Genomic DNA, 57,671 nt, shown 5'->3' with positions numbered 1-57,671 from the left:
TATTGCCGCCCGCCTCTTCACCGGCGACGAACAGCATCGACTTCTTGTGCGCTAATTCAGGGCAACGCGCGCGCATCGAAGACAAAATGGAGTAGGCTATCTCAAGCGCCGCCGGGAACGGGTTGAGGCAGGCCGACGAATATTCTGGCGATACGACCACCGCACCTGCCTCGGCAAGTGTTTCGGCAACGCGCTCGCAGTCACCAAGGCAGTTGACCGAGAAAGCACCGCCGTGAAGGTGCAACACCACAGGCGGAGGAGAGAGCAATTTGGCGCCCTTATAAATGCGCGCCGTGCAGGTGGAGTTGCCTGTCTGCCCATGTGCTTGCCCGTGAAGCTGCCCATGAACCTGCAACGTCTCAACCGTAAACTTCTCGCACATCTTTCTTGGCCTTCATGTATAGCGGCAAACCGCCATGGTTAGATATTAGCATTGTCTATAGGCTGGAATAGTCCCCTATAATTGGTTACACTGTCCAGAATCTCGAACAATGACGGCTTTTTGATAATGGACCAGCTCTCGGCCATGCGCGCTTTTCTCCGGGTTGTTGAAACCGGGAACTTCACGCGCGCTTCCGCCTCGCTCAATATGCCCAAGGCAACGATCAGCAATCTTATCCAGGGATTGGAAGCCCATCTTCGTACAAAACTCCTCAATCGTACGACCCGCCGTGTTCTCGTAACACCGGATGGCGCACTTTACTATGAGCGCGCTGCACGATTGCTGGCCGATCTTGCGGAACTTGACGGCAGCCTGTCGAGCGCCCAGACCTTGCCCAAAGGTCGCCTGCGCGTGGAAATGGCGAGCGCGGTCGCCAATCTCATCATCATTCCGGCGCTGATCGAGTTTCATCAGCGTTATCCCGATATCCAGATCGATCTTGGCGTATCGGACCGGCCTGTCGATTATGTGGCGGAGAACGTCGATTGCGCCATCCGCATTGGCGAGCTGGCCGACCAGTCGCTGATTGCGCGGCGCATCGGCGACATGCATTTCATCGCCTGTGCTTCCGCCGAATATCTCGACCGTTGTTCCACGCCGCTGCACCCGTCCGATCTCGGCAGGAACTGCACGGTGGTCGGTTATTTCCGCCCATCGACCGGCCAGCAGATGCCGTTCCGTTTCAAAAAAGGGACGGAGGAAATCGAGGTCAACGGACGCTATGTGGTGGCAGCGAACGAATCGACCACCTATCTCGCTGCCGCTCGCGCAGGTCTCGGCGTGGTGCAGGCGCCTTTGTTCATGGTGAAGGACGACATCGACAACGGCACGTTGCGCCCTGTCCTGCAGGAGTGGGAAATTGAACCGATGCCGATCTATCTGGTCTATCCGCCCAACCGGCACCTCAGCAACCGTCTCCGCGTCTTTGCCGACTGGGTCGTCAAGACCGTTGCAAAGTCACAGCTTAATGGGAGTTAGAACGGTCCTGTTATAGCAGGACTGTTCTAACGAATTGGTTTGCCGCATTATCCTACGCAAAACCGCTTCGCACTTTTGCTGGAAATGCTCTAGCGCGCGCACCGCCGCTTGTTGAGCCGGACCTTGATCTTGTCGGGAGAAGTGCTTTTCGCCTTGTGACCCGACGAGACGATATGCGCGCGCACGGTGCAGTCGCCTGCGAGAACCTCGAAATTATTGGAGCGGATATACATCACCGTATTGATCGGCTGGTCGGGCATTTTCTGCGCGACGGCGTTGACGACAGCGGTGACTTCCTTCGCCCTTTGTTTCGAACTGCCATTACTGGCAGCCAGCGCCGGGCTGAGCGCGGATGAAAATGCGAATATGCCCGCAAACAGAAAAGCAGTCTTAGCTTTCTTCATTGGCATGGCCTCCGATTGAGCTGGAATTGAATGGACCAACATAGGCCCCAATTGCGTCAATACCAGTACCGGAAAGCCGTTTTACCCGCTCTTTGTCTCGCTTATGCCGTTTGCGATGCGCTTGACCGTAGTCGCGACCAGAAGCAGGCATAGGAGCGGCTGCAGCCAGAAAATCCATTGTGGCAGAATGCCGTCAATGGCAATCCACGCACCGAGCACGCCAAAGACCACAGCGCGGTCGCTTTTGCCCATCGGGCCGTCATAGCGGCGGTTCGCACCCACGGACGCACCGGCAACGCCTGCAAATTCCGTAAGGGTGGCCAGAAAGATAATCGCGAATATCCATGGGTCGGTGAACGGCGCGATGATCGCGAAGGGCGCATAAAGGGCAGCATCGGAAACAACGTCTCCAATCTCGTTGAGATAGGCACCCAGCGTCGATTTCTGCCCATGTTCGCGCGCCAGCATTCCGTCGACGGCGTTCAGCGCCATCCGCAGGAAAAGCCAGATCGGGACGAGTGCAAACCATGCCGCGTTACCGCTCCACGCCAGAAAAGCGCCAAGTATGATCGAGACGAGCGCGGCAGCGACTGTAACCTGATTGGCCGTTACACCGCCTGCAGCAAGTCGCACGACAAGAGGTCTCAGTAAATTCTGGAAACGCGACTTGAGTTGATAAACCGACATCAAGAATCTCTTGGGAAACGAAGAATAAGTATTGAACAGCTATTTGCGGTTCGCTCCAGCTCGTTTATTCAAACATTTTGTTTCACTCAATAGAAATTGCGGGCAATTGTCCCATGAGGAAACAGGTGGAGAGGGGATGGCATGAACGAGCACGCTACAAATCGGCATCGCGCGGCGCAGGAAAGCCAGTTCGTCACCCATGACGGCACGTCGCTGTTCTACCGTTTCTGGCCGGCTATTTCCGGCAAGCCGAAAGGCGTGATTGTTCTCCTGCATCGTGGCCATGAGCACAGCGGACGCGTCGCGCACCTCGTTGATGAGCTGGGGCTGGATGACTACGCCTTCTATGCCTGGGATGCACGCGGCCACGGCCAGTCGCCGGGCGTGCGCGGCTTCTCGCCGTCCTTCGGCGCGTCGATCCGTGACCTCGACAGTTTTGTCGCCAATATCCGTCAGGAAACGGGCACCGCCATCGAGGATGTGGCAATCATCGCGCAGAGTGTCGGCGCGGTTCTGGCTGCGGCCTGGGTGCATGACTATGCGCCGAATATTCGGGCGCTGGTGCTGGCTTCGCCCGCTTTCGACATCAAGCTCTATGTGCCATTCGCCAAGGAAGGCATCGGCCTGTGGCAGAAGCTGAAAGGCACTTTCTACGTCAATTCATACGTCAAGCCGCAATTCCTGACCCATGATCCGGAACGCATCGAATCCTATCGTACCGATCCGCTGATCACGCGCCCCATCGCCTCGCACATCCTGCTGCAACTCTATGAGACGGCGAAGCGCGTGGTGGACGATGCGCGGGCGATCATCGTTCCGACACAACTGCTCATTTCCGGCAGTGATTTTGTCGTGCGTCCTGCGCCGCAACATCGTTTCTTTGAAAATCTCGGCAGCCGCATCAAGGAGCGGCATGTTCTGAAAGGGTTCTATCACGACACGCTCGGCGAACGGGATCGCAAACCCGCAATCGAACTCATCCACGATTTCATTGAGGACCGTTTTGCCGAAAAGCCGCAGCGCGCCGATCTGACGGATGCGCATATTGCAGGCCACACGCGCGACGAGGCAGACCGGTTGTCCAGCCCGCTGCCGCTTCTGACCGCGCAGGGGCTTTACTGGGCGTCGACACGCGCTTCGATAGCCTTCGGTGCGTTGTTTTCGGAAGGGTTGAAAGTCGGCAAGCGCACGGGGTTCGATTCCGGTTCCACGCTCGATTATGTCTATGAGAATGAAGCGCGGGGCCTCGGGCCGGGTGGCAAGCTCATCGACAAGCAGTTTCTGGAAGCGATCGGCTGGCGGGGTATCCGCCAGCGCAAGGTGCATCTGGAAGAACTGATCGGTGCGGCGATCAAACGGCTCAAAAGCGAGGGCCGCTCGACCAATATTCTCGACATTGCCTGCGGCCATGGCCGCTATGTCATCGATGCGGTGGTGCGTGCCGACGCCATGCCGGACAGCATTCACCTGCGCGATTATTCGCCGATCAATGTGCTGGCGGGCAACAAGCTCATCCGGGATCGCGGGCTGGAGGCGATTGCCCATATGGAAGAGGGTGACGCATTTAGCGAGGAAAGCCTTGCAGCGGTCACGCCGCAGCCGGACCTCGCCATCGTGTCCGGTCTTTACGAACTTTTCCCTGATAATACCTTGATCAACCGCTCACTGTCGGGGCTTGCCCGCGTGCAGAAACCCGGCTCATTGCTGATCTATACCAACCAGCCATGGCATCCGCAGCTTGAAATGATCGCGCGTGCGCTCACGTCACATCGCGGCGGCGAGGCATGGGTGATGCGCCGTCGCACGCAGGGCGAAATGGATCAGCTTGTCGAGAAGGCCGGTTATCGCAAGATCGAACAGCGCGTCGATCAGTGGGGCATTTTCACCGTCTCGATTGCGGAGCGCATCGGAGACGCTGAAACGTGACCACGCAATTGACGGAGCTTGATGGTTTCTCGCGGCGGCCTGTGATCCGTCGCGCGATCCTTTGGCTTCTGTTTCTCGCGCCCTTTTTCTACCTGACCTACGGTACGGCCAACTGGCTCGCATCGCAGCAAGGTCATGTGTCGAACCTTGCTTTCGGATGGGAAAGCCAAGTTCCGTTTATCGCGTGGAGCATCGTTCCCTATTGGTCGGTCAATCTGTTTTATGCGATTGCGCTGTTCGTCAATGACAGCCCCGAACAGGTCAACCGGCTGGCAAAGCGCTATCTGACGGCACAGATCATCGCTGTTCTCTGCTTCGTTGCTTTTCCGTTGACCGCGACTTTCGTAAAACCGGCAACGGCAGGTCTTCCGGGTTTCATGTTCGATGTGCTCGGCGGCTTCGACAAACCCTTTAATCAGGCGCCGTCGCTGCATATCGCGCTACTGATCATCATCTGGGATCAGATGCGCCGCGTGATGGGCGATGCCATGCGCGTGGTCTGGCATGTCTGGTGTCTGCTGATCGGCCTGTCGGTGCTGACCACCTATCAGCACCACGCGGTCGATATTCCGGCAGGCGCTTTGCTCGGCCTGTTTGCCTTGTGGCTTTTTCCGCGCAGCGGTCCTTCGCCGCTGGCAGAGTTTCGGTTTACATCAGACCCCAAAGCCAGAAGGATCGGGTTTTATTATCTGGCAGGCGCAATCCTGTTTCTGGTGCTTGCCATCCATGGCCTGACCGTCACCGGCTATGCAGTTTTCTGGCTCTGGCCAGCAACCGCACTGGCCATTGTAGCGCTTGGCTATTTCGGTGCAGGTGCTGGCATTTTCCAGAAGCAGACAGATGGTTCGGTCAGTCTCGCAAGCCGGTGGCTGCTTTGGCCCTACCGGTTTTTTGCCCGGCTGAATGTGCGGTTCTGGACACGCAAGCTGCCGCCGCATGTCGAGCTTGCCGACGGGGTGTTTCTCGGGCGTTTTCCAAAAGCCGCAGAACCCTCATCCTTTGCTGCCGTCATTGATCTTGCCGCTGAAATGGTGCCGCCGCTGCATGCCACGGAATGGAAAAACTTTGGCACGCTCGATCTGGTCGCGCCGTCATCGGAAAAGGTGCAACTGGCCTCCGATGCCGTTGAAGTCGCACGCCATCACGGCCCGGTTCTTGTCTGTTGCGCGCTTGGTTTTCAGCGCAGCGCAACAGTTGCGGTCGCATGGCTCGTCTGTACAGGGCGTGTCGCCAATGCGCGAGAAGCCGAAGCGCTGATCCGTGCCAGGGGCTGGCCGGTGCATCTGCATTTGGCGGAGGAGCTGACATGAATTCTCCGGCAGCGTCCATAGCAATTGTTCTGCGTCGCAATGCCTTTCTCGGCATCGTTGTCGCCGTGGCTTTGCTTGCGGTCGCGCCCTACATGCGCCCGGTGCATGATCTGGCCTTCTGGCTGATCTGGCCGCTTTTGTTGGTAAGCGCGTTGATCGTGCTGGGTATCGCTGCGCATCTCCTGTTCGATGCCGCGCTTTTCAAGCTGATCGCCGGTTCCGGTGAAACGGGCTTGGGTGAGGTAGACAGCATTCTTGAGCGCATGGGTTTGCGCTCCAATGACGGCACGGTCCGTCCACTTGCGAAAAGGATAGAAGGATCGCGACGCATCATGGGGCGTCTGCGGTTCTTCATGGGGCTGGGTATCGTACTTTTCATTCTGCTGGCCACGGTGCCATTGGGTCAGGGGCTGTAACATGCGGGAACTGATCCGCCATCAGGTGCAATCGACGTTCGGTTCGTTTCTGGCAATCCTGTCGCGCGGGATTACCGGCGTGCGTCCAATCTGGAGCGGCACCGGTCCGTCGCGTAATCAGCGTATTTATTTTGCCAACCATACAAGCCACGGCGATTTCATCCTGCTTTCCTCCTGTCTCGATCAGGAGGAGCGCGCGCGCACTCGTGCTGTCGCCGGTGCCGATTACTGGCGGGGCAACCGCGTGCGCCAGTTCATGGCCGAAGTTCTGTTGCGCACTGTGCTTGTTGAGCGCAACTGGGTTGAGCGTACACAGGATCCGATGGAAGTGATGCTGAAAGCGCTGGCCGATGGCCATTCGCTCATCATCTTTCCCGAAGGCACACGCAACATGACCGACGAGGCGCTGCTGCGCTTTCGTTCCGGCATCTACAATCTGGCGCTGGCACGCCCCGATGTCGAGCTGGTGCCATGCTGGATCGAAAACATGTCGCGCGTGCTGCCCAAGGGCGCAATGCTGCCGGTGCCGCTTCTGTGCCGGGTCATTTTCGGTGCGCCGGTGCAGCTTGGCGACGGCGAGGACCGCAAGGAATTTCTCGCCCGCGCCCGTCAGAGCCTTCTCGATATTCAGCCTCAGAATGGTAATCACTCATGAGTGAAACGACCCGATTATTCCTTGGCCTCATGGGCGTTCTGGTAACGGCAAGCGCCGTTGCCGGTGTTCTTTCATGGCGCGCGCCGAAGCCGCTTTCGTCCACGCTGGTCAATCTCAATGCCCGCATCAAGGCATGGTGGATCATGGTCGGTGCCATGTGCATCGCCTTCCTGTTCGGGAAGGGTGGCGTGATCGTGCTGTTCGCGCTGATCTCGTTTGCCGCCTTGCGCGAATATGCGACGCTGACGCAGACACGACGCGCCGACCATCGCGTGCTGCTCGGCATGTTCCTGCTGGTCATTCCGGTGCAATATTATCTGATCTGGATCGACTGGTACGGGCTCTATTCCATCTTCATCCCGGTCTATTGCTTCCTCGCCATGCCGGTTCTGACTGCACTTTCCGGCGACACGTCGCGCTTTCTGGAGCGTATCAGCGAGCAGCAATGGGGCATCATGCTGTCGGTTTATTGCATAAGCCATGTGCCCGCGCTGATGACACTGGATATTCCCGGTTTTGACGGTAAGAAACTGCTTCTGATCGCGTTTCTGGTGGCCACCGTACAGGGCAGCGATGTGCTGCAGTATATTTTCGGAAAGCTGTTCGGAAAACATCGCATCGCGCCCAGCATATCGCCGTCCAAAACCTGGGAAGGTTTTGTGGGCGGTGTCGCGAGCGCCTCTCTTCTGGGGGCCGGTCTTGCATGGCTCACACCGTTTTCGCCTGTGCAGGCGGGTGCCCTTGCGGCCACATCATGCATCATGGGTTTCTTCGGTGGGCTTGTTGCTTCCGCTATCAAGCGCGATCGCGGCGTGAAGGACTGGGGCCACATGATCGAAGGACATGGCGGGATGCTCGACCGGGCCGACAGCCTTGTCTTTTCAGCCCCGGTCTTCTTCCATATCGTGCGCTATTTCTGGACCTGAGCTCTGAATATTTGTTTCGTCGCATTATCCTACGCAAAACCGCTTCGCACTTTTGCTGGAAATGCTCGGGTCGGTCAGGGCAGCTTCAAAGCAATGAACTGTGAAACCTGACCGTGGTTGAAATTGTTGTCCGAGGCAAGGATCAGCGTTCTCTTGCCGTCAATCATCGGCCCGAAGGTGATGGCCTCGATATTGTCGATGTCGAGGCCGAAATCACCTTCGTTGAGCTGGAGGAAAAGTTTCTTGCCGAGCGATGTCACAGGCTGACTGGCCAGTGAGGGCACATCCTTCACATTGCTGGCGCCATCGAAAGATGCGCGGTAGAGCGTAATGCGATTGCCCACACCCATGGCGAAGGAGCGTTCGACAGTGAGGAGATCGTTTCCATCGGAAACGAATTCCGACAGGCCATTATCGTTCCAGAAGGGCGGCAGCGTCGCCTTGGTGAAGATCGGGTCGGTGTCATAGGCATATTCTGCCGTCACATTGCCTGAGGCGAGGTCAAAGGCGATGATGCGTGAACGGCTGCCATGGTCGAGTGTCGCCTTGTCTCCATCCTGTGTCAGGGCGTTTTCGGTCCCCGCCAGAAGTGTCTTGCCGTCCGGTGTGATGGTCAGGCTTTCAAAAGACAGATTGTTGCGGACGCCGCGTGTCTTGCCTTCGTCGGGAATGTAGGCTTCCGGCAAAGCAAATTCGCGAATAAAGCTGCCATCGGTCTTTGCTTCGCCGATAAAAGGCCTGCCGTTCTTATCGCCTTCGCTTGACCAGTAGATCGTGCCGGTCGCCGTGTTGAAACGGATGCTTTCAGGGTCCACATCCTTCAGCGCAAATGATTTGCCGGCCTTGTCCAGAAGCGTGACTGTTTCCAGAACATCAAGGCTTTGCACGCCGGAACCGTCGATGGCGAGCTTGAGCTTGTAAAAGCGCGCAGGTGCGTTTTCCGAACGATCGTCGGATATGGCGTAATAGACATCTTCACGTGGGTCGTAGTCGAGGCCGGAAATTCCGCCGAATTCGATGCCGCCGATTTTCAGGCCGGTCGGTAGCGTTATAGCGCCGATAAGTTCCGGCTTCTGCATTTCCTGTGCCGCAGCGCTGGTGGCAAGGGCAAGAAACAGTGCAACAAAAGGTGCTTTCATGGCGGATATCCGTTCGATCAGGAAAGTCACCGGATAGTCGTTCTGTTTGACAGGACGATGAAAGCCGGTCTCATACCCTGTCGGCGGTGCGTGTCGGTTCTTCCCTGTCGATCAGATGGGAAGGTGCCGCAAACTGCAGCAGCTTGTTCTTGTTCGTGATCTTGATTGCAGAGGCCTGCACACTGACACCGTGGGACCCGAGCGTTGCAAAACTGCGCGACAGGTTCTCCGGCGTCATGCCGAGATAGGCGGCAAGTGTCCGTTTTTCATAAGGGATCATTACGACGTCGGCGCCGTTGTTAAAGAGCGATTCCTTGACGATCCAGTTGGCGAGGCGCTGCACACTGCTTCTAAGCTTCTGCGCCTTCAGCTCTTTGACCAGACGACGATAGGCGCGTGCCGTTTCAAAGACGACGGCGCGCATGAAACCGACGTCCTCGCTCATCAAATCCCGAACCAGACTTGAAGGCACCATCAGCACACGGGTTGGCGTGAGGGTTTGTGCAGTTTGCAGGCACACATCGTCATTGAGCACGGCTGCGAGAATGAAAATATCGGCGGCGCGCAATATTTCCAGCGCGGTTTCGCCGTCGTCCGATTTCGCGGACATCAACACGAGGCCGTCCAGGATTGCGAACAGGAAGTCCGCAGGCTCGTCTTCCTTGATAAGGGTCGTGCGTGGCGGAAACGACTGCACGAAGCTCGGGCGCATGATCCGCTCGAAAGTGGCATCTGCCATATCCATGAAGAGCGGCAAATTCTTCAGCGCGTCGATGTCTTCTTTCCGCATTAAACCTCACTTTTGGGGTCAAGTTTTTATCAGTCTATTATGCTTGATAAATATCAATTGCGCAATGCGCATAAATCAATACTTTGAACTAACTAGGTCTATTTTGGTCGTTAAGCCACGAATATCTAAAATTCAACTTGAATAGTCTAAAGATATTGATCTTAATCAATGTATTCATCTGAAAGTCGACGCATAAGTGCATACGAAACCTCCAATGGTATTCAATTCGGAGTACGCCTATGCAACATGTCGCAGGGGAAAATCCCAGGGCGCAGACCACGGCGCTAGCGATGAGTACGACCGCTTTCACAGTGTGTTTTGCGGTCTGGACCATCTTTGCAATCATCGGCATTGAAATTCGATCCGAGCTGGGCTTAAGCGAAACCCAGTTCGGCTTGCTCGTCGGTACGCCGATCCTTACGGGATCGCTGATCCGCGTCATTCTGGGCATCTGGGCGGATCGCTATGGCGGTCGGGCCATCTTCACGCTCACAATGCTGGTCTCGGCGGTTGCCACCTATCTTCTGACCTACGCCACCACCTATCCGCAAATGCTGATTGCAGCGCTTGGCGTTGGCGTGGCGGGCGGGTCGTTCTCGGTTGGCGTTGCCTATGTCTCGCGCTGGTATCCGCCGGAAAAGCAGGGCGTTGCGCTTGGCATTTTCGGCGCGGGCAATGTTGGAGCGGCGGTGACGAAGTTCTTCGCGCCGATGGTCATGGTTGCATTCGGCTGGCATACGGTCGCCGAAGTCTGGGCGGCCGCGATGGTCGTCATGGCGTTGATTTTCTATTTCACCACGAGCGACGATCCGGTCCTGGTCGAGCGTCGGCGCAAGGGCGAAAAACCCGCCAGCACCCTGATGGAGCTGGAACCGCTGAAGAATATTCAGGTCTGGCGTTTCTCGCTTTACTATTTCTTCGTCTTCGGCGCCTTCGTGGCTCTCGCGCTGTGGCTGCCGCAATATCTGATCCATGTCTATGGCGTCGATATTCGCCTCGCAGGCATCATCGCGGCGTTCTTCTCCGTCCCGGCAAGTCTTTTCCGCGCCTATGGCGGACATCTTTCGGATGTCTATGGCGCGCGCCGGGTCATGTACTGGACCTTCGCCGTCTCGCTGGTCGCGACATTCATACTGTCCTATCCGCCGACGGATTATGTCATCCAGAGCGATAATGGCCCACTGGCCTTCCATGCCGAAATGGGCGTAATCGGCTTCACCATCACCGTCTTCATCCTCGGCTTCTTCATGGCCTTGGGCAAGGCGGCCGTCTTCAAGCACATTCCGGTCTATTATCCGGGCAATGTCGGCTCCGTCGGCGGTCTGGTGGGCATGATCGGCGGTCTTGGCGGCTTCATCCTGCCGATCCTGTTCGGTGTACTTCTGGACCAGACCGGCCTCTGGACGAGCTGCTTCATGCTGCTCTTTGTCATCGTCGCGGTTTCCTTTGCGTGGATGCATGTCTCGATCCGCCAGATGGAGCGCGCAGCCGAGGGCAAGACGACGGAAGAGCTTCCGGCCTTTGCTGAATTGCAGGGCTTGAAGAAAGCCGATGTCAAGCCGGCAAAGGGCGATTCCGTCCTGACCGACTGGCGCCCGGACGATCCGACCTTCTGGGAAGAGAAGGGAAGGAGGATCGCCAAGCGCAATCTGTGGCTTTCGATCCCGGCACTGCTTCTGTCCTTCGCCATCTGGCAGGTCTGGTCCGTGGTGGTGGCAAAGCTGCCGCTGGTGGGCTACCAGTTCACGACCGACCAGCTGTTCTGGCTGGCAGCGCTACCCGGCATTTCGGGCGCGACCTTCCGCATCTTCTATTCCTTCATGGTGCCGATCTTCGGCGGCCGCCTGTGGACCACACTGACGACCTGGTCGCTGGTCATTCCGGCCATCGGTATCGGCTATGCCGTGCAGAACCCGAATACGCCTTACTTCATCTTCCTGCTGCTGGCGCTCTGCTGTGGCTTCGGCGGCGGTAATTTCGCCTCCTCCATGTCTAACATCTCCTTCTTTTTCCCGAAGAAAGAGAAGGGCAATGCGGCAGCGCTCAATGCAGGCCTCGGCAATCTCGGCGTCAGCGTCGTGCAGTTCGTGGTTCCGCTGGTCATCACTGCCGGTATCTTCGGCAAGCTTGGCGGCGATCCGTCAATGGTTGCGACCGAAGCGGGCAGCACGCCGCTCTGGCTGCAGAATGCCGGCTTCTTCTTCGTGCCGTTCATCATCGTCACGGCTTTCGCCAACTGGTTCGGCATGAACGATATCGCGTCGGCCAAGGCTTCCTTTGCCGATCAGGCCGTCATTTTCCGCCGCAGGCACAATTGGATCATGTGCTGGCTTTATACCGGCACGTTCGGCTCGTTCATCGGTTATTCGGCTGGCTTCCCGCTTCTGACCAATATCCTGTTCCCTGAGGTCAATGCGCTTCAGTTCGCCTTCCTCGGGCCTCTCGTCGGCGCGCTGTCGCGGTCGGGTTCGGGCTGGCTTGCCGATAAATATGGCGGCGGTCGCGTTACCATCTGGGCATTCGTCCTGATGATGATCGGCGTGGCGGGCGTGCTGTACTTCGTCGGCATCAAGGATCAGCCGAATGCGTTCTGGGGCTTCTTTGCTTCCTTCATCCTGCTGTTCTTCGCAACGGGCATCGGCAATGCCTCCACCTTCCAAATGATCCCGGCGATCATGTCGAAAGAGATGGACAGGCTTATGCCCAATGCCACCCCGGAACAACGCCGTCACGAAGCAGACAAGGAATCTGCGGCCATCACCGGCTTCACCTCGGCCATTGCTGCCTTCGGCGCCTTCTTCATCCCGAAGGGTTACGGCACCTCGATCAGCATGACCGGCGGACCGGAAGCCGCGCTCTGGGCCTTCCTGATCTTCTACGTGACCTGCCTCGTCATCACCTGGGGCGTCTACACCCGAAAAGGCGGTCTGCTCTACGACGTGGAGCACCGCAGCAAACCAGCCGCTGCTGCTGCCTGAAGAAATAAAGTGAGGATATAATCATGAGTCTACTCCTCGATCGCCTGAACTTTCTTGCGCGCAAGAATGTCGGCACCTTCTCGGAAGGCCATGGCGTCACGACCAATGAGAACCGCGACTGGGAAGACGCCTATCGCAAGCGCTGGCAGCACGACAAGATTGTCCGCTCCACCCATGGCGTGAACTGCACCGGCTCCTGCTCGTGGAAAGTCTACGTCAAGGGCGGCATCATCACCTGGGAAACCCAGCAGACGGATTATCCGCGCACCCGGGCCGACCTGCCGAACCATGAGCCGCGCGGCTGTTCGCGCGGGGCAAGCTATAGCTGGTATGTCTATTCTGCCAACCGGGTGAAATATCCGCTGATCCGCTCGCGTCTCCTGAAGCTGTGGCGCAAGGAACGCACGCTGAAAACGCCTGTCGCGGCCTGGGCCGCGATCCAGCAGGACCCCGCCAAGCGTGCCGACTATATGAAGGTGCGCGGTCTCGGCGGCTTCGTTCGCGCAACGTGGGAAGAAGTCAACGAGATCATCGCCGCGGCCAATGCCTATACGGCCAAGACCTATGGACCGGACCGCGTGATCGGTTTCTCGCCGATCCCGGCCATGTCGATGGTGTCCTATGCGGCGGGCTCGCGTTACCTGTCGCTGCTCGGCGGCGTCTGCATGTCGTTCTATGACTGGTATTGCGATCTGCCGCCCGCTTCGCCGATGACATGGGGCGAACAGACCGACGTGCCGGAATCGGCAGACTGGTACAATGCCGGTTTCCTGATGCTCTGGGGTTCCAACGTGCCGCAGACCCGCACGCCGGATGCGCATTTCTATACGGAAGTGCGTTACAAGGGCACCAAGTCGGTCGTGGTCTCGCCCGACTATTCGGAAGCAGCGAAGTTTTCCGATCTGTGGCTGCATCCCAAGCAGGGCACCGATGCCGCGCTTGCCATGGCGCTTGGCCATGTGATCCTGCGCGAATATCACCTTGACCGGCAGGTTCCCTATTTCGAGAATTACTGCCGTAAATATTCCGACTTCCCGATGCTGGTCATGCTCTCGAAGAAGGACGGACGTTATGTGCCGGACCGCTTCCTGCGCGCTTCCGACTTCAAGGGCGATCTCGGCGAAGGCAATAATCCAGACTGGAAAACGGTCGCCTTCGACACGAAGTCGGGCGCCTATGTTGCGCCGCAGGGCTCCATCGGCTTCCGCTGGGGTGACGATGGCCAGTGGAACCTCGAAGAAAAGGACGGCAAGGGCAAGGATGTGGAACTTGCCAAGAGCTTCATCGACAAGGACGGCCATGATGCCGTTGCCGATGTGGCTTTCCCATATTTCGGCAACCGCGAGCACGATTATTTTGAAGGCACGGACCATGACAGCGTGCTGGTGCGCAAGGTTCCGGCCCGCAAACTGAAGATCAAGGGCGGCGACGTCATGGTTGCGACGGTGTTCGACCTGTTCGCCGCCAATTACGGTCTTGATCGCGGGCTTGGCGACGCGAACTCTGCCAAGTCCTATGACGAGGGCCTGCCATATACCCCGGCCTGGGCTGAGAAGATCACGGGTGTCCCGCGCGACCAGATCATTGCTGTCGCCCGCGAATTCGCAACCAATGCCGAAAAGACCAATGGTCGTTCCATGGTCATCCTCGGTGCCGGTCTCAACCACTGGTACCATATGGACATGAACTATCGCGGCATCATCAACATGCTGGTGATGTGTGGCTGTATCGGCCAGTCCGGCGGCGGCTGGAGCCATTATGTGGGGCAGGAAAAGCTGCGCCCGCAGACCGGCTGGACAGCGCTTGCCTTCGCGCTCGACTGGAACCGTCCGCCGCGTCACATGAACTCCACCTCGTTCTTCTATGCGCATACCGATCAGTGGCGCTACGAGACCGTGAAGGTGCAGGACATCCTTTCGCCCACCGCACCCGATGGTGCGTGGGATGGCACGATGATCGACTACAACATCCGGGCCGAACGCATGGGCTGGCTGCCTTCCGCGCCGCAACTCCAGACCAACCCGCTGGAGCTTGCCAAAGAGGCAGCCGCATCGGGCAAGGAGCCGAAAGACTTCATCGCGAACGCGCTGAAGAACGGCACTGTCACCATGTCCTGCGAGGACCCGGATCACGAGGCCAACTGGCCGCGCAACATGTTTGTCTGGCGCTCGAACCTGCTCGGTTCGTCGGGCAAGGGGCATGAGTATTTCCTGAAGCACCTGCTCGGCACGTCGAACGGCCTGCTTGGCAAGGATCTGGGTCAGGAAGGCGCGCAGGAAAGCCGTGAGGCCGTGTGGCATGAGAATGCTCCGGAAGGAAAGCTCGACCTTCTGGTCACGCTCGATTTTCGCATGTCCACAACTTGCGTCTATTCCGATATCGTTCTGCCGACCGCCACCTGGTACGAGAAGAACGACCTCAATACATCCGACATGCATCCTTTCATCCATCCGCTGTCAAGCGCAGCCGATCCGGCATGGGAAGCACGCAGCGACTGGGAAATCTTCAAGGGTATCGCGAAGAAGTTCTCGGAAGTGGCGCCGGAAGTGCTGGGTGTCGAGAAGGACATCGTTCTCGTTCCGACCCTGCATGACACGGCGGGCGAACTGGCCCAGCCGAAGGACGTTCTCGACTGGAAGAAGGGCGAAGTCGAGCCGATCCCCGGCAAGACCATGCCATCGGTTGTGGTTGTGGAGCGCGATTATCCGAACCTCTACAAGCGCTATACCTCCGTTGGACCGCTTCTCGACAAGCTGGGCAATGGCGGCAAGGGTATTTCGTGGAACACCGAACATGAGGTTGATCTGCTGGGCAAACTGAACGGCAAGGTTCAGGAGCCGGGCGCAAGCGAGGGACGTCCGCGCATCTATACCGACGTCGACGCAACCGAGGTCATTCTGTCGCTCGCGCCGGAAACCAACGGTGAGGTGGCGGTCAAGGCATGGGAAGCGCTGTCGAAGTTCACAGGTCGTGACCATTCGCATCTGGCCATTCCCAAGGAAGACGAGAAGATCCGCTATCGCGATATTGTTGCGCAGCCGCGCAAGATCATCTCCTCGCCAACGTGGTCGGGCATCGAATCCGAAACCGTCTGCTACAATGCAGGCTATACCAACGTGCACGAGCTGATCCCGTGGCGCACGCTGACCGGCCGTCAGCAGCTCTATCAGGATCACCTGTGGATGCGCGCTTTCGGCGAAGGCTTCTGCGTCTATCGCCCGCCGATCGATACCAAGACGGTCAATCCGGCAATCCGTGAAAAGGCGGACGGCCAACCGCATCTGGTGCTGAACTTCATCACGCCGCACCAGAAATGGGGCATCCACTCCACCTATACGGACAATCTGTTGATGCTGACGCTCAATCGCGGCGGGCCGGTTGTCTGGATTTCGGAGCCGGATGCCGCAAGGGCAGGTATCGTCGATAATGACTGGGTGGAAGTCTACAACGCCAATGGCGCCATTGTGGCCCGTGCGGTCGTCTCCCAGCGCATGAAGGACGGAACCGTCTTCATGTATCATGCGCAGGAGAAGATCGTGAATACGCCCGGCTCGCCGCTCACCGGCCAGCGCGGCGGCATTCACAACTCCGTCACCCGCATCATCACCAAGCCGACGCATATGATCGGCGGCTACGCCCACCAGTCCTATGGTTTCAACTATTACGGAACCGTCGGCTCAAACCGTGACGAGTTCGTGGTCGTGCGCAAGCTTGAGAAAGTGGACTGGATGGAAGGTCCGCTTGAAGAAGGCAACCAGAGCTCCGCAGCGAAGGAGGCAGCAGAATGAAAATCCGTGCGCAAATTGGAATGGTGCTCAATCTCGACAAGTGCATCGGCTGCCACACCTGCTCCGTGACGTGCAAGAACGTCTGGACCAACCGTGAAGGCGTGGAATATGCCTGGTTCAACAATGTCGAGACCAAGCCCGGCATCGGCTTCCCGAAGGAATGGGAAAACCAGAAGAAGTGGAACGGCGGCTGGGTCCGCAAGAAGAACGGCAAGATCGAGCCGAAGATGGGCTCCAAGTGGCGCATCCTCGCCAAGATTTTCGCCAATCCGGACCTGCCTGAAATCGACGACTATTACGAGCCGTTCGACTTCGATTATGGCCATCTCCAGACGGCAGGCGAAAGCAAGACCATGCCGACCGCCCGTCCGCGCTCGCTGATTTCCGGCGAGCGGATGGAAAAGATCGAATGGGGTCCGAACTGGGAAGAAATTCTCGGTGGTGAATTTGCCAAGCGTTCGAAGGATTACAATTTCGAAGGCGTGGAGAAGGAAATCTACGGCCAGTTCGAAAACACCTTCATGATGTATCTGCCGCGCCTGTGCGAGCACTGCCTCAATCCAACCTGCGTTGCAGCCTGCCCGTCAGGGGCGATCTACAAGCGCGAGGATGACGGCATTGTCCTGATCGATCAGGAAAAGTGCCGCGGCTGGCGCATGTGCGTCTCCGGTTGCCCCTACAAGAAGATTTATTACAACTGGAGTTCGGGCAAGTCCGAAAAGTGCATCTTCTGCTATCCGCGCATTGAAGCTGGCCAGCCGACCGTGTGTTCGGAAACCTGCGTGGGCCGCATTCGTTATCTGGGTGTGATGCTCTATGATGCCGACCGTATTTCGGAGGCCGCTTCCACGGCCAATGAACAGGATCTCTATCAGGAACAGCTCAATATCTTCCTCGATCCGAACGATCCTGCCGTGATCGAACAGGCGCGCAAGGATGGTGTGCCGGAAGCCTGGCTGGAATCCGCCAAGCATTCGCCGGTCTACAAGATGGCGATGGACTGGAAGATTGCCTTCCCGCTCCATCCTGAATACCGCACCCTACCGATGGTCTGGTACGTACCGCCGCTCTCGCCGCTCCAGTCGGCTGCCGCTGCTGGCAAGCTTGGCATGGATGGTCCGCTGCCGGATGTTCGTTCCATGCGCATTCCGGTCCGCTACCTTGCCAATCTTCTGACAGCAGGCAAGGAAGAGCCGGTTATCTCGGCGCTGGAACGCATGCTCGCCATGCGTGCCTATATGCGCGCCAAGACTGTTGATGGCGTTATCGATGAGGCGATTGCCGACCGCGTCGGCATGAGCAGCGCGATGATCGAGGAAATGTACCACATCTTGGCGATTGCCAATTACGAAGACCGCTTCGTCATCCCGACCACGCATCGTGAAATCACCGAGGATGCCTATGACGTGCGCGGCTCCTGCGGCTTCACCTTCGGCAATGGCTGTTCGGGTGGAACGTCGACCGAAGACCTGTTCGGCTCCAAGCGCCAGAAGGTCGTCCAGACACCAACGGATATTTTCCGGGAGCAGGTGTAATGAACAAGACCCTGAAAATCATTTCGCTGCTGCTTTCCTATCCGACCGCAGAGTTGCAACTCGGCGGCGAGGAACTGAAAAAAGCACTGGCCGGGGAAAAGCTTTCCCCCGGCATCCGCAGGCTGCTCGACAGCCTTGTCGATTATGTCTGCGACTGCGATCTCTACGAGGCGCAGGAACGTTACGTGCACCTTTTTGACCGCACGCGCTCGCTGTCGCTGCATCTTTTCGAGCATGTGCATGGTGAAAGCCGCGACCGCGGCCAGGCCATGGTCGATCTCATGAAGATGTATGACGACAACGGCTTTGTCGTAGATGCCAAGGAACTGCCGGACTATCTGCCGTTGTTCCTTGAATTTCTCTCGACACGCTCGCCGGAGGAAATCCACGATCTTCTCACCCAGACGGGCCATATCTCGGCTGCTATCGGTGAGCGTCTGCGCAAGCGCCAGTCGCCCTATGCCAACGCCTTTGCGGCGCTGCTTCATGTCGCCAATGCCAAGCCGGACAAGAACCTCGTCGGAGAATTGCTTCGGCAAGAGGAAGACGACCCGAACGATCTCGCCGCGCTCGACCGCATCTGGGAAGAAGAAGCGGTAACGTTTGGCGGCAATGCGGGCGACAACTCCTGCGGCCCGGACCGGTTGCGCACGCAGATGCGTGCAGCACAGCGTAAGCCCGGCAACCCGTCCAACCCTTCACATATATAGGAGACGGAAAATGGCTTATCTCCATACGTTTCTTTTCGGCATCTATCCCTACATCGCACTGAGCGTGCTCGTGCTTGGTTCGATCTTCCGCTATGACCGCGAGCCCTATACGTGGCGTTCCGGCTCAAGCCAGCTCTTGCGGCGCAAGCAGCTCATGTGGGGCTCGGTTCTGTTCCACCTTGGCGTGCTGTTCATCTTCGCCGGTCATTTCGTTGGCCTGCTGACACCGATCTGGGTCTTCGACATGCTCGGCGTCAGCCATGAGGCAAAGCAGATTCTCGCTGTCGTGGCGGGTGGCATCGCCGGTGTGATGGCAATCGTCGGCGCCAGCATGCTTGTGCATCGCCGTGTGTTCGACCCGCGTGTTCGTGCGTCCTCGCGGCCATCCGACACGCTGATTATCATTCTGTTGTGGTTGCAGCTTCTGCTGGGCCTCAGCACCATTCCGATCTCGCTGCAGCATCTGGACGGCGGCGAAATGGTGACATTCATGAACTGGGCGCAAGGCATCTTCACCTTCAATCCGGCTGCATCAAGCTACATCACCAATGCGTCGATCATCTTCAAGATGCATATCTTCCTGGGGCTTACCATCTTCCTGCTGTTCCCGTTCACGCGTCTTGTGCATATGCTGAGCGCGCCAGTGCGCTACATCTGGCGTCCTGGCTATCAGGTCGTGCGTGAGCGCAACCATACGGCTCAGCCCTCGCATATGCGTATTCCTGCGGAGTAAGGCTCATGGTGACACTTTTTGACCGGAAACAGCCAACTGAACAGCCAACTGAACATTCGCACGGAGCGCATGCTCATAATACGGGCTACACGACCTATCAGGAGCCGGATACGCGCGTGCCGCCGAAGCCGCGCCCGGTCTTCGATGCGGTGTCCGTCAATGGCGTGGCGATCAACGAAACCGACATTCTGACGGAGGCACAAAACCATCCGTCGGAAAATCCCGGCGCGGCACTGCTCGCCGCCGCGCGGGCGCTGGCGATCCGTGAGCTTCTTCTGCAGCGTGCGAGGGAAACCGGCATCGTGCCCGAGCACGAGAAGGATGCAGAAGGGCGCAGCGAGACCGACGAGGATGCGCTGGTGCGCATGGTGATCGAACGGGAGGTGGAAGTGCCTTCCGCCACACGCGAGGAAGCCTTGCGCTTTTACGAAAACAACCGCCACCGCTTCACCAGTGCGCCTATTCTGGAGGCGAGCCATATCCTGATCGCTGCCGATCCTGCCGACAGCCAAGCCCGCGAAAAGGCCCGCACGACCGCATCCCATCTGGCATCCTCGGTGATTGCCGCGCCTGCCACATTCGCCTCGGTTGCGCATGAATATTCGTCCTGCCCTTCGGGCGCGCAAGGCGGCAATCTGGGTCAGCTCACACGCGGCAGCACGGTGCCTGAATTCGAGCGGGCGCTGGAACGCCTGACACCTGGTGAAATAACGCCAGCCCCGATTGAAAGCCGTTTCGGCTTTCATATCGTACGGCTTGACCGCCGTATCGAGGGCGAGGAACTGCCGTTCGATTATGTTGCCGACAGGATTGCCGGCTGGCTTGAAGCCTCCACCTGGTCGAAGGCCGTGTCGCAATATATCGCGATCCTCGCAGCCGATGCCGACATTACCGGCATCGATCTGCTGTCGAACGAGGGAGCCGAGGCATGACCCGCGAACCGACACTTGCAGCCATCCTGGCCGCAAAGGATGTGCCGGTGGACCAGCTTCTGGCTGGCGTAGCGCATCGGGCGAGGCAGGCAGGGCTGCGCGTGGCGGGCTTTCTCCAGCACCGCGAGAGCAATACGGATGAATGCTGCCGCGATATCGAGATCGAGCATATTGGCACCGGCGTGACGCAGATTATCTCGCAGTCGCTCGGTTCGGGGTCGAAGGGGTGTCGTCTCGATCCAGCGGCGCTTGCCGATGTGGCAGGTTCGCTTCTGGCGGAACTCGATAGCGGCGCCGATATGCTGATCCTCAACCGTTTCGGCAAGGGCGAGACGGAAGGGCATGGTTTCCGCTCCATCATCGAAATCGCCTATGCGCGCCAGATTCCGGTGCTGACTGTGGTACGGGAAACCTATGTCGAAGGCTGGAACGACTTCGCCGGTGATTGCGGCGTTCTTTTGGCTCCTGATAGCCAGGCAACGCTTGGATGGTTCGACCGGGTAACAGAACCCCGGCAGCTGTCGGAAGCCGTTTGACGGCGGATATACTATTTTTTACGCATTATCCTGCGCAAAACCGCTTCGCACTTTTGCTGGAAATGCTCTACAGGTCCAGCTGGTCGCGACGGTCTTCCGCAATCAGCTTGCGGATCTGATAGACGATCTGGTCTCCATGCGCCTTGCCAAGCAGATCGGCTGTATCCACGTCCCGTTCTTCGATGGCGCGGATCATGTCTTCATGCTCGGTGACGTAGCGCTCGGGCAGGCGATCGGCGAAAGACTGGTAATAGAGGCGCAACAGCCTGCGCCCTTCATCGAGAAGCCTCGAAAAGAAGGTGGTGTAGAAGGGATTGCGACCCGCTTCAGCAATAGCGGCGTGAAAATCGCGGTTGGTCGCGATCATTTCCAGCGCATTTTGTGAACGGACTGCGCGGGCAAAAGCTTCCTGATGCGCACGGATGTTCTCAAGATCCTTGTCGGTCCGGTTGCGGGCGGCAAGCCGCGTGGTCACGCGGTACATCAGCGTTACTGCGTCGAAAAATGCGGGCAGGCTCAAAAAGTCGATATTGGACACAACGGTCGAGCGATTGGGAAGCGTGGTTACGAAACCGTCGCTTGCCAGCCGCACCAATGCTTCGCGTATAGGCGTGCGCGACATGGAAAAGCGTTCGGCCAGCTGGTTTTCATCAATGGGGCTACCCGGCGCGAGCGAAAGATCGATGATCTCGTCGCGCAGCACGTCGTAAACCAGCTTGACACCTGAACCCTTTTTCCGGTCGGCTGTCTGGTTTGCGTCGTCTTTGTCCATGATCTTGTCTGTCCTCTGTCGGTGTATTTGCCGCAGCACAACTGCATTCTAACACCAGTTTAAATCTCATCGGTCAAGCAATCCTATCCCGAAATAAAATTTTGGTCGACAAGAAAAATACAAAGTGTATATTTGACTTCAATACAAGGTTCGGCAGACCGATTGTAGATCCAGCCCGCGTGAAGAACGCTCAAGGAAAAACGTCCAAGGAACGACGCTATGACCTCTAATATTTTCTCCGGTTGCATTCCGGCCCTCATGACCCCCTGCAAGCCCGACCGCACGCCGGATTTCGATGCGCTGGTCCGCAAAGGCAAGGAACTGATCGCGAAGGGCATGTCTGCGGTTGTCTATTGCGGTTCCATGGGCGACTGGCCGCTTCTCTCGGATGAGGAACGCATGGCTGGCGTTGAAGCGCTTGCCAAGGCAGGCGTGCCCGTCGTCGTCGGCACCGGCGCTGTCAACACGAAGATCGCTGCCGCCCACGCAGCCCATGCGCAGAAAGTTGGCGCGAAGGGCCTGATGGTCATTCCGCGTGTTCTCTCGCGTGGTTCGTCGATCTCGGCGCAGAAGGCCCATTTCAAGGCGATCCTTGCGGCAGCTCCCGATCTGCCAGCCGTTATCTACAACAGCCCGTACTACGGCTTTGCGACCCGCGCCGACCTGTTCTTCGCACTGCGTGCGGAACATCCGAACCTCATCGGCTTCAAGGAATTCGGCGGTGCGGAAGCCATGCGTTATGCAGCCGAAAACATCACGAGCGCCGATGACAATGTAACCCTGATGGTCGGCGTCGATACCGGCGTTTTCCACGGCTTCGTCAATTGCGGTGCAACCGGTGCGATCACCGGCATCGGCAATGTGCTGCCGAAGGAAGTCCAGCATCTGGTGGCACTGTCGAAGGCCGCCGCCAAAGGCGATGTCGAGGCACGCAAGCTGGCGCTGGAACTGGAAGCCGCACTGGACGTGCTGTCATCCTTCGATGAAGGCCCGGACCTCGTTCTCTTCTACAAGCATATGATGGTTCTGACCGGCAATCCGGAATATGAACTGCATTTCAATGAGACGGACAAGCTGTCCGATAGCCAGCGCGGCTATTGCGAAACCCAGCTTAAGCTGTTCCAGACCTGGTATGCCGACTGGCTCAAGCAGGGCAGTGCGGCGGCGAAATACGCTGCCTGAAACGCATACAGATAAAAGAAAAAGGCGCCGAATTCCGGCGCCTTTTTTGTGTCTGGTCAGGATATGGCGTCCAGACCTTTATCTTTCAATTTTTCCAGAAGCGCCATTTCGGCAGCCGTAAGCGTGATGCCTTTGGCCAATGAATCGCGGCGGGCGGCAAAGCGGCGCTGCGACGGCAGGCGCGCGCCCTGTCCGGCTATCGCTTCGATCAGGATTTCGCCGCGCTCCTGCGGGTTGCCGCGACCACCTGCCATGCGAGCAGGGTCGAAGGCAATGATGAGTTCGCCATGGCGCGGCGCCAGCGTCGTCGTGCCAAGGAAATCGAGCGCTTCGGGGCTGGTGAAATCACCGATCATCACACCGGCCAAAAGTTCGATCATCGTGGAAATGGCCGATCCCTTGTGCCCGCCAAATGGCAGCATCGCGCCTGCAAGGGCGGCTTCAGGATCGGTCGTCGGATTGCCATCCGCATCGACGGCCCAGCCTTCCGGCAGCTGTTTCCCGGCGCGACGGTAGAGTTCCAGCTCGCCACGCGCGGCAACGCTGGTCGCAAAGTCGAACACATAAGGATAATCGCCGGAGCGAGGCCAGCCGAAGGCGAAGGGGTTGGTGCCGAGAAGCGGCTTCGTTCCGCCAGCGGGCGCCACGGTGGCATAGCTCGGGCACATGGCCATTGCCGCAAGACCTCGTTCGGCGAGTGCTTCGACTTCTGGCCACAAGGCCGCGAAATGGGTGCAGTCGTTGATCGCCAGCGCCGCGACGCCGAGCTTGCGCGCCTTCTCGACGAGGGCAGGCGTACCGCGCTCGAACGCCAGATTGGCAAAGCCGCCCTTGGCATCGACGCGAACGACGGCGCTGTCATCGGTCGTGACGACCGGATCGGCATCGGCGACGACCTTGCCGCTCTTCAGCGTGCGAAGGCAGCCTTCGATACGGTAGACACCATGCGATTTGCAGCCGTCGCGCTCACCCGCCACAATCGTCTTGGCAATGGCTGTGGCATGATCGGCGCTGAAACCTGCCTTGTGCAGGATTTCTCGCACAAGCCTGGCGAGTTCTTCTGTCGAAATCGAAATGGTGTCGCTCATTCTGTCATTCCTTGCCAATTCTCGGGGGCCGTTCTTAAGGGGGCAGTGCTGGGCTGTAATAGGCGTGAAGGCGAGTATCGTTCGTTGAATGCATACAAGATGCATGCAGGCTTGTCATGTCGCGCAGGCTGGCCGGAGGCTGCGGCAAAAGGGCTGGCGGGCACATCAAATGGTGCGATGGTGCGATGCAGAAAATCAATCAGTTTTATTCTGAGCGTCATTATCATGAATAACTTCACCTGTTTGATCCAGATCAAAGAGGTTGGCAGGCGACAGGTCTAAACCCCGTTACGTGGCGTGTTGAGGCCGAGACGGCAGGTGCGCCAATCGTTGGAGATCAGGACAAAATGCGTAACATCGCGATCAAATTTGCTGCCGCAGGCATCCTCGCCATGCTGGCTGCCCCCGCTCTTGCCGAAAATATCGAAGTTCATATGCTCAACAAGGGCGCCGAGGGCGCCATGGTTTTCGAGCCTGCCTATATCAAGGCCAATCCCGGCGACACGGTCACCTTTATTCCAGTGGACAAAGGACATAATGTCGAATCCATCAAGGATATGATCCCTGAAGGCGCCGAAAAGTTCAAAAGCAAGATCAACGAGAACTATGTGCTGACGGTTACCCAGCCCGGCGCATATCTGGTAAAGTGCACACCGCATTATGCCATGGGTATGATCGCACTCATCGCTGTCGGTGACAGCCCGGCCAATCTCGACCAGATCGTTTCGGCCAAGAAGCCGAAGATTGTTCAGGAGCGGCTGGAGAAGGTCATCGCCAGCGCCAAATAAGATTGACCGAAAACTCTCGATGAGCCGAACTTGAACCGGCTTCATGACGAGGACATCATGACCAGACAGCCAAGCCTGCAGGCAGTACCTGCTGCGATGCCATCCGATCAAAAAGGTATGCCGCGCGGACTGAAAATGACCGGTCCCGTCCTCCTCAGCTATGGCTTCCGCCCATTTTTTCTGGGCGGAGCCATATGGGCCGTTCTGGCCATGCTCTTCTGGATATTGTCACTGACACTCGGAATGCCGCTCGGCGGCTCCTATGGCGGGTTGAACTGGCACGCCCATGAAATGGTGTTCGGTTTCTCCTCTGCCGTTCTGGCAGGCTTTCTGCTGACAGCCATTCCGAACTGGACGGGAGGCTTGCCGGTATCTGGCACACCACTCGCCATTCTCTGCGGGGTATGGCTTGCCGGACGGCTGGTCTTTCTGGAGCCTGACCTGATCGATGTGCGCTTTGCAGTCGTTGTCGAAAGCCTGTTTCTGCCCTTGCTGCTTTTCATTTGTGCGCGGGAAATCATTGCCGGGCGCCAATGGAAAAACCTGAAGGTACTGGTTGGCGTGACGACGGTGATGGTTGCCAATCTTGTCTTCCATTATCTGATCCTGACTGACGGCGACGTGGCATTGGCCAACCGCATCGGGGTCAGCGCCTATGTCCTGCTGGTCATGGTGATCGGTGGGCGCATTGTGCCAAGCTTCACCCGCAACTGGCTCAACAAGATGGGACGGACACGCTTTCCGGTGCCGTTCAATCGCTATGACGGTTTCAGCATTCTTGTCGGGGTGGCTGCCTGCATCGGCTGGATCGCCGCTCCCGATCAGACGATAACGGCGGTGCTGGCGTGGATCGCAGCCCTGTTTCACATCGTGCGGCTTTACCGCTGGCGGGGATGGTCTGTGGCGCGGGAAAAGCTGCTGCTGGTTCTTCATGTCGCCTATGCGTTCATCCCGCTCGGTTTCATCGCCATCGGCCTTTCCGCCATTGATCGCCTCAACCCCTATTCTGCCTTGCATGTCGTGACTGTCGGCGCAATCGGCTGCATGATGCTGGCGGTCATGACGCGGGCCACCCGCGGCCATACCGGGCGCGAACTGACTGCCTCGCCCGTCACACAGGTCGCTTATCTTTGCCTTGTCGCGGCAGCGCTGATCCGTCCGCTGGCGGAAGTCATGCCGAATTTCTTCCACACCATCCTCGCAGCATCGGCTTTGCTTTGGATGGGCGCTTTCGGGCTTTATGTTCTGGAATACGGTCCGATGCTGTTGCGTGAGAGACGCCAACGCATGGCCGGGGCGTAATCCGCCTCATCTCGATACCATTATAAAGCGCAGTCCGTGGTGATCTACGGGCTGCTTTTTTGTGTTTCGAGAGGTGAGTCGCGACGCCAGAGCTGCGATTCGGCCCGTCCGAAGGGCCTGAAACAGGGGTGTGGAAAGAAAAATCACACTCAAGATCACATTTAAATCGTTATAATGTTATGGCCGTATTGTTATGCTTTTGAAACGGTGTTACCGGAATTGGTGCCTGAGAGGCTGGCCTTAAAAGGACTGCGAAATCTCAGGCAGCACGAGCGCAATGCGCTCTGGCTTAGTTGTTTTACGCATATCGGCACCGAACCGGGTTTCGTTTGCCGGACATGCTCAAGGCTTTGCTTTTGGCAAGGAGGTTGCCGCCGATGAATTTCGCCCCGCCCGTATCAGATATGCTGCAACTCGCCAACTGCATTCGCGCCCTCTCGATCGATGCCGTCGATGCCGCCAATTCCGGCCATCCGGGAATGCCGCTCGGCATGGCTGACGCCGCAGCCGTTCTGTTCTCGAAGCATCTGAAATTCGACGCATCGGCTCCCAACTGGGCGGACCGCGACCGTTTCGTGCTCTCCAACGGTCACGGTTCGATGCTGCTTTACAGCGCGCTCTATCTGGCGGGCTACAAGGATGTGTCCATCGATGAGCTGAAGAACTTCCGCCAGTGGGGTTCGAAGACCGCCGGTCATCCGGAATATGGTCATACAGAAGGCGTTGAGCTGACCACCGGCCCGCTCGGTCAGGGTCTCGCCAGCTCTGTCGGCATGGCAATCGCCGAACGCGCGCTCGCCGACCAGTTCGGCAAGGATATTGTCGATCACCGCACTTATGTGTTCTGCGGCGACGGCTGCCTCATGGAAGGCGTGGGACAGGAAGCGATCTCGCTTGCCGGTCACCTTCGCCTCGGCAAGCTGATCCTGCTTTATGATGATAACGGCATCACCATCGACGGCAGCACGGAAATCGCCTTCACGGACGATATTCCCGCCAAGTTCAAGGCTTGCGGCTGGAATGTCGAAAAGGTCGACGGTCACGATCACGACGCCATCGATGCGGCGCTGACGCGCGCCAAGGCTCAAGCCGACCGCCCGACGCTGATCGCGCTCAAGACCGTCATTGGCTACGGTTCGCCAAATCGCGCCGGTACGAGCGGCGTGCACGGCGCGCCACTGGGTGCGGCTGAAAATGCCGCCACCAAGGCAGCACTCGGCTGGACAGCGGAAGCTTTTGAGATTCCGGCCCCGTTGCTCAATGTCTGGCGTGAAGCCGGTGCGCGTGGCGTTTCGGAGCGTGAAGCATGGCAGAAGCGCGTCGATGCGCTGCCTGCAACCGAACGCGCCGAATTCGACCGTCGTATTGCTGGCGTTCTGCCGGAAGGCTTTGCAGCAGTGGTGAACGATGCCAAGCAGCGCCTCCTCGACAAGCCGCTGAATGTTGCGACCCGCAAGGCAAGCCAGATCGCGCTTGAAAGCCTGACGGCGGCGCTGCCGGAAATGATCGGCGGTTCGGCTGACCTTACCCATTCGAACCTCACCCGCGTTCCTGCCGTCGACAGCGATTTCACGCCGGAAAAGAGCGGTCGCTATGTCAGCTACGGTGTGCGTGAATTTGCGATGGGCGCGGCTATGAACGGTATCGCGGTCCATGGCGGTTTCATCCCTTACGGCGGCACCTTCATGGTGTTCTCTGATTACGCCCGCAACGCCATTCGCCTTTCGGCGCTCATGGGCGTGCGTGTCATCCACGTGTTGACACACGACTCCATCGGCCTCGGCGAAGACGGCCCGACCCACCAGCCGGTCGAACATCTGGCCAGCCTGCGCGCCATGCCGAACCTTCATGTCTTCCGTCCGGCAGACACGATTGAAACGCTGGAATGCTGGGCTGTGGCGGTTTCTGATCCGCATACGCCTTCGGTTCTGGCCCTGTCGCGCCAGAACGTGCCGCAGCTTCGTACCGATAATGGCGAGAACCTTTCCGCACGCGGCGCCTATGTGCTGCGTGAGGCGAAGGGCGAACGCCAGATCACGCTGCTTGCCACGGGCACGGAAGTTTCGCTCGCAGTGAAGGCCGCCGAAAAGCTTGCAGAAGAAGGCATCGCAACGGCGGTTGTCTCCATGCCGAGCTGGGATCTGTTTGAAAAGCAGGGCAAGGATTACCGCAACGGTGTTCTGGGCGATGCGCCGCGCATCGCCGTCGAGGCCGCAGGCAAGTTCGGCTGGACACGGTATGTCGACAGCGAAGACGACGTGATTGGCATGGATGGCTTCGGCGCTTCGGCACCTGCTGAAGTGCTCTATGAAAAATTCGGCATTACGGCCGAGGCGATTATCGCCCGCGCCAAATTCTTGCTGGAGCAGGGCAAATGACGATGGCTGGCAATTTTTCTCCACTGGTTCTGGTGGGCGATAGCGATCGCGTGGAAGCCGAAGCGGTCGGCGCCTATCTCGACAACTGGGCTGGCAAGGACGGCTTGCGTCTTGCGACCGCCGACGCCATCAAGGCTATTCTTGCTGGCGCAACGCGGCTCGCCGGACGCATTGCACGCGGTTCGCTTCCCGGCGATCCGGGCAAGCTTGTCGGCGTCAACAGCGATCAGGACCAGCAGAAGTGCATCGATGTCGGTTCACACAATCTGTTCGTCGAACTGCTGATTGCGGCGGGTGCAGCCTCCATTCTTTCGGAAGAAGCAGACCTCCCCGTAGCAGGCAAGGCGGATGGGCTGATTGCCGTTGCCATCGATCCGCTCGACGGTTCGGGCAATGTGGGTCTCGGCGCCCCGCTTGGCACGATTTTCTCGATTTTCCCGGCAGATACGGCGGAGCCGTTTTTGCAGCCCGGCAACCGCCAGATTGCTGCCGGTTATGTTTCCTACGGCAATTCGGTCGATCTCGGCTTTTCGGTCGGCGAGGGTGTGATCTTCGCGACCTTCGATCCGGCAAGCGGGGTTTTCCATATCACGCGCCGCAATGTGACGCTGCCGGAACGCACGTCCGATCTGGCGTTCAACGCATCCGTCCAGCGGCATTTGTCCGCTGGTATGCAGGCCTATGTCAACGACGCATTCCTTGGAAAGGATGGTCCGCGCGGGCGTAACTTCAACATGCGCTGGCTCGGTGCTGCGGTGGGCGACATGCACCGCATCATGCAGCGTGGCGGTTTGTTCTTCTATGTGAATGACAGCCGCCCCGGCTACGAAAAGGGTCGCTTGCGGCTCGTCTACGAAGCCAATCCAATTGCTTTCCTCGCCCGTGAGGCGGGTGGCAAGGCGACCGACGGTTCGAGATCCATTCTCGATATCGTCCCGCAAACCTATCACGAGCGCAGTGCGCTGGTGTTCGGCGTGGCCGAAGAGGTGGATATCCTCGGCGAATACTTCGCGAAATAACCTGATCTGACATCGTCTGGAGCATTGGAAATGCTCCATCCATTTGTTTTACGCGCATCTTGTTCCGAACACTGTTTCACACTTTTCGGGATGCGCTCTAGGAGGCTAGAAATGGCGCGCATTACGCTGCGGCAATTGCTCGATCACGCCGCTGAACAGGGTTACGGCGTCCCGGCATTCAACATCAACAACATGGAACAGGCGCTTGCCATCATGGAAGCGGCGGACGCCGCCGATGCGCCGGTGATCCTGCAGGCTTCGCGCGGCGCGCGTTCCTATGCAAACGACATCATGCTCCGTCATATGATGGATGCGGTGACGGAAATCTATCCGCATATCCCGGTTTGCGTGCATCTGGACCACGGCAACGAAGCCGCCACCTGCATGACCGCCATCCAGGCAGGCTTTACCTCCGTCATGATGGACGGTTCGCTCAAGGCTGACGGCAAGACGCCTGCCGACTGGGACTACAATGTTTCAGTCACCCGTCAGGTCAGCGAGATGTCGCATCTCGGCGGTATTTCGGTGGAAGGGGAACTCGGGGTTCTGGGTTCGCTCGAGACCGGCATGGGCGATGCAGAAGACGGCCACGGCGCGGAAGGCGTGCTGTCGCACGACCAGCTTCTGACCGATCCGGACGAAGCCGTGAAGTTCGTGCGCGAAACCAAGGTCGATGCACTGGCAATCGCCATGGGCACGTCGCATGGTGCTTACAAGTTCAGCCGCAAGCCTGACGGTTCCGTCCTCGCCATGAACGTGATCGAGGAAATCCATCGCAAGCTGCCGAACACGCATCTTGTCATGCACGGTTCGTCTTCGGTGCCGGAAGAGCTGCAGGAAATCATCAACAAGTATGGCGGCAAGATGAAGCCAACCTGGGGCGTTCCGGTTGAGGAAATCCAGCGCGGCATCAAGCATGGCGTGCGCAAGATCAACATCGACACGGACAACCGCATGGCGCTGACCGGCCAGATCCGCCGCGTCCTGCAGGAAGATCCAAGCGAATTCGATCCGCGCAAATACCTGAAGCCTGCAATGGCTGCCATGACCAAGCTCTGCAAGGAGCGTTTTGAGCAGTTCGGCACTGCCGGTCATGCTGCCTCGATCCGTCCGATCCCGCTTTCCGAAATGGCAAAGCGCTATCGCGATGGTTCGCTGGACCCGAAGTTCAGCTAAATTCTGCTGTTAAACCAAGTCTCGCTGAGACTTGGTTAAGCCCGTGCGGCGATTGAGCATCTTCAGGGCGTGATGCGTTAGCATCTTAGCGCCCTGCTATAAGCCAAAAGAAAAGCGGCCTGATGGCCGCTTTTTTTGTTTTCAAGAAACTGAATAATCAGCCCTTGTTGTACTTCGCGTCAACTTCGTTGATCGCGTTGACATTGCCAGCCGAACGGCCATTTTCGTCAAAGGTCTCAGCGAGGAAGGCGTCGGCAATGGTCTTGGCCACTTCCGAGCCGATGACGCGGGCGCCCATGGTGATGATCTGGGCATTGTTGGAAAGCGCTGCGCGCTCTGCCGAATAGGTGTCATGCGTCAGCGCGGCGCGGATGCCCGGAACCTTATTGGCTGCAATGCATACGCCGATGCCGGTGCCGCAAACGAGGATGGCGCGGTCATAGGTGCCGTCGAGAACGGCGGAAGCCACGCGGTCGGAGAGGTTGGCGTAGAATGTATCTGCGCCAGCGTCTGTACGCGAGATTTCCGAAACCTCGAAGCGATCCTTGAGGTGATCGGCGAGAACCTTGGCCAGACCTTCACCGGCGCTGTCGCCTGCTACTGCTACTTTCATCATATTGCTCCTTAATTAGCTCGAATCTTGGCGGCGCACTTGGCCAGAATGTCGAAATAACCTTCGACGTTCCATGCCGAGCGACCGATGAAAAGCCCGTCAATGTGCGGGCAGGCAATCAGCTCTTCGCAATTGCCCGGATTGACCGAGCCGCCATAGAGGCAAGGCACGCGACGACCGAGCATGCTTTCTGCAACCGCAATGATTTCCGCCTGGCGCGCATCGGCATAATCTGCTGATGCCGGGATACCATTTTCGCCGATGGCCCAGACCGGCTCATAGGCAAACAGGATTTCCGCCTGCTTCTGATCGTCGGAAAGCTTGGAAAGTGCTCCGCGCACTTCTTCCTCAAGCACTTCCGCGGCGCGTCCGCTTTCGCGGTCTTCCAGCGTCTCACCGATGCAGATGAGCGGGATCAGGCCGTGGCGCACCGCAGCTTCGACCTTGAGGCCGACCGTTTCGTTGGTTTCACCGAAATGTTCACGGCGCTCGGAATGGCCAAGCTCGACGATATCGAGATTGCAGTCCTTGAGCATCAGCGGCGAAATCTCGCCGGTCCATGCACCCTGATCGGCCCAATGCATGTTCTGCGCGCCGACCTTGACGGAAGTGCCGGACAGGATTTCCTTCACTTCGCGCACGGCGGTAAAGGGCGGGATGACGAAACGCTGAATGTCGGTCGAGCGGCTTGCATCGGCAGCTTTCAAGGCTTCGGCGAAAATGCGGGCCTCGGCCAGCGTCTTGTTCATCTTCCAGCTGGTGCCAATCCAGAATTTTGTCATGCTCAATTTTCGTCCTCTAGGTTTATGCGCAGTCGTCAGCGATGGTCAGTGCAATGCCAGCCTGTTCAAGATCGGCCAGTACAGTCGCGTCGGGGGAGGCATCGGTGATGATCGCGTCGAAATCGGAAAGATCAGCCATCACATGCAGGGCAGGGCGTCCGAACCGCTGGTGATTGACCAGAAGGCAGGTGCGGGCGGCGGATGCCGTCATGGCGCGCTTGGTGCGAACAACATTCTCATCCATGTGATAGACGAGCTTGCCATTGACTGCAGGCGAGGAAATGAAGGCGATGTCGGCGCTCAGATGCGACAGGGCTCCTTCCGTCAGGATACCGAAAAACGCATTGAACTTGGCTGAATAGGTTCCGCCGAGCGCAATCAGATTGATCCCGTTCTCGCCCTTCAGCTCATCGATGATGACGGCATTGTTGGTGATGACTGTCAGCGGGCGCTTTTCCAGAAGCATGCCGCCAAGGACAGCCGCCATGGAGCCGTCATTAATCATCACCGTCATGCCGGGTTCAACAAGCTCAAGCGCGGCGCGGGCCATTTTCTGCTTCGCTTCGCCGTCCTGCCGTTCGCGGAAGCGGAAATCGCTTTCAAATTGTGTGCCGGTATCGATCGTCGCTCCGCCGCGTACCTTGCGCAGCACGCCGGTATGTTCCAGCGAATCCAGATCGCGATGGATCGTCATTTTGGAAACAGCAAACCGATCCGCCAGATCGTCGAGATCGACGGCCTGATTTTCGATCAGAAGGTTGATGATTGCCTGTCTTCTGTCGTCGCGCTTCACGCTCTCGTCCGATCTCATTGGCGGAACATTTATCGCATGAAGTTAGATCACAAAATCACAAAATAATCCATTGCAAAAATGTTATTATGTTATTTTCCGTTCGGCTGCTCAACGAGCGTCTTTGCCGTGCGTTCATCGGTGATGAGACCGTAAAGACGACCGCTTTTCAGCACGGCGCGGATGGCTTCCGCCTTGGAAATTCCACCGGCAAGGCCCACGATTCGGCTCATATCTGCGTTTTCGACCGATGCGGCGATGGTGCGGGCGGTCAATGCTGTTTCGAGGCGCTGGCCATTGGCGTCAAAGAAATGACCGAGCATTTCGCCAACACCGCCGAGGCTGGCGATCTCTTCCACTTCAGCCAGTTCTATCATGCCGGATGTGACAAGCTGCGCCTGCGCATCGACTGTGCCGATGCCGACGATCTTCAGTTCGGCCTGGCAACCCATGTCGAAAACGGTGGTGACGCCGCGCTGCGCGAGTAGCACTTCGCGGTCTTCCGCCGTGTTGGCGAAGAAGGGCACCGGCATCACATAAGCAGGCATACCGGTCTTTTCGGCGATGCGGTGCATCACATCATGCGGGTTGGCGGCGAAATTGCGCGTCAGGCCGCCGAGCAGCGACACGAAGCGCAGGTCATTAGCAACGACGCGGGGCATATAGTTGACTGCAGCCGAAAGCGTGCGGCCATGACCGATGCCGATGACTTCATGGTCGCCATGCTCGATCTCGCGGCGCAGAAAATCTGCACCCGCATGGCCAAGCGCCATGAGCGGCAGACCTTCCTCACCGATGTCGGGAACGACTTCGCAATAGTCGAGGCCGTACATATCGGCGAGACGATTTTCGAGGTCGATACATTCGGTAATGTCGCCGTCGATACTGACTTTCACCGCACCGTCGGCGACGGCTTTGGCAATAAGGCGATGCGCTTTCACGGAGGGCAGACCAAGGCGCTTCGCAACGGCTGACTGGGTCATGCCCGCCACGAAGTGAAGCCATGCGGCGCGCAGCGCCAGTGAATCGTCAGCATCTGCCATTGAGAGCGGTCCGGTTCCTGAAATCGTTTATATCTTCAAGTCCTTAGCGCCGGTGTCAATGTGCGGAGCCCAGAAAGCCACACTTTCCGCAATCTGCGGAATGACTTCACGGTCATTCGGCTCGCGTTCCTTGAACGACAGTTCGAGGCAGATTTCATTGTCCACAGCGCCGCCTTCGGCAAAGGCTTTCAGAAGCGGTTCCGGCTGGATGCGTCCTTTGGCATTGAACGCGGCTGTGAAAGGACGATGTCCGCCCTTGTCCATCAGGCTCTGCTTGATGTGAATGATCGGCGAGACTTTCGGCACGGCGCGTGCCCAGGCGTAGGGATCGAAATCGTCCGGATTGGCGGACGTCACATCGCCGTGGTCGATATCGGCCATCATCCACATCGGAATAGCCATGCCGGCGGCGGTCAGGCGATCCTGAAGCTTCATGCATTCGGCAATCGTCTCGCCAAATTCACGCCCGATGCTCATCGGTTCCCAGAACACATAGTCGAGACCGGCACGGCTCGCATGTTCGGCGACTTCCGCCCAGCAATCGATGGCGATCTTGATCAGGTCTTCGCGGCGCGCAGCGTCATCGAAATCCTTATAGGTGAAGATCGCAAACTGCGTGCCGACCGACTTGCCGCCAAGATCGCCGATAATGTCGGCAAAGGTCTTGAACCAGTCGATATAATAACGACGTACTTCTGCATCCGGATGGCCGAAATGGTTGAGGCGGCCATAGGGGCCGGTCATACCCGAAGTGACGCGGACACCGGTGCGCTGCAAGGCCTTGTCCATATCGCGCGTCAGGCGGCGAATGGTTGAAGCCTGCCAGCTTGGATTGATGAATTCGTGGGTGAGCTGGAGGTCACGCAGGCGCAGATCGCGTGCAACTGTTTCGATCAGATCATCCGGCTCGGCAAAGCGGTTCACAAGTGGATTGGTGTTCAGAGAAAGCGTAAGGGCCATAGTGTCCTCAAGAGACCATTCTAGCGTTGTCGAACCATTCCACGAAAGCGGCACGTTCGGCTTCGGTCAGGTGCAGATAGTGCTTGGTGCGGCGATAGAGAATGTCTTCCGCCGTCTTCGCCCATTCCCTGGCCACCAGATAGCGCACTTCCGCCTCATGGAAATTGCCGCCGAAATGACGGCCAAGCCCTTCGAGGTTCTGTGCGCCTGCAACAACGTCTTTCGTGCGCGCTCCGTAGAGACGACCATAGTGCTGGACAAGCGTGCGCGGCATCCACGGATAGGTGTCGCGCAAGCTATTGGCGAAAGTTTCATAATCGGCATTGGCGATTTCGCCGCCCGGAAGCGGTGCGCCATGAGTCCAGTCGCCGCCCATCTTCGGGAAGATGTGCTTGAGGCGATGCATGCCGCGCTCCGCCAGCTCGCGGAAGGTGGTGATCTTGCCGCCAAAGACGTTGAGCAGCGGCGCATCATTGGTTTCATCGAGGTCGAAGACGTAATCGCGGGTGACGGCGGAAGGGTTGCCCTTGCCGTCGTCGAACAGCGGACGCACACCGGAGAAGGAATGCAGCACGTCTTCGCGCCTCAGCTTTTCCTTGAAATAGCGGTTCACTGCAGTCAGCAGATATTCGATTTCCTTCTCATCTGCTGCAACATCTTCGGCACGGCCTTCATAGGCGATGTCGGTGGTGCCGATCAGCGCCTTGTCGCCCTCGTAAGGATTGATAAAGATAACACGCTTGTCGTGGTTCTGGACGAGATAGGCATTTGCGCCCGACCAGAATTTCGGAACGATGATGTGGCTGCCCTTGACGAGACGCACATTGCGCGACGAGTTGGAGCCGGCAACATTGTGGATGACATCCGTGACCCATGGTCCGGCGCAGTTGATGATGCAGCGCGCGCGGAATGTGCGGGTTTCGCCCGTGTCGCGGTTCTTCGTTTCCACGATCCAGCCGCCTTTTTCGCGGCGTGCGGAGACGACAGGCGTGCGGGTCAGAATGGTCGCGCCTTTTTCAGCAGCGCCAACCGCATTCAATGCAACGAGACGGGCATCATCGACCCAGCAGTCGGAGTATTCGAAGCCCTTGGTATATTGGTCGAGGATCGGCGTGCCTTCCGGATCGCGCCGCAGGTCGAGCGTGCGTGTGCCGGGAAGCTTCTTGCGACCGCCGAGGTGGTCATAGAGAAACAAGCCAAGCCGCACCAGCCAGGCGGGGCGGTCCTGCGGGCTGTGCGGCAGAACGAAACGCATTGGCCAGATGATATGGGGAGCGGCGTTCAACAGCACTTCGCGCTCGATCAGCGCTTCGCGCACAAGGCGGAACTCATAATATTCGAGATAGCGCAGGCCACCATGCACCAGCTTGCCGGAGCGCGACGAAGTTCCCTGCGCGAGATCGTCCTTTTCCGCCAGCACCACCTTGAGGCCGCGCCCGGCGGCGTCACGGGCCACGCCCGCGCCGTTGATGCCACCGCCGATTACAAACAGATCGCAGGTTTCCGGTTCAGCCATTTCATGCTCCTTCGGATGCAATCGCATCCCACAGTCTATATGTGCCGGAAGAGAGGTCCGGCTTTATGTGTTTTGTTCACCGCATTTCCGAACGCAAAACCGCTTCACGCTTTTGCTGGAAATGCTCTATCGGAAGCCAACTTGTCCCAGACGGGCGTCAGTGCCAGCCGGGCTTCCTGATAGGCAACGAAGAGTTCTTCATAGTGCTTTGCGCGCGGACCATCCGGGGCCTCGCAAGGGCCAAGCAGCGGCTCGACCCATTCCGCAATACATGCATCCATGCTCGGATAAGCGCCGATGGCTACCGCAGCCATCATGGCAGCACCTGCGGCTCCGGCCTCTTCACGCGAGGAAACGCGCACGGGCGCATTCACCGCTGCGGCAAGGGTGCTGCGCAATGCTTTTGAACGCGCTGCACCGCCGGTGATGCGCAATTCTGCGGGCATTTCACCCATGGCCGTGTAGCAATCGCGCGTCGCCATTCCGAGGCCCTCGACAACCGAGCGCACCATTTCTGGGAAACGGTCGCGACTGGAAAGGCCTACGAACCCGGCTCGGGCATAGGCATTGACGAAGGGACCGCGTTCGCCCGCTTCCGAAATATACGGATGATAGAGGATTGCACCCGGACGGCTGGCATTAAACCAGTCATCAAGACGGGGAATGAGGTCACTAAGCGAAACAGGCTTGTCTGGCGTCGACATGAGATCGGCTGCGACCTGCAATATCCAGTCGATGTTGATCGTTGCCCCCATATTGGTCTGCACCTGGGTGACGATGCCGGGAATGGGCAGCGCGATGACGTAACCGGTGCCTTCCTTGTTCAGGTGGATATCGGCAACCGGCTTGGCGCGCATGTGCACGCCTGTCGAACCAATGGTCGAGCACCCGGCGCCTGCTGTGCCGCCGCGCACCCCCGCACCAAGTGCTGTCATGGCCATATCGACATAGGCGAGACTCACCGGCGTCCCTGCCCGCAAACCCGTTGCAGCTGCCGCTTCGGGGGATAGCGGATGCTGCACTTCGGTGCCGTCGATGATTTCCGGCAGCAATCCACGCCGTTTCGTCAGACCGAGCGCGTCGATGACGACATCGTCATACTGGCGATTGCGGAAATTGCCGAAGGTGAAGCTTGCTTCCGAAGGGTCGGTGGCGCGAACGCCGGTGAGATTGAGATAGAGCCAGTCCTTGCAGTGGAGCGCGACTTCGGCATTGTCCAGCAGCTCGGGCGCGATGCTGTCCATATGCGCCATCTGCGAGCCTTGCTGGCAGGTGTTCAGCCCGGTGCCGGTCGCTTCAAAGCGCGCACGGTTCATGGGGCCAGCGGCGAGGCGCGTCACCGTCGTTGCCGCGCGGGCATCGAGCCACAGCCAGGCATCGCCGACCGGCTGGTTGTCGCGGCCGACAAGCCAGGTTCCGTCACCCTGACCGGTAACGGCGATTGCCGCAGTGCGTTCGGCAAGGCCGGGCATCTTCGCGCCGAGGTCGCGCAATGCTCGCGCGCAGTCCTGCCACGTCTGGGAAAGCGATTGTGTGACAGCGCCATGTTCGCCGGTATCGTATTTGTTGCGAACGGCAGCAGATTCGATCTGGCGTCCGCTAAGGTCGAAAGCGACTGCCTTGAGCACAGACGTGCCTGCGTCGATCCCGATGATGATGTCACCTTTCTCACGCATGGCGGCTATGTGCTTTCATTGACATTTGGATTCCTCCCGCGACTGAAAATACGTCGCTCGCAGCCCTGTTTATAATGAAATCGGGCGATGGCGTATGCTGGAGATAACATAACGCTATCACGTTGTCTGTAAAATTTTCTAGAAGGAGCATTTTTTTTCACCAAAGAGTGAATGCAGGGGAAATCTCCGCGCCTTCGAGTGCGGTTTTCCCACTGTTTTCCATCGATGGCTTAATGTTTCTTTGGTTTTGAGTATACTTAATTCATTGAAAATAAAAGAAAATATAGAAATTTGCGAGTATCTCTATGGCTGACTTTGCGAGAAAAGACGGCGCTGTGAATAGTGCGATTGATAACGAATTATGTAGTGGATTTCTCTAGATCGTGATCGAGATTCGGCGCGAAATTGTGCTATTTCACCGGTGTTTCGAAAACATCCGATTGACAGCTTTCGAGCTTTATAACATCATTATTGGAGTTAATAACACGCCGCTATCATAGGTTTTGATTGCGGCGCATCTGTTTCCAGGATGCACGGAGGAGCGGGGCCCTGGAATTCATGTGGAGGCTATCATGATCTCGTCTGTCGCGTCCTGCACCGCTTTGGCGGAGGCTTTTGCCTATCCGGTAAGCGTGATGACAATGGTCGAGGGTAATCTCCGGGCGGTCTAATTCAGCCGCATCATCCGTTTCCATAACGACAATACGGCAGAATTGCTGAAGGCGTTTGATAATGAGTGCACAAACCAGTCAAGTTTCACAAAAACCCGCCAAGCTGAGCCGCGCCGTCGTCTGGAGCGTGATCGCTGCGATCGTGGTTGTCGGTGCGATTGCCTTCGACACGAAGGTCGTGAAGATCGGGTCTGATTCCGATGTGCGCCAGCAGGCTTTCTCCCCCGATGCCTACGGTGCTTCCGAATTCCCCAAGGTGAAGGCGAGCGTTGAGCAGCGCGCCGTGGATGCAGTGGAAGTTGGAACGGCTCTCGCCGCCGACAAGGCCGCCGCCGGAAAGAAATATGGCGTCGGCGACGTCAATCCGGTTGTCCCGGTCAAGTTTACAGGCACCGTTGAGGAGCGCAAGTCCAACTACAATGTCGTGAAGGTCGACGGCCTGCCGGAAGGCGTTGCCATCCGCGTTCAGACCGGCCCTGCCGTCAACGGCACCGATCTGCGCGATGCAACCGGCGAAATCCAGTTCGGCCAGTTCAAGAACCAGATCGAATATCAAAATGCCGGTTCTGCGCTGAACAACGAGATGAAGAAGCAGGTGCTTTCCGGCGTCGATGTCGAGAATCTCGTCGGCAAAACCGTGACGGTTGTGGGCGTGTTCAAGGTCGTCAATCCGAAGAACTGGCTCGTCACGCCCGTGGGGCTCGAAGTGAAATGAGCACCGCTTCGAAAATCGAAGGCAAAAACGGTGATGTCGTTCTTGCCGCAAACAACGTTGCCAAATCCTATGGTCGCATTCATGCCCTGAAGGGCGTGAATTTCGAGATTCGCCGTGGTCAGGTCACGACGCTTTTCGGCGAAAACGGCGCTGGCAAATCGACGTTGATGAAAGTGCTTTCGGGCGTCATCCAGCCGACTTCGGGCACGATCATTCTCGATGGCGAACCTGTGACGTTCAATTCGTCCACCGAAGCGCGCGACCTCGGCATCTCGATCATCCATCAGGAATTGAGCCTCGCGCCCAACATGAACGTGCGCGACAACATCTTCATGGGGCGCGAAATCCGCACCGCCACCGGCGTTGATTTTGCCGAGGAAGAACGCCTGACGCGCGCGCTTCTGAAGGAACTGGAAGAAGATATCGACCCGCTGACGCCGGTCGAGGAACTTCGTCTCGGCCAGCAGCAGGTCGTTGAAATCGCCCGCGCCCTTTCGGTCAATTCGCGCATTCTCATCATGGATGAGCCGACTTCGGCGCTCAGCGCCTCGGAAGTGGAAGTCCTGTTCAAGGTCATTCGCGACCTGACGGCGCGCGGTGTCGCCATCGTCTACATTTCGCATCATCTGGAAGAAGCGTTGCAGATCACCAATCATGCGGTGGTGCTGCGCGACGGAACCATGACGGCCTATGCGCCGCGTGAGGAAATTGATCTGGAATGGATCGTGCGCAACATGGTCGGCGAGAACTTCGATCTCGGCTCGCCTCCAACCGGATATGACTGGGGCGATGTGGCGCTCTCTGTTGAGAACCTGACCGTTCCCGACCCGGGTGGCGCGGGCTTCTCGCTGGTCGACCGCATGTCGCTCAATGTGCGCGCAGGTGAAATCGTCTGCATTTATGGTCTTATGGGCGCCGGTCGCACGGAACTTCTGGAAACCGTTGCCGGTCGTCTCAAGGCAAGCGGCGGACGCGTTCTCCTCAAAGGGCAGGACGTTTCCGGCCTCACCATCGCACAACGTATCGAGAAGGGCCTTGTGCTGGTGCCGGAAGATCGCCAGCGCGACGGTCTCGTCCAGACGATGACGGTCGGCAAGAATCTGTCGCTCGCCAGCATCACCGAAATGACCAAGGGCCTTTTCACATCGCGCAAGCGCGAAAAGCAGATTGTCGATCAGTCGATCAAGAATGTGCACATCAAGACGGACGGCGGCGAAGCGGCAATCGGTTCGCTTTCCGGGGGTAACCAGCAGAAGGTCGTGATCGGCAAGATGCTGGCGACCGAGCCGGAAGTCATTCTGCTCGATGAGCCGAGCCGCGGCATCGACATCGGGGCGAAGGCGGAAGTGTTCAAGCTTCTGGCTGAAAAGGCGAAGCAGGGTCTGGCTGTCGTCTACACGACTTCGGAAGTCGGCGAATGCCTCAGCATCGCTCATCGTATCATCGTCATGCACCGTGGACGCATCTCCGCCGAATTCGGATCGGACGTGTCCAAGGAGAAGATCATGGCCGCCTCGGGCGAAGCCATGGTTGGTCACTAAAGCATTTCCAGCAAAAGTGCGAAGCGGTTTTGCGTCGGATAATGCGAACATACAAGAACATAATCCCGAAAAGTTGCAGACTTTTCGGACAAGATTATGCGTTAAAACAAAAGGATAGAGCATAAGACCCGACAAAGTCGGGTTGTTAAATGCTCTGGTTATGGAGCACTGATAGAATGTCAGTCACGAGCACCAACAAAGAAACAGCGGCTCCGAACGGCGCGAAGCGGAAACCCGGCATCGTGCATCTGCTGCTCGAAGGTCGTGCATTTTTTGCACTGATCGCGATCATTGCAGTTTTCTCGTTCCTTTCGCCTTATTATTTCTCGGTCGATAACTTCCTCATCATGTCGTCGCACGTGGCCATTTTCGGCCTGCTTGCCATCGGCATGCTGCTCGTCATCCTCAATGGCGGTATCGATCTTTCCGTCGGTTCCACATTGGGGCTGGCTGGTGTGGTCGCCGGTTTCCTCATGCAGGGCGTGACGCTGCAGGAATTCGGCATCATTCTCTATTTCCCGGTTTGGGCCGTGGTTCTCATCACCTGTGCGCTCGGTGCGTTCGTCGGTGCGGTCAATGGCGTGCTCATCGCCTATCTGCGCGTTCCGGCGTTCGTTGCGACGCTCGGCGTTCTTTATTGCGCCCGCGGCGTGGCGCTTCTGATGACCAATGGCCTGACCTACAACAATCTCGGCGGACGTCCGGAGCTTGGCAATACAGGCTTTGACTGGCTCGGTTTCAACAAGTTGTTCGGCGTGCCGATCGGCGTTCTGGTTCTGGCGGTTCTCGCCATCATCTGCGCCATCGTTCTCAACCGCACTGCATTTGGCCGCTGGCTCTATGCGTCGGGTGGCAACGAACGTGCGGCTGAACTGTCCGGCGTTCCGGTCAAGCGCGTCAAGGTGTCGGTCTATGTCATTTCCGGCATCTGCGCTGCCATTGCAGGTCTGGTTCTTTCTTCGCAGTTGACGTCGGCTGGTCCGACGGCAGGCACCACCTACGAACTGACGGCAATCGCTGCCGTGGTTATCGGTGGCGCTGCGCTCACTGGGGGGCGCGGTACTATCCAGGGCACACTTCTCGGCGCTTTCGTGATCGGTTTCCTTTCCGACGGCCTCGTGATTATCGGCGTGTCCTCCTACTGGCAGACCGTCTTTACCGGCGCGGTAATCGTGCTCGCGGTTCTGCTCAACAGCATTCAATACTCCCGGCGATGATCGATAGCGGCTCTGTCCACCGTTCCGGACGGAGCCGCGAAAATAACCGGGCGTATCGAAAGACTTCCAAAAAGGCACAAGATCTCGAAAACGGCCTGATGGAAATGAGTACCGCCGGGGAACCGGCATAACACAAACGAAAAATGTTAAGGGAGTGAGACCATGTTCAAGAAGGGAATGCGCGTTCTGTTCGCCGCTGCGGCAGCGTTGCCTCTCATCGCCAGCACGGCCTGGGCCGAAGGACTGATGACGATCATCGTCAACGATCCATCCAACCCGTACTGGTACACCGAAGGTGAAATCGCCAAGAAGACCGCTGAAGGTCTCGGCTACAAGGCTGTTGTCGGCGGCCACAAGGGCGACACCAACACCGAAAGCAACCTGATCGACACGGCTATCACCAACAAGTCGGTTGCCATCATTCTCGATCCGGCCAATGCGGACGGTTCGGTCGGCGCGGTCAAGCGTGCAATCGCCGCCAACATCCCGGTTTTCCTCGTCAATGCGGAAATCAACCAGGAAGGTCTGGCCAAGGCACAGCTCGTTTCCAACAACGCACAAGGTGCCGCTCTCGGTGCGACGCAGTGGGTCGAAAGCGTTGGCGACAAGGGCAAGTATGTCGAGCTGTTCGGTTCGCCATCGGACAACAACGCCGCAACGCGCTCGAACGGCTATGAAACCGTTCTGTCGCAGTATCCGGATCTGGTGAAGGCCGGTCAGGACGTCGCCAACTGGGACCGTACCCAGGGTCACGACAAGATGCAGGCTCTGCTTCAGGCCAATCCGGACATCATCGGCGTTATCTCCGGTAATGACGAAATGGCTCTGGGCGCAATTGCTGCTCTGAAGAAGGCTGGCAAGCTGGATCAGGTGAAGGTCGGTGGTTTCGACGGTTCGCCGGATGCGGTTGCAGCCATCAAGGCGGGTGAACTGCAGTACACCGTTCTGCAGCCGGTTGCCGTGTTCTCGGAAGCTGCGGTCAAGCAGGCCGACAACTTCATCAAGACCGGCAAGACTGGTGTGGATCATGAAAAGCAGCTCTTCGACTGCATCCTGATCACCAAGGACAATGTCGACAAGTACACCTCGCCGTTCGTTCTCGAACAGTAAGGTTTGAAAAGACGCATCCCGACAGCAGAAAGCTTTCGGGATGCGCATTCTTGAAGTCCCTCTCCGCAAGAAAGTCCCATGCAACCACTCGCTGGATTTTGGGGCTGAAGACCGCGCAATATGAAGCCTATCAGGCGATTTCGAGGCTTTCGAAACGCGCAAGCAAGGGGACAAGTGACAGGCATGGCAGTGAGCAACAAAGCAAGCATTGACAAGCTGATGACGAATGGCCTCACAACGGGGCAAGTGCCGAACGACAGCCGGCATGCGCGTCAGCTCGTCCGGCGCCAGCAGATTGCGGAAACTGTAATGGCTGAAGGCTCGATGCGTATCGAGGACCTCACCGAACGGTTCGGCATCAGCCTGATGACAGCGCATCGCGACGTCGATGAACTGGTAAGCCGTGGCCTGTTTCGCAAGTCGCGCGGCATCGTGTCGGCTGCGCCCACAAGCCTGATCGAGGCAAGCGATCTTTATCGCGTTACCCGCCAGTCGGAAGAAAAGAAACTGATCGCCGAAGCTGCAATGCAGTTCGTTGAACCGGGACAGGCCATTTTCTTCGACGATTCCACCACTGTTCTGCAAATGGTGCCGCATCTTCCGGGCAAGGGACCGCTCACCGTCATCACCAATTCGCTGATCCTGATGAACGAGGTGCGTGACATCAAGGATGTGACGCTGCTTGGCCTTGGCGGTCAGCTCTATAACTGGTGCAACGCATTCGTCGGCGGCATGACGATCCACGAAATTCGCCGTCTTCGCGCCGATGTGGCTTTCATTTCGATTGCAGCGATCACCGACGACCTTCTGTTCCACCAGTCGCCGGAAATGGTGGAAACCAAGCGTGCCATGCTGGACTGCGCCGCCAAGCGCATTCTTCTGGCCGATCACACAAAATTCGAGCGCCGGGCTTTGCACAATTTCGGTGCTCTCAGCGATTTCGATGTGGTCATCGTCGATGAGGCTACGCCTTTCGCGCATATCGAGCGCATGCAGGCGCAAGGCATCAACGTGGTGGTTGCCCACGCCGGAACAGGCGGAAAGCAAGACTAGAGCATAATCCGACCGGAGTGAAACGAGGATCGATAAGATTATGCTTGAAATATAATAACTTAGAGCGCCGATCTGATTCAATCAGATCGAAACGCGCTCTAGCCCGCGCATATTTATCAGGAATACGATACATGCCTTCTCTGCTCGGAATCGACAGCGGACTGACCGTCACCAAAGCCGTATTGTTCGATATTGACGGAACCACCCTTGCCGTTGCCCGCCGCCGCGTGGCGCAATCCTTTCCGCGCGCCCGCCATGTCGAACGCGACATGGATGAATTCTGGAATGCAACAGCGGATGCGATTGCCGAAGCGATAGCCAAAAGCGGGCGGCCTGCTTCCGACATTCTCGCCATCGCCACCACAGCGCATGGTGATGGCATCTACATGCTCGACAAGGACCGCCGTCCGCTTGGCGCAGGCATATTGTCGCTCGACAGCCGTGCCGTCGGTGTGGCCGAATGCTGGGTTGATGGCCCCGTTGCAGAGCAGGCCATAGCCATCACCGGCCAGCTTCCCCATGCATCGGCACCATCGGCCATTCTGGCTTGGGTGAAAGAAAACGAACCCGAACGCTTTGGCCGCATCGCGCATGTGATCGCCTGCAAGGACTGGCTGCGCTTTTGCCTGACCGGCGATGTGGGCACGGATCGCACTGAAGCCTCGACCTCCTTCACCGATGTCAACACGCAGGAATATTCAAAAGAAGCGCTCGCCCTTTTCGGGCTGGATGCGCTTTGGGATGCGCTGCCACCCATGTCGCGTTCCGATGAAATTGTGGGTAGCGTCTCGGGCGAATGCGCAGAGCGCACCGGCCTCGTTGCCGGAACACCGGTTGTCGGTGGCTTGCACGATGTCACCGCTTCAGCGCTTGGCGTCGGCGGGCTTGGCATCGGGACCGTTGCCGTGGTTGCAGGAACCTATTCCATCAACGAAACGCTGTCTTCCGAACCGCGTGTCAACAAAAGCTGGTTCTGCCGCAATGGCATTGCGCCGGGCGAATGGAACAATATGTCGATCTCGCCCGCATCGACGGCCAATTACGACTGGTTTCTCGACAAGCTCTGCCCGGCAGAACGGCGCGAGGCAGAGGAAACAGGACGTTCCATCCACGACATGCTGCGCCCGGAAATCGATGCGGCATTGGCAAAGCCTTCGACGGCAATGTTCCATCCCTACCTCTTCGGTTCGCCCTATGGAGCGATGGCGAGCGGTGCGTTTTTCGGTCTGCGTGGCTGGCAGGATCGGGGTGATATGCTGCGCGCAATCTGGGAAGGCATTGCCTTCAATCATCGCATCCATGTCGATCACCTGAAGGACGGGTTTGCAATCTCCGCTGCGCGCCTCACCGGTGGCGTGTCACGTAGTCCGGCTTTCGCGCAGATGTTTGCCAATGTTCTCGGCATGCCCGTTACCGTCACGGATACGGACGAGGCCGCCGCCTGGGGAGCTGCCCTTTGCGCTGGCAAGGGCGCAGGTGTCTTTGCCAATGTCTACAGCGACCCGCGTGATCTCGATGCCATAGGCCGCACCTATGAGCCGGATGCAGCGCGAAGCGCGCTTTATGAAAAGCGCTATGCGCTGTTCAAGGAGATTGCATCGGCACTGGGGCCGGTCTGGCCGAAGATCGAAGCCCTGACAGATTGAAATAAACGGCGTGTCCCGCGCCTTAGCGACGTAAAGACAGTAAGATGAATAACTTCGCAGGCAATGCCGAAATGAAAAGCCGCATCGGGCAACTGGAAGCCGAGGGCGTGGATGTGCTCATCCTTGGCGCAGGTGTCAACGGAGCAGGCCTTTATCGCGATCTTTGCGAGCAGGGCGTGAGCTGTCTCATTGTCGACAAGGCGGATTTTGGTTCAGGCACGAGTGCTGCGCCGTCGCGGCTTATCCATGGTGGCCTCAAATATCTGGAAACCGGCGAGTTCGGGCTTGTGGCCCAGTCCACTCTGGAACGTAATCTGCTTTTGAAAAATGCGCCGCACAATGTCGAGCCGCTGCCGACTTTCATTCCGGTCTTTTCGTGGACCAAGGGCATCCCGGCGGCGCTGCGCACCCTGTTCGGCTCGACGACCGCGCCGCGCAGCCGTGGCGCCGTGCTGATCAAGATCGGTCTGGCGCTCTACGATTATTTTGGTGCGCGTGAGCGCGTCATGCCACGTCACCGTTTTCTGTTGAAGGAGACGGCGACGAAGGAAATGCCCTATATCACGCCCGCAATCGTGGCGGGCGGCATCTATCACGATGCGAAGGTCAGCCAGCCGGAACGTCTGGTCTATGAACTCGTCAGCGACGGGCTGCGCGCCAATTCGAAAAGCGCTGCCGCCAATTTCACGATGCTGGTTTCCGCCGAGAACGGCCTTATCGGCTTTGAAGGGCCGGATGGCGTAAAATTCGCGGTGAGGCCGAAGCTGGTCATCAACGCGGCTGGGCCATGGATCGACCGGGTCAATGCTGCACTCGGCAAGCCGACCAAGATGATCGGTGGCACCAAGGGTTCGCATATTCTTGTCGACCACCCCGAACTGGTGAAGAGCCTCAACGGACGAATGATCTATTTCGAGGCGGATGACGGGCGCATCTGTCTCGTCTACGACTATCACGGTCTGGCGCTGGTGGGTTCCACCGACATTCCGTCGGATGATCCGGACAATGTGCGCTGCGATGATCATGAAACCGACTATTTCATCGACAGCCTGCGTTCGCTGCTGCCGAAGCTCACATTCGACCGCAGCCAGATTGTCTACACTTATAGCGGCATTCGTCCACTTCCGGCTTCCAATGCTTCCGAACCGGGTTTGATCAGTCGCGATCATTCCGCACCCGTCATCGAGCCGGATGGCAATCGGCCATTCGCGATCATTTCGCTTGTTGGCGGCAAGTGGACCACATTCCGCGGCTTTGCCGAGGAAGTGGCCGACAAGGTTCTGGGCCGGTTCGACAAGACGCGGCAGGTTTCAACGCGCAACCTCCCTATAGGCGGTGGCAGGGACTATCCGTCCGATGATCGCGCCCGCAAAGCTTGGGTGACGAAATATGCCACCGAAACAAGATTGCCCGCCGCACGGGTTGAGACATTGTTGAAGCGCTATGGCAGCACGGCTTTGCCGATCCTCCGCGAGGAAGCAGGGGCAACGGTTGCGATGCTGCCGGAAACCGACACGGTCAGCGCGACGGAAATCGCATGGATCGCACGCAACGAGCTTGTCGTGCATCTGGCGGATGTCGTTTTGCGACGCACCACACTTGCAATCGACGGGGCGCTGACGACCGGCAATCTCGCTGCAATCGCCGATGTTCTGGCGCGGGAGCTTGGCTGGGACGATGCGCGCAAGGCGCAGGAAATCGAAGCGGTCAACACAGAACTTACGAAACGACATAACGTGATTTTGCAGCGGAACCCGGCCAAAAGGCGCTGAACAGTCCGTGAAGTTGATCTATGTTGCGTTGTGAACAGGAAAGGAAACGCCTCATGGATATCAAGCGAAACGGAACCGATCCTTCGGGAAAAGGTCCAGCCGACTGGTTTACGGGCAATGTCCGTATCGATCCGCTGTTTTCTCCCAATAATGCCCGGCGTGCTGCGGCTGCGACCGTAACCTTTGAGCCCGGCGCCCGCACTGCCTGGCACACGCATCCGCTTGGCCAGACCCTGATCGTGACCGCCGGGCTTGGCCTCGTGCAACGCGAAGGCGGACCGATTGAAGAAATCCGGCCCGGCGATGTGGTCTGGTTTGAGCCGGGCGAGAAACACTGGCACGGGGCATCCGCGAGCAATGCCATGACTCATATAGCCATTCAGGAACAGCTCGACGGCAAAGTCGTTGACTGGATGGAGCATGTCAGCGACGTGCAATATGGCGGTGGGAAATAAATTTCGCCCCGGTTTTGCGCAGCTTTCAGAAATCGGCCCGATCGATCAATGGTCAAAGGTTGCGCAAAACGCAAAGATGATTGCGCATATTGCGAACAGGCGTTTCCTGTTTCCCCTATCATGTTGTTCTCAATAAAAACAAAGGGGAGAAGATAATGAAACGCCTATTTCTTTTGCTTGCAGCAAGCGTCGCCAGCGTGCAGGCGCATGCCGCTGAAGGCGCAAACTGCAAGGCACCCAAATTCTCCGATGTCGGCTGGACCGACATTACTGCAACGACGGCGCTCGCTTCTCTGCTGCTTGAAAAAGCCGGATACGAGCCGCAGACAACCATCCTTTCCGTGCCGGTCACCTTCCAGTCGCTGGAAAATGGACAGATCGATATTTTCCTCGGCAACTGGATGCCGCTTCAGGAAGAAGCGCGCAAACCCTATCTTGAAGGCAAGAAGATCGAGCAGGCTGGCGTCAATCTCGAAGGCGCAAAGATCGGTCTTGCTGCGACGGGCAAGGACCTTGGCATCAAGAATTATGCCGATATCGCAAAATTCAAGGACCAGCTTGGCGGCAAGATTTACGGCATCGAGGCTGGCAGCAGCGCAAACGCCACGATCCAATCGATGGTCGAGCAGGACAAATTCGGCCTGAAGGATTTCCAGCTCGCGGAATCGAGCGAGCAGGCCATGCTCTCGCAGGTTCAAAATGCGGTGCGCAAGGATGAGCCCGTTGTGTTCTTTGCCTGGACGCCGCATCCAATGAACATTCGCTACAAGCTCACCTATCTGGAAAATGGTGAAAACCTGTTCGGACCGGATGATGGCGCGGCAACCGTCGAAACACTGACCCGCAAGGGCTATGCAACCGACTGCCCCAACGTCTCGCGCTTTGTGTCGAACCTGAAGTTCAACACGGATATGGAAAGCACGATGATGAACATGATCCTGAACGATGGCATGGAAGCCAAGGATGCCGTCACGAAATGGATCAAGGAGAACCCGGCGCAGCTTGATGCGTGGCTTGACGGCGTGACCACTTTCGACGGCAAACCAGCACTTGCTGAGGTGAAGTCGGGGCTGGGCCTTTAAGTAAGGGTGCCTTTACTGCCGCAGCTTGCTCGGCGACTGACCGAAATGCCGTTTGAAGGCGCGTGACAGTGAACTGATCGACGAAAAGCCGGTCTGTTCCGCTGTGTCCGCCATGGAAAGATGCGTATCGAGGATCAGCCGCCGGGCTGCTTTCAGCCGAAGCGACAGGTAGTAATTGCCCGGTGACTGCCCGATCACATTGGCGAACAGCAATTCAAGGCTGCGCGTTGAAAGCGCAAGTCTTCGGGCGATGCTCGACACGGGGATCGGGCGGTCGATATGGGTTTCCATGATTTTTATGGCATCTGCCAAGCGTGGTTCGCGGTTGAGCAAACGGCCAAGAGAGACCAGCGGCTGTGCGTCGGAAGCCTGTTTCACCTCATCGTAAATATAGAGGCTCGCCACATCCAGCGCAATGGAATAGCCGTGGCGGGCGCGAATGAGTGCCAGCATCATGTCGAGCGCCGGTGCAGCGCCTCCGGTTGTCAGAAAAGCTCCATCCCGCACCCAACGATCCGATTGCATTTCGACTTCCGGGAAGCGCTGTGAGAATGCTTCCATGTCTTCCCAGTGCGTCGTTGCCTTGCGTCCATTGAGCAATCCCGCCTTTGCCAGCACCCATGATCCGGCTTCCACACCCACGACGAGTTTCGATTGCTTGGCCGCCTGGCGCAGCATGGCGAGAAGCTTCGGCGTCGCATGTTCCAGCGCATGAAAGGCGCTGACGATAATGAGAATGTCCTGCGCGCCGACCTCGAAACGGCCATTAGCCGCAACTTTGAGGCCACTGGATGTGACGGGATCGCTGCCATCCGGTGACACCACCCGCCAGCGATAAAGCGAGCGGCCCGTCACGCGGTTGGCACCGCGCATTGGGTCCAGCGTCGCGGCCAGCGACATCAGCGAACAATCCGGCAGGACCAGCAGGGTAACGCTCAGTTCTTCGTCGGAGGGTTCAAAGATCATGCGTTTCGCTCTTCGCCAAATAGATTTCGTAAAATGATAATCCCGTCATTTCGCGACCTGTCAAGCTCGGCGAAAATTGAGGGAAACGATCATGCCTTTAAAGCCCGCCCGCGAAATATTCATCACTGCTGCCGTCACCGGTGCCGGAGCCACCACGCACCGCTCAAACAAGGTGCCGATCACGCCGCGCCAGATTGCGGATGCGGCCATTGAAAGTGCGGAAGCAGGTGCCGCCGTTGCGCATATTCATGTGCGCGATCCGGAAACGGGTGAACCATCGCGTAAGCTGGAGCTTTTCCGCGAGGTTGTGGACCACATCCGGGCGTCCGGTGTCGATATCGTGCTGAACCTGACTGCAGGCGTTGGCGGTGATCTGGTCTTTGGGTCGCCAGAAGCTCCACTGCCACCCGATGCCGCCAAGACCGATATGGCGGGCGCGACGGAACGGCTTGCCCATGTTGCTGAACTCTTGCCGGAAATCTGCACGCTGGATTGCGGCACGATGAATTTCGGCGAGGGCGATTACGTGATGACCAACACGCCTGCCATGCTCAGGGAAATGGCCGGACAGATACAACGGCTTGGCGTGCGTCCGGAGATCGAGATTTTCGACACCGGCCATCTGCCGCTCGCCCAATGGCTGCAACAGCAGGGCCTGCTTGATGACCCGGTTCTGGTGCAGCTGTGCATGGGTATTCCATGGGGCGCGCCGGACGATCTGGCGACGTTGGTTTCCATCGTCCACAACCTGCCGGACAACTGGATTTTCTCGGCGTTTTCTATTGGCCGTAATCAGTTGCCTTATGCGGCCCTTGCCGTGCTGGCGGGTGGCAATATCCGTGTGGGGCTCGAAGACAATATCTGGCTTGACAAGGGCATTCTGGCGTCGAATGGCGATCTGGTCGAACGGGCCAAAGCCATCGCCGTTAATATGGGAACGAAAGTTCTGACGCCTGCTGAAGTCCGCGAAAAACTCAAGCTTACAAAGCGCTGGTGATATCCATGAACAGCCATCCTCCCAAGATTGCCTGCATCGGCAGCGGCGTCATCGGCAGCGGCTGGGCCGCACGCTTTCTGCTGAACGGTTTCGATGTTGCCGTTTACGATCCTTCGCCAGATGCAAAGGCGACGACCGAACACATTCTCGATAATGCACGCAAGGCGCTGGCGGCGCTGACTACCGTGCGCCTTCCGCAGGAGGGGCAACTGTCCTTTTCCGCTTCGCTGGCAGAGGCGGTTGCGGACGCGGCGCTTATACAGGAAAGCGTTCCCGAACGCCTTGACCTTAAACTTGCCGTGCTTGCGGAGATTGAAGCAGCTTGCGCAGACGATGCACTGATCGCCTCGTCCACTTCCGGCTTTCTTCCAAGCAAGTTGCAGGCTGGGTTGCGGCATCCGGAGCGCCTCTTGATCGCGCATCCCTATAATCCCGTTTACCTGTTGCCGCTGGTTGAACTGGTGCCGGGAGGCAAGACTTCCGTATCGACAATTGAAAGTGCGTCCGCTCTCTACCGCCAGACCGGAATGGAGCCGGTCGTTCTTGAAAAGGAAATCGACGCTTTTGTTGGCGACAGGCTTCTGGAAGCGCTGTGGCGAGAGGCCTTGTGGCTCGTGCGCGACGGCATCGCCACGGTCGAGCAGATTGACGACATCATCCGCTATTCGTTCGGGCTTCGCTGGGCACAGATGGGGCTGTTCCAGACCTATCGCATTGCCGGCGGTCCGGCAGGTATGCGACACTTCCTCGCCCAGTTCGGGCCTGCGCTACAATGGCCATGGACGAAGCTGACAGATGTGCCCGATCTTGATGACAGCCTGATCAGCCGCATTGCGGATCAGTCGGACGAGCAGAATGAAGGGCTTTCAATCCACGATCTGGAACGGATTCGTGACGAAAATCTGGTTGCGATCATTCGCGCTCTCGCGCATCAGCAAAACGGCAAGGGTTGGGGTGCGGGCGCGCTTCTCAATGCCTATACCGCACGGCTCGATGGGGCGGGCTCTTCCAAGGCAGGTTCCGGCCCGTTGCGTCTTCTGGATGCGCGCGTGATCCCGGAGTGGATCGACTATAACGGGCATATGACCGAGCATCGTTATCTCGATGTATTCGGCCAGACGACGGACAGGTTTCTGGCACATATCGGTGTGGACGAAGCCTATCTGAAATCCGGTCACAGCTACTACACGGTCGAAACCCATATCATGCATCGCGGCGAGGCCAAGGTAGGCGATGCGCTACATGTGGAAACGCAGTTGCTCTCCTTTGACGAGAAACGCGCGCATGTCTTTCACAGTCTGAGGCGGGGCGATACGGAAATCGCCAGCGCCGAGCAGATGCTGCTGCATGTCGATAGCACAGTGGGCAAGGCGGTCGCTGCGAAGGCCGGAATTCTGGCCGCATTGGAGGGGCTTTCTCATGCACACCGTGAGATGCCGACACCGATCGCCGTCGGGCGGCATGTTGGAAGACGGGGCTGAACAACGTCTATAATTTTCAGTGAAATCAAGGTGCTGATCCAAGATCGGCGCTTTGGTTTTTGTCGTGCTTGACATTTAATCAATCGATTGATTAAATCATGATATGAGCAAAGCGAAACATACAAGGCAAGAGCCTCCGTCACCTTCGGTCGATCAGACGCGAGCGGCGCTGATCCACGCGGCCTTGCAACTATTTGGCTCGAAGGGTTTCGATGCCACATCGACGCGTGAGATCGCCGGTCTGGCCAAGGCGAATATCGGTTCCATCGCCTATCATTTCGGCGGCAAGGAAGGGCTGCGACTGGCGGCGGCAGACTATATTGTCGAAACGATACAAGGCATAGCCGGGCAGGCGCTTGGACATCACGGTGTGATCAGTGCACCTGCCGAAACGAAGGAAACGGCCCGCCAGCAGCTCGGTCTGGCGCTGGAGCGGATGACGCATTTCATCGTCGCGCAACCACAGTCCGGCGAGATCGTTCAGTTTCTCTTGCGCGAACTGGCGCATCCGACCGCAGCACTCGATCGCATCTATTCCGGTGTTTTCGAGCCGACGCACAAAAGGCTTTGCGCCATCTGGGAAGTCGCGACGGGCGAACCTGCCGAGAGCGAGGCCACACGGCTTCTCATCTTCACCCTGCTTGGGCAGATCGTTTATTTCCGCATTGGCCGGGAAGCTGTGAAACGGCGCATGGGCTGGTCCACGATGGGCGCGGAAGAGGCGGCGGCTGTCGCGGCAATCGCACGCCAGAATTTGATGGCCATTCTCGCAGCGAAGGACGCCATCAAAGACGGCGAGGTGAAAGCATGAGTATTCTCTGTATTGTTCCTTTCGCCTCTTATCTTTTCGCCGCATGCAGCGCACAGCCCCTTGCTGTTGGTTACGTTGAGGGTGAATTCGTGCAGCTTGCGCCGCTGGAAGTGGCGCAGGTTCAGTCCGTTGCCGTCAGGCGTGGGGATCGTGTCGAGCCGGGCAAGCCCATAGCAATGACGGAGGATGCGGACGCAAAGATCGCCGTCGCGCAGGCCGAGGCAGCATTGGCGCAGGCACGCGCGCAACTGGCGGATTTGCAGGTTGGCAAGCGCCCCGATGAAATTGCAGTTCTGGAAGCGGCGGTCAGGACGGCCAAAGCACAGGCAGACGATGCCCAGCGAACGCTTTTGCGCACGCAAGACCTGACGAAACGCGGAGTGATGACACAGGCGCAGCTTGACGATGCGGCCACCAAGGTTGAAGTGGCTGAGGCCTCGATCAATCAGGCCACAGCCAATCTGGCGGTTGGTCGATTGCCCGCGCGCCCTGAAGAAATCAAGGCGGCAGAGAATGCCGTCAAAAGTGCCGAAGCGCAGCTGGATTCCGCACGCTGGCATCTGACCAAGCGAACGATTGAAGCACCTGCGCCGGGCCGGATCACCGATGTCATCCGCAATCCGGGCGATATTGCCGGTCCGTCTGCGCCGGTTTTGACGATGCTGCCCGATGGTGCGGTCAAGCTGAAGGTCTACATACCGGAAGACAAGTTTTCAGCAGTGCGGGTGGGCGATACGTTGTCTGTGCGCTGCGATGGCTGCGCGCCCGGCCTGCAAGCCCGTGTGAGCTATGTTTCGCCCGATCCGGAATTCACGCCGCCCGTCATCTACTCGCTCGAAACGCGCCAGAAGCTCGTCTATCTCGTTGAGGCGCATCCGGTCGATCCCGCATCGCCTCTGCAGCCCGGCCAGATCGTGGATGTCGATCTGGCTGCCCGATAGGCGGAGATGGCAATGGCGAACGCTATCGATGTCAAAGGTCTCGTCAAGCGGTTCGGTGACGCTACGGTCGTCGATCATGTGAGCATGTCGGTGGCCGAAGGTGAGATTGTCGGCTTTCTGGGGCCGAACGGTTCGGGCAAGACGACCACCATCCGCATAATGTGCGGGCTGCTGACGCCCGACGAGGGTGAAGGCAAGGTGCTTGGTTTCGATCTTCGTACCGAAGGGCTGAAGATCAAGCGTGAAGTCGGCTACATGACGCAGCACTTTTCATTCTATGAAGACCTGACAATTGCCGAGAACCTTGAATTCGTTGCGCGTCTCTACCGGTTGAAGCCGGTGAAGGAGCATGTGGCACGGACACTTGAGGAACTGGGCCTGACATCACGTGGAGACCAGCTGGCGGGCACGCTTTCCGGCGGCTGGAAACAGCGGCTGGCACTGGCAGCCTGTATCATGCACAAGCCAAAGCTTCTGCTGCTGGATGAGCCGACCGCCGGGGTTGATCCGAAGGCGCGGCGCGACTTCTGGGACGAGATACATCGCCTCGCCGATGGCGGGCTGACTGTGCTCGTTTCGACCCATTACATGGATGAAGCCGAACGCTGCCACCGCATCAGCTATATTTCCTATGGCAAGCTATTGGCGACGGGAACCGTCCGGGACGTTATCGATAAGGCAGGGCTAACGACCTTCATCGTCAATGGTCCGAGGCTCAGCGAAGTGGCGCGCGAACTGGAGGGCGAACCGGGTGTCGAGCAGGTTGCGCCTTTCGGTGCGACGCTCCATGTCGTGGGGTCCGACAGGGTGAAGCTTGAGGCAGCTCTGGAAAAGATCAGGCATCGTGAGGGCATTACCGTCGAGGCAGGTGAAACCAGCCTAGAGGATGTGTTCATCCAGTTCATGGCCAATGCCCAGGACAATATGTCGAAGGGCAGAAATTCCGGGAGCGGCAAACAATGAATGGCTGGTTCTCGTTCGAGCGTCTTGGCGCAATGCTGGTGAAGGAATTCATCCAGATGCGGCGTGACCGCATCACCTTCGCCATGATGCTGGTCGTCCCGCTGATGCAGTTGCTGCTTTTCGGCTTTGCCATCAACAATGATCCGAAGAGCCTGCCGAGCGCATTGGTTGTGACCAGTCAGGATCATTATACACGCGCCATGATTTCCGCTCTGGAAACCACAGGCTATTACCGTTTTGACCATGTTGTGCAAAGTGCGGCGGAAGCCGAGGCGTTGATTGCCAATGGAACGGTTTCCTTCGTGGTGACAATCCCGTCGGATTTCGCAAGGCGTGTCGATGCCGGCGAACAGCCGCAAATTCTGATCGAGGCCGACGCAACCGACCCGTCAGTGGCAAGCGGCGCCGTTTCCACGCTTGGAACCGTCGCAAGTCAGGCGCTTCTGCGTGAACAGGGCAAGCAGGCTGAGGCTGCGGATGCCGCGCGAAGCCAGCTACAGGTCATCGTGCATCGGCGTTACAACCCGGAAGGCGTGTCGCAATACAATATCGTTCCCGGCCTGCTGGGTGTCATTCTGCAAATGACGATGGTGATGATGACAGCCATGGCGCTGACCCGCGAGACAGAACGCGGCACGATGGAAAACCTGCTTGCCATGCCGGCCACGCCAGCCGAAATCATGCTGGGCAAAGTTCTGCCATTTCTGGTCGTCGGCGGCGTGCAGGTTGTGGTCGTGCTGGTCGCGGCAAAGCTTCTGTTCGGCGTGCCCTTTGTGGGATCGCTGGCACTTCTCCTGACCTGCGTGCTGATCTTCGTCCTGTCGCTGGTCCTGCTCGGCTACACGATCTCGACAGCATCGCGCACACAGATGCAGGCCATGCAGCTTACCTTCTTTTTCTTTCTGCCATCACTGATGCTGTCCGGCTTCATGTTCCCGTTTCGGGGTATGCCCGATTGGGCGCAGGCGTTGGGCGAAATTTTTCCGCTGACGCATTTTCTGCGGATCGTCCGCGCAGTCATGCTTAAGGGCGCCCACCTTTCCGACATTGCCGGAGAGGTGAACGCCCTCATATTTTTCGTGTTCCTGTTTGCGTCGCTGGCGCTTCTGCGCTTCAGGAGAACGTTGGATTAGCAGGCCGATGGCGCCAGCGCTGTTTTCGGGCGGCGGGACAGTGTGAACAACAGTCCTGCCGCTGCCAGAAGGCCGCCTGCGACGGGAATGGCTGCATAGCCATAGCCTGCGCTGATGACGCCGCCGCCAAGGGCCGCACCCACCGCATTGCCGAGGTTGAACGCGCCGATATTGATCGACGATGCCAGCCCCGGTGCTTCCGATGCAGCCTGCATCACGCGGGTCTGGACCGGAGGAACGATGGCGAAGGCCGCCGCACCCCAGGCGAGCAGGCCGATTGCTGCGCCGATATGGCTTCCCAGCAGGAACGGCAGTGCCAGACTGATGATGGCAAGTGCTGCGAGAAATATCCGTGTCGCGCCATTGAGCGACCAGTCGGCGAGGCGTCCGCCGAGTGCGTTGCCAATGGTGAAGCCCACGCCGATAAGAATAAGCGCCAGCGTCACGAAGCCTTCCGAAGCGCCGGTAAGGTCGGTCAGTACAGGTGCTACATAGGTGTAGAGCGTGAACATGGCGCCAGCACCCATGACGGTTGTTGCGAGCGACATCAGCACGGTTGGGCGCATCAGGACGCCAAGCTCGCGCCGGATGTCGGGCATCTTGCCTGCTTCACCGCGCGGCAGTGAAAGCCAGAGCGCCGAGATGGCGAGCAGACCCAGAACAGCAGTACCGGCAAATGACATGCGCCAGCCAATCTGCTGGCCAATCCAGGTCGCAGCCGGGACGCCGCCGATATTGGCAATCGTCAGGCCCATGAACATGGTGGCAACGGCACTGGCCCGCTTTTCAGGAGGCACGACGCTGGCTGCAACAATGGAACCGAGGCCGAAAAATGCACCGTGATTGAGGCTTGTTACCAAGCGTGCTGCAAGCAGCGTCCAGTAGTCCGGTGCGAGAGCCGACAGGATGTTGCCGAGCGTGAAGATACCCATCAGCAGCATCAGGGCCGTGCGTTTGCCGAACCGCCCGAAGGCAAGCGTCATGATCGGTGCGCCAACCATCACGCCGATGGCATAGGCGCTGACCAGAAGCCCGGCTGTCGGGATGGAAACGTCAACGCCGTCGGCAATGACCGGCAGCAGACCCATTGGTGCAAATTCCGTGGTGCCAATACCGAAGGCACCGATTGCAAGCGCCAGAAGCGGCC

50 protein-coding genes (2 of these 50 running past the window's edge) are annotated in these 57,671 nt (G+C 58.1%); 34 read left to right on the top strand and 16 right to left on the bottom strand.

The annotated features are described in order from the left end of the window. Window positions 1-382, bottom strand: partial view of an alpha/beta hydrolase gene (locus KWJ32_RS10370; RefSeq protein ID WP_151610190.1) — the 5' portion only. 470 nt of this gene lie to the left of the window's left edge; the window shows 382 of its 852 coding nt (coding positions 1-382); its start codon is at window positions 380-382; its stop codon lies beyond the left edge, outside the window. Between the two features lie 126 nt (window positions 383-508). Here KWJ32_RS10370 and KWJ32_RS10365 point away from each other — a divergent pair, with 126 nt between their 5' ends. Next, window positions 509-1,420 (top strand): LysR family transcriptional regulator, encoded by a 912-nt coding sequence (locus tag KWJ32_RS10365; RefSeq protein ID WP_011982628.1) that lies wholly within the window; start codon window positions 509-511, stop codon window positions 1,418-1,420. 89 nt (window positions 1,421-1,509) lie between these two features. Here KWJ32_RS10365 and KWJ32_RS10360 read toward each other — a convergent pair whose 3' ends face one another. Beyond that, window positions 1,510-1,824 (bottom strand): hypothetical protein, encoded by a 315-nt coding sequence (locus KWJ32_RS10360; protein ID WP_040128478.1) that lies wholly within the window; start codon window positions 1,822-1,824, stop codon window positions 1,510-1,512. Between the two features lie 81 nt (window positions 1,825-1,905). Next, window positions 1,906-2,511 (bottom strand): CDP-alcohol phosphatidyltransferase family protein, encoded by a 606-nt coding sequence (locus tag KWJ32_RS10355; protein WP_151610191.1) that lies wholly within the window; start codon window positions 2,509-2,511, stop codon window positions 1,906-1,908. A gap of 141 nt (window positions 2,512-2,652) precedes the next feature. On the opposite strand from KWJ32_RS10355, the gene KWJ32_RS10350 reads away from it, so the two are divergent. From KWJ32_RS10350 to KWJ32_RS10330, 5 genes are read left to right on the top strand one after another with little or no spacing between them, the layout of a single operon-like run. Next, the gene (locus KWJ32_RS10350) at window positions 2,653-4,437 is read left to right on the top strand and encodes a bifunctional alpha/beta hydrolase/class I SAM-dependent methyltransferase (protein ID WP_151610192.1); all 1,785 of its coding nucleotides are present in this window, start codon (window positions 2,653-2,655) and stop codon (window positions 4,435-4,437) included. Then, window positions 4,434-5,747, top strand: a complete 1,314-nt coding sequence (locus KWJ32_RS10345) for a phosphatase PAP2/dual specificity phosphatase family protein (protein ID WP_125334762.1) — start codon at window positions 4,434-4,436, stop codon at window positions 5,745-5,747. Before KWJ32_RS10350 ends, KWJ32_RS10345 begins: the two co-directional genes overlap by 4 nt. Beyond that, a complete protein-coding gene (locus tag KWJ32_RS10340; RefSeq protein ID WP_011982633.1) occupies window positions 5,744-6,163 on the top strand; it encodes a hypothetical protein in 420 nt (139 codons plus the stop codon). Before KWJ32_RS10345 ends, KWJ32_RS10340 begins: the two co-directional genes overlap by 4 nt. Before the next feature lies 1 nt (window position 6,164). Then, the gene (locus KWJ32_RS10335; RefSeq protein ID WP_125334764.1) at window positions 6,165-6,818 is read left to right on the top strand and encodes a lysophospholipid acyltransferase family protein; all 654 of its coding nucleotides are present in this window, start codon (window positions 6,165-6,167) and stop codon (window positions 6,816-6,818) included. Next, on the top strand, window positions 6,815-7,744 hold the full coding sequence (locus KWJ32_RS10330) for a phosphatidate cytidylyltransferase (protein ID WP_125334766.1): 930 nt from the start codon (window positions 6,815-6,817) through the stop codon (window positions 7,742-7,744). Before KWJ32_RS10335 ends, KWJ32_RS10330 begins: the two co-directional genes overlap by 4 nt. A gap of 74 nt (window positions 7,745-7,818) precedes the next feature. Here KWJ32_RS10330 and KWJ32_RS10325 read toward each other — a convergent pair whose 3' ends face one another. Next, complete coding sequence (locus KWJ32_RS10325; RefSeq protein ID WP_151610193.1) at window positions 7,819-8,883, bottom strand: esterase-like activity of phytase family protein; 1,065 nt, start codon at window positions 8,881-8,883, stop codon at window positions 7,819-7,821. A 70-nt stretch (window positions 8,884-8,953) separates the two neighbouring features. Then, window positions 8,954-9,673: a cyclic nucleotide-binding domain-containing protein gene (locus tag KWJ32_RS10320; RefSeq protein WP_011982637.1), complete on the bottom strand. Its 720-nt coding sequence runs from the start codon at window positions 9,671-9,673 to the stop codon at window positions 8,954-8,956. Between the two features lie 239 nt (window positions 9,674-9,912). On the opposite strand from KWJ32_RS10320, the gene KWJ32_RS10315 reads away from it, so the two are divergent. The 7 genes from KWJ32_RS10315 to KWJ32_RS10285 are packed head-to-tail and all read left to right on the top strand — an operon-like array spanning window position 9,913 to window position 20,885. Further along, entirely contained in the window at window positions 9,913-12,651 is a 2,739-nt protein-coding gene (locus KWJ32_RS10315; protein ID WP_151610194.1) for an MFS transporter, read from the top strand. Window positions 12,652-12,674: 23 nt separating this feature from the next. Then, window positions 12,675-16,439 (top strand): nitrate reductase subunit alpha, encoded by a 3,765-nt coding sequence (locus KWJ32_RS10310; protein WP_151610195.1) that lies wholly within the window; start codon window positions 12,675-12,677, stop codon window positions 16,437-16,439. After that, window positions 16,436-17,974 carry a nitrate reductase subunit beta gene (narH, locus tag KWJ32_RS10305; RefSeq protein ID WP_151610196.1) on the top strand — a complete coding sequence of 513 codons (1,539 nt, stop codon included), beginning with the start codon at window positions 16,436-16,438 and terminating at the stop codon, window positions 17,972-17,974. Before KWJ32_RS10310 ends, narH begins: the two co-directional genes overlap by 4 nt. Continuing rightward, window positions 17,974-18,684 carry a nitrate reductase molybdenum cofactor assembly chaperone gene (narJ, locus tag KWJ32_RS10300; RefSeq protein ID WP_125300794.1) on the top strand — a complete coding sequence of 237 codons (711 nt, stop codon included), beginning with the start codon at window positions 17,974-17,976 and terminating at the stop codon, window positions 18,682-18,684. Before narH ends, narJ begins: the two co-directional genes overlap by 1 nt. 10 nt (window positions 18,685-18,694) lie before the next feature. Then, a complete protein-coding gene (gene narI, locus KWJ32_RS10295) occupies window positions 18,695-19,417 on the top strand; it encodes a respiratory nitrate reductase subunit gamma (protein WP_010660855.1) in 723 nt (240 codons plus the stop codon). A gap of 5 nt (window positions 19,418-19,422) precedes the next feature. After that, the gene (locus tag KWJ32_RS10290) at window positions 19,423-20,349 is read left to right on the top strand and encodes a peptidylprolyl isomerase (protein ID WP_125334776.1); all 927 of its coding nucleotides are present in this window, start codon (window positions 19,423-19,425) and stop codon (window positions 20,347-20,349) included. Next, a complete protein-coding gene (locus KWJ32_RS10285; RefSeq protein WP_011982642.1) occupies window positions 20,346-20,885 on the top strand; it encodes a DUF2478 domain-containing protein in 540 nt (179 codons plus the stop codon). The genes KWJ32_RS10290 and KWJ32_RS10285 overlap by 4 nt, the downstream gene beginning before the upstream one ends. Window positions 20,886-20,952: 67 nt before the next feature. Here KWJ32_RS10285 and KWJ32_RS10280 read toward each other — a convergent pair whose 3' ends face one another. After that, window positions 20,953-21,657 carry a GntR family transcriptional regulator gene (locus KWJ32_RS10280; protein ID WP_006468363.1) on the bottom strand — a complete coding sequence of 235 codons (705 nt, stop codon included), beginning with the start codon at window positions 21,655-21,657 and terminating at the stop codon, window positions 20,953-20,955. Window positions 21,658-21,876: 219 nt separating this feature from the next. Between KWJ32_RS10280 and KWJ32_RS10275 the strand changes: the two genes are divergently transcribed. Next, window positions 21,877-22,839: a dihydrodipicolinate synthase family protein gene (locus KWJ32_RS10275; protein ID WP_011982643.1), complete on the top strand. Its 963-nt coding sequence runs from the start codon at window positions 21,877-21,879 to the stop codon at window positions 22,837-22,839. A 56-nt stretch (window positions 22,840-22,895) separates the two neighbouring features. Here KWJ32_RS10275 and KWJ32_RS10270 read toward each other — a convergent pair whose 3' ends face one another. Beyond that, window positions 22,896-23,927 (bottom strand): Ldh family oxidoreductase, encoded by a 1,032-nt coding sequence (locus tag KWJ32_RS10270; RefSeq protein ID WP_011982644.1) that lies wholly within the window; start codon window positions 23,925-23,927, stop codon window positions 22,896-22,898. Between the two features lie 347 nt (window positions 23,928-24,274). On the opposite strand from KWJ32_RS10270, the gene KWJ32_RS10265 reads away from it, so the two are divergent. The 5 genes from KWJ32_RS10265 (at window position 24,275) to fba (ending at window position 30,590) form a co-directional block, all read left to right on the top strand. Beyond that, complete coding sequence (locus KWJ32_RS10265) at window positions 24,275-24,715, top strand: pseudoazurin (RefSeq protein ID WP_010660860.1); 441 nt, start codon at window positions 24,275-24,277, stop codon at window positions 24,713-24,715. A gap of 57 nt (window positions 24,716-24,772) precedes the next feature. Beyond that, window positions 24,773-26,017: an NnrS family protein gene (locus tag KWJ32_RS10260; protein WP_011982645.1), complete on the top strand. Its 1,245-nt coding sequence runs from the start codon at window positions 24,773-24,775 to the stop codon at window positions 26,015-26,017. A 377-nt stretch (window positions 26,018-26,394) separates the two neighbouring features. Then, entirely contained in the window at window positions 26,395-28,395 is a 2,001-nt protein-coding gene (gene tkt, locus KWJ32_RS10255) for a transketolase (RefSeq protein WP_151610197.1), read from the top strand. Continuing rightward, window positions 28,392-29,414, top strand: a complete 1,023-nt coding sequence (locus KWJ32_RS10250; protein WP_125334786.1) for a class 1 fructose-bisphosphatase — start codon at window positions 28,392-28,394, stop codon at window positions 29,412-29,414. Before tkt ends, KWJ32_RS10250 begins: the two co-directional genes overlap by 4 nt. 111 nt (window positions 29,415-29,525) lie before the next feature. Continuing rightward, window positions 29,526-30,590: a class II fructose-bisphosphate aldolase gene (gene fba / locus KWJ32_RS10245; protein ID WP_109986723.1), complete on the top strand. Its 1,065-nt coding sequence runs from the start codon at window positions 29,526-29,528 to the stop codon at window positions 30,588-30,590. A 157-nt stretch (window positions 30,591-30,747) separates the two neighbouring features. On the opposite strand, the gene KWJ32_RS10240 is transcribed toward fba, so the two are convergent. The 7 genes from KWJ32_RS10240 to KWJ32_RS10210 form a co-directional block, all read right to left on the bottom strand. Continuing rightward, window positions 30,748-31,203, bottom strand: a complete 456-nt coding sequence (locus KWJ32_RS10240) for an RpiB/LacA/LacB family sugar-phosphate isomerase (RefSeq protein WP_029928121.1) — start codon at window positions 31,201-31,203, stop codon at window positions 30,748-30,750. 11 nt (window positions 31,204-31,214) lie between these two features. Then, entirely contained in the window at window positions 31,215-31,985 is a 771-nt protein-coding gene (locus KWJ32_RS10235) for a triose-phosphate isomerase (protein WP_011982649.1), read from the bottom strand. 22 nt (window positions 31,986-32,007) lie between these two features. Further along, a complete protein-coding gene (locus tag KWJ32_RS10230) occupies window positions 32,008-32,778 on the bottom strand; it encodes a DeoR/GlpR family DNA-binding transcription regulator (RefSeq protein ID WP_029928117.1) in 771 nt (256 codons plus the stop codon). Window positions 32,779-32,867: 89 nt separating this feature from the next. After that, the gene (locus KWJ32_RS10225; RefSeq protein WP_011982651.1) at window positions 32,868-33,818 is read right to left on the bottom strand and encodes a sugar-binding transcriptional regulator; all 951 of its coding nucleotides are present in this window, start codon (window positions 33,816-33,818) and stop codon (window positions 32,868-32,870) included. A 27-nt stretch (window positions 33,819-33,845) separates the two neighbouring features. Then, window positions 33,846-34,778 carry a TIM barrel protein gene (locus KWJ32_RS10220; RefSeq protein WP_011982652.1) on the bottom strand — a complete coding sequence of 311 codons (933 nt, stop codon included), beginning with the start codon at window positions 34,776-34,778 and terminating at the stop codon, window positions 33,846-33,848. Window positions 34,779-34,785: 7 nt separating this feature from the next. Then, a complete protein-coding gene (locus KWJ32_RS10215; RefSeq protein WP_011982653.1) occupies window positions 34,786-36,294 on the bottom strand; it encodes a glycerol-3-phosphate dehydrogenase in 1,509 nt (502 codons plus the stop codon). 104 nt (window positions 36,295-36,398) lie between these two features. After that, window positions 36,399-37,970 carry an FGGY-family carbohydrate kinase gene (locus KWJ32_RS10210; RefSeq protein ID WP_011982654.1) on the bottom strand — a complete coding sequence of 524 codons (1,572 nt, stop codon included), beginning with the start codon at window positions 37,968-37,970 and terminating at the stop codon, window positions 36,399-36,401. Window positions 37,971-38,702: 732 nt separating this feature from the next. Here KWJ32_RS10210 and KWJ32_RS10205 point away from each other — a divergent pair. From KWJ32_RS10205 to choX, 9 genes are all read left to right on the top strand, one after another. Beyond that, complete coding sequence (locus tag KWJ32_RS10205) at window positions 38,703-39,356, top strand: DUF2291 domain-containing protein (RefSeq protein ID WP_011982655.1); 654 nt, start codon at window positions 38,703-38,705, stop codon at window positions 39,354-39,356. Continuing rightward, the gene (locus KWJ32_RS10200) at window positions 39,353-40,897 is read left to right on the top strand and encodes a sugar ABC transporter ATP-binding protein (protein ID WP_011982656.1); all 1,545 of its coding nucleotides are present in this window, start codon (window positions 39,353-39,355) and stop codon (window positions 40,895-40,897) included. The genes KWJ32_RS10205 and KWJ32_RS10200 overlap by 4 nt, the downstream gene beginning before the upstream one ends. 176 nt (window positions 40,898-41,073) lie before the next feature. After that, complete coding sequence (locus tag KWJ32_RS10195) at window positions 41,074-42,114, top strand: ABC transporter permease (protein ID WP_010660874.1); 1,041 nt, start codon at window positions 41,074-41,076, stop codon at window positions 42,112-42,114. Between the two features lie 162 nt (window positions 42,115-42,276). Further along, window positions 42,277-43,224 (top strand): D-ribose ABC transporter substrate-binding protein, encoded by a 948-nt coding sequence (locus tag KWJ32_RS10190; RefSeq protein WP_010660875.1) that lies wholly within the window; start codon window positions 42,277-42,279, stop codon window positions 43,222-43,224. A 183-nt stretch (window positions 43,225-43,407) separates the two neighbouring features. Next, on the top strand, window positions 43,408-44,277 hold the full coding sequence (locus tag KWJ32_RS10185; protein WP_011982657.1) for a DeoR/GlpR family DNA-binding transcription regulator: 870 nt from the start codon (window positions 43,408-43,410) through the stop codon (window positions 44,275-44,277). Between the two features lie 131 nt (window positions 44,278-44,408). After that, a complete protein-coding gene (locus KWJ32_RS10180; RefSeq protein WP_011982658.1) occupies window positions 44,409-45,923 on the top strand; it encodes an FGGY-family carbohydrate kinase in 1,515 nt (504 codons plus the stop codon). A gap of 71 nt (window positions 45,924-45,994) precedes the next feature. Then, on the top strand, window positions 45,995-47,695 hold the full coding sequence (locus KWJ32_RS10175) for a glycerol-3-phosphate dehydrogenase/oxidase (RefSeq protein ID WP_011982659.1): 1,701 nt from the start codon (window positions 45,995-45,997) through the stop codon (window positions 47,693-47,695). Between the two features lie 53 nt (window positions 47,696-47,748). After that, on the top strand, window positions 47,749-48,150 hold the full coding sequence (locus tag KWJ32_RS10170; RefSeq protein ID WP_011982660.1) for a cupin domain-containing protein: 402 nt from the start codon (window positions 47,749-47,751) through the stop codon (window positions 48,148-48,150). A 155-nt stretch (window positions 48,151-48,305) separates the two neighbouring features. Continuing rightward, window positions 48,306-49,232 (top strand): choline ABC transporter substrate-binding protein, encoded by a 927-nt coding sequence (gene choX / locus KWJ32_RS10165; RefSeq protein ID WP_011982661.1) that lies wholly within the window; start codon window positions 48,306-48,308, stop codon window positions 49,230-49,232. 12 nt (window positions 49,233-49,244) lie between these two features. Here choX and KWJ32_RS10160 read toward each other — a convergent pair whose 3' ends face one another. Next, window positions 49,245-50,198: a GlxA family transcriptional regulator gene (locus KWJ32_RS10160; RefSeq protein ID WP_011982662.1), complete on the bottom strand. Its 954-nt coding sequence runs from the start codon at window positions 50,196-50,198 to the stop codon at window positions 49,245-49,247. A gap of 91 nt (window positions 50,199-50,289) precedes the next feature. On the opposite strand from KWJ32_RS10160, the gene KWJ32_RS10155 reads away from it, so the two are divergent. The 6 genes from KWJ32_RS10155 (at window position 50,290) to KWJ32_RS10130 (ending at window position 56,524) form a co-directional block, all read left to right on the top strand. Continuing rightward, window positions 50,290-51,195 (top strand): 3-keto-5-aminohexanoate cleavage protein, encoded by a 906-nt coding sequence (locus tag KWJ32_RS10155; RefSeq protein ID WP_011982663.1) that lies wholly within the window; start codon window positions 50,290-50,292, stop codon window positions 51,193-51,195. Window positions 51,196-51,200: 5 nt separating this feature from the next. Beyond that, on the top strand, window positions 51,201-52,676 hold the full coding sequence (locus tag KWJ32_RS10150) for a carnitine 3-dehydrogenase (protein ID WP_011982664.1): 1,476 nt from the start codon (window positions 51,201-51,203) through the stop codon (window positions 52,674-52,676). A 103-nt stretch (window positions 52,677-52,779) separates the two neighbouring features. Next, window positions 52,780-53,487 (top strand): DUF1956 domain-containing protein, encoded by a 708-nt coding sequence (locus KWJ32_RS10145; protein ID WP_011982665.1) that lies wholly within the window; start codon window positions 52,780-52,782, stop codon window positions 53,485-53,487. Next, a complete protein-coding gene (locus tag KWJ32_RS10140; protein WP_011982666.1) occupies window positions 53,484-54,428 on the top strand; it encodes an HlyD family efflux transporter periplasmic adaptor subunit in 945 nt (314 codons plus the stop codon). Before KWJ32_RS10145 ends, KWJ32_RS10140 begins: the two co-directional genes overlap by 4 nt. Window positions 54,429-54,440: 12 nt before the next feature. Beyond that, window positions 54,441-55,391 carry an ABC transporter ATP-binding protein gene (locus KWJ32_RS10135; protein WP_151610198.1) on the top strand — a complete coding sequence of 317 codons (951 nt, stop codon included), beginning with the start codon at window positions 54,441-54,443 and terminating at the stop codon, window positions 55,389-55,391. Next, window positions 55,388-56,524, top strand: a complete 1,137-nt coding sequence (locus tag KWJ32_RS10130; RefSeq protein ID WP_125334808.1) for an ABC transporter permease — start codon at window positions 55,388-55,390, stop codon at window positions 56,522-56,524. The genes KWJ32_RS10135 and KWJ32_RS10130 overlap by 4 nt, the downstream gene beginning before the upstream one ends. Here the strand turns inward: KWJ32_RS10130 and KWJ32_RS10125 are convergent. Continuing rightward, window positions 56,521-57,671: the 3' portion of an MFS transporter gene (locus tag KWJ32_RS10125; RefSeq protein ID WP_151610199.1), read on the bottom strand. Its footprint extends 52 nt past the window's final position; only the last 1,151 of its 1,203 coding nucleotides appear in the window; the start codon falls outside the window, past its right edge — the gene reads right to left on this strand; its stop codon occupies window positions 56,521-56,523. The two genes, KWJ32_RS10130 and KWJ32_RS10125, sit on opposite strands and share 4 nt — an antisense overlap.

It is taken from the genome of Ochrobactrum sp. BTU2 (genome assembly GCF_024539785.1).
GTDB classification, from domain to species: Bacteria; Pseudomonadota; Alphaproteobacteria; order Rhizobiales; family Rhizobiaceae; genus Brucella; species Brucella anthropi.
Note: the sequence above shows the minus strand (reverse complement) of the source record. Positions and strands in the feature narration are given on the sequence as shown.

Coding starts and splice junctions, on each gene's coding strand:
- KWJ32_RS10355 (WP_151610191.1), bottom strand. CDS start 2,511: ATGTCGGTTTATCAACTCAAGTCGCGTTTCCAGAATTTACTGAGACCT.
- KWJ32_RS10320 (WP_011982637.1), bottom strand. CDS start 9,673: ATGCGGAAAGAAGACATCGACGCGCTGAAGAATTTGCCGCTCTTCATG.
- KWJ32_RS10335 (WP_125334764.1), top strand. CDS start 6,165: ATGCGGGAACTGATCCGCCATCAGGTGCAATCGACGTTCGGTTCGTTT.
- KWJ32_RS10250 (WP_125334786.1), top strand. CDS start 28,392: ATGACGATGGCTGGCAATTTTTCTCCACTGGTTCTGGTGGGCGATAGC.
- KWJ32_RS10280 (WP_006468363.1), bottom strand. CDS start 21,657: ATGGACAAAGACGACGCAAACCAGACAGCCGACCGGAAAAAGGGTTCA.
- KWJ32_RS10180 (WP_011982658.1), top strand. CDS start 44,409: ATGCCTTCTCTGCTCGGAATCGACAGCGGACTGACCGTCACCAAAGCC.
- KWJ32_RS10325 (WP_151610193.1), bottom strand. CDS start 8,883: ATGAAAGCACCTTTTGTTGCACTGTTTCTTGCCCTTGCCACCAGCGCT.
- KWJ32_RS10210 (WP_011982654.1), bottom strand. CDS start 37,970: ATGCGTGAGAAAGGTGACATCATCATCGGGATCGACGCAGGCACGTCT.
- KWJ32_RS10260 (WP_011982645.1), top strand. CDS start 24,773: ATGACCAGACAGCCAAGCCTGCAGGCAGTACCTGCTGCGATGCCATCC.
- KWJ32_RS10220 (WP_011982652.1), bottom strand. CDS start 34,778: ATGGCCCTTACGCTTTCTCTGAACACCAATCCACTTGTGAACCGCTTT.
- KWJ32_RS10205 (WP_011982655.1), top strand. CDS start 38,703: ATGAGTGCACAAACCAGTCAAGTTTCACAAAAACCCGCCAAGCTGAGC.
- KWJ32_RS10310 (WP_151610195.1), top strand. CDS start 12,675: ATGAGTCTACTCCTCGATCGCCTGAACTTTCTTGCGCGCAAGAATGTC.
- KWJ32_RS10315 (WP_151610194.1), top strand. CDS start 9,913: ATGCAACATGTCGCAGGGGAAAATCCCAGGGCGCAGACCACGGCGCTA.
- KWJ32_RS10340 (WP_011982633.1), top strand. CDS start 5,744: ATGAATTCTCCGGCAGCGTCCATAGCAATTGTTCTGCGTCGCAATGCC.
- KWJ32_RS10360 (WP_040128478.1), bottom strand. CDS start 1,824: ATGAAGAAAGCTAAGACTGCTTTTCTGTTTGCGGGCATATTCGCATTT.
- narJ (WP_125300794.1), top strand. CDS start 17,974: ATGAACAAGACCCTGAAAATCATTTCGCTGCTGCTTTCCTATCCGACC.
- KWJ32_RS10160 (WP_011982662.1), bottom strand. CDS start 50,198: ATGATCTTTGAACCCTCCGACGAAGAACTGAGCGTTACCCTGCTGGTC.
- KWJ32_RS10215 (WP_011982653.1), bottom strand. CDS start 36,294: ATGGCTGAACCGGAAACCTGCGATCTGTTTGTAATCGGCGGTGGCATC.
- KWJ32_RS10350 (WP_151610192.1), top strand. CDS start 2,653: ATGAACGAGCACGCTACAAATCGGCATCGCGCGGCGCAGGAAAGCCAG.
- KWJ32_RS10365 (WP_011982628.1), top strand. CDS start 509: ATGGACCAGCTCTCGGCCATGCGCGCTTTTCTCCGGGTTGTTGAAACC.
- KWJ32_RS10285 (WP_011982642.1), top strand. CDS start 20,346: ATGACCCGCGAACCGACACTTGCAGCCATCCTGGCCGCAAAGGATGTG.
- KWJ32_RS10135 (WP_151610198.1), top strand. CDS start 54,441: ATGGCGAACGCTATCGATGTCAAAGGTCTCGTCAAGCGGTTCGGTGAC.
- KWJ32_RS10130 (WP_125334808.1), top strand. CDS start 55,388: ATGAATGGCTGGTTCTCGTTCGAGCGTCTTGGCGCAATGCTGGTGAAG.
- KWJ32_RS10275 (WP_011982643.1), top strand. CDS start 21,877: ATGACCTCTAATATTTTCTCCGGTTGCATTCCGGCCCTCATGACCCCC.
- KWJ32_RS10175 (WP_011982659.1), top strand. CDS start 45,995: ATGAAAAGCCGCATCGGGCAACTGGAAGCCGAGGGCGTGGATGTGCTC.
- KWJ32_RS10225 (WP_011982651.1), bottom strand. CDS start 33,818: ATGGCAGATGCTGACGATTCACTGGCGCTGCGCGCCGCATGGCTTCAC.
- fba (WP_109986723.1), top strand. CDS start 29,526: ATGGCGCGCATTACGCTGCGGCAATTGCTCGATCACGCCGCTGAACAG.
- narI (WP_010660855.1), top strand. CDS start 18,695: ATGGCTTATCTCCATACGTTTCTTTTCGGCATCTATCCCTACATCGCA.
- KWJ32_RS10240 (WP_029928121.1), bottom strand. CDS start 31,203: ATGAAAGTAGCAGTAGCAGGCGACAGCGCCGGTGAAGGTCTGGCCAAG.
- choX (WP_011982661.1), top strand. CDS start 48,306: ATGAAACGCCTATTTCTTTTGCTTGCAGCAAGCGTCGCCAGCGTGCAG.
- KWJ32_RS10270 (WP_011982644.1), bottom strand. CDS start 23,927: ATGAGCGACACCATTTCGATTTCGACAGAAGAACTCGCCAGGCTTGTG.
- KWJ32_RS10235 (WP_011982649.1), bottom strand. CDS start 31,985: ATGACAAAATTCTGGATTGGCACCAGCTGGAAGATGAACAAGACGCTG.
- KWJ32_RS10145 (WP_011982665.1), top strand. CDS start 52,780: ATGAGCAAAGCGAAACATACAAGGCAAGAGCCTCCGTCACCTTCGGTC.
- KWJ32_RS10290 (WP_125334776.1), top strand. CDS start 19,423: ATGGTGACACTTTTTGACCGGAAACAGCCAACTGAACAGCCAACTGAA.
- narH (WP_151610196.1), top strand. CDS start 16,436: ATGAAAATCCGTGCGCAAATTGGAATGGTGCTCAATCTCGACAAGTGC.
- KWJ32_RS10195 (WP_010660874.1), top strand. CDS start 41,074: ATGTCAGTCACGAGCACCAACAAAGAAACAGCGGCTCCGAACGGCGCG.
- KWJ32_RS10155 (WP_011982663.1), top strand. CDS start 50,290: ATGCCTTTAAAGCCCGCCCGCGAAATATTCATCACTGCTGCCGTCACC.
- tkt (WP_151610197.1), top strand. CDS start 26,395: ATGAATTTCGCCCCGCCCGTATCAGATATGCTGCAACTCGCCAACTGC.
- KWJ32_RS10140 (WP_011982666.1), top strand. CDS start 53,484: ATGAGTATTCTCTGTATTGTTCCTTTCGCCTCTTATCTTTTCGCCGCA.
- KWJ32_RS10150 (WP_011982664.1), top strand. CDS start 51,201: ATGAACAGCCATCCTCCCAAGATTGCCTGCATCGGCAGCGGCGTCATC.
- KWJ32_RS10170 (WP_011982660.1), top strand. CDS start 47,749: ATGGATATCAAGCGAAACGGAACCGATCCTTCGGGAAAAGGTCCAGCC.
- KWJ32_RS10185 (WP_011982657.1), top strand. CDS start 43,408: ATGGCAGTGAGCAACAAAGCAAGCATTGACAAGCTGATGACGAATGGC.
- KWJ32_RS10190 (WP_010660875.1), top strand. CDS start 42,277: ATGTTCAAGAAGGGAATGCGCGTTCTGTTCGCCGCTGCGGCAGCGTTG.
- KWJ32_RS10265 (WP_010660860.1), top strand. CDS start 24,275: ATGCGTAACATCGCGATCAAATTTGCTGCCGCAGGCATCCTCGCCATG.
- KWJ32_RS10200 (WP_011982656.1), top strand. CDS start 39,353: ATGAGCACCGCTTCGAAAATCGAAGGCAAAAACGGTGATGTCGTTCTT.
- KWJ32_RS10330 (WP_125334766.1), top strand. CDS start 6,815: ATGAGTGAAACGACCCGATTATTCCTTGGCCTCATGGGCGTTCTGGTA.